Below are 55,716 nucleotides of genomic sequence, written 5' to 3' on the forward strand. Positions count from 1 at the left end.
CCGCCGATCGGCGGGCTTAAGGACCAGCCCCTGGTGCGCTCGCCCACCAGCTTCCCGGTTGTGCTGCCCCCGCCCTCCGCCCAGGGGGTTTTGCCCCCCTCCCCCCCCCCCCCCGGGGGCCGGGGGGGGCGGTGGGTGGGGGGGGGGGGGGCGGGGGGGGGGGGGGGGGGGGGGAGGGGGGAAGGGGGGCGGGATCACCAAAGGCGCCTGGCGCGCTACGGCGAATTCGTCGGGACGGACGCGGTCATAGCCCTTCTTGCCGCAGCCGGAGAGCGAGGCCGCGAGCGCGACGCCCGCCGCAATGGTGATAAACTTACGCATTGACTTCATTCTCCAGAGGGGCCGGCGACTTGGCCGCTTTATCGCGCACGAACAGGGCGCGGATCAACAGGATCAGCACGCCGATGGTAATCGCCGCATCGGCGACATTGAAGACCAGAAATGGGCGCCATTCGCCGAAATGCAGATCGGCGAAATCGACGACATAGCCAAGCCGCGAGCGATCGAGGATGTTGCCCAGCGCGCCGCCCAGCACCAGGCCGAGCGCGATCACATCGGGCCGCTTCCTCTCGCGCAGCATCCACCAGAGCACGCCCGCCGCGATCGCGCCGGTCATGGCCACGAGCAGCCAGCGCATCGTCGCCCCGCTCGCGGGCAGCAGCCCCAGCGACACGCCGACATTCTTGACGAAGCGCAGGTCGAAGATCGGCAGGACGGTCAGCGACGCATCCTGCACGTTCAGCCCCAGCGGGCCGGTGACGTAGAATTTGGCGAACTGGTCCAGCAGGAACACCAGCAGCGCCACGCCAAGGCCGATCCAACGCGTCACATTCACTTGCCCAACACTCCGGCGCAGCGGTCGCACAGCATCCCGTCTTCCGCGACTTCGGGAAGATGGCGCCAGCATCGGCCGCATTTGTGGCGATCGGTGGGCGTCACCGTGATGGCGTCGCCTTTCGTCACCGAGGATACGATGAACAGTTCGGCGAGGTCGTCGCCCGACAGCGGCAGCTCGGGGACGGTGACTTCGGCCTCCAGGCTGGAGCGGACCTGCTTCTCGCGGCGATAGGGCTCGATCGCCTCGGTGACGCGAACCCGCAGCGCGCGGACCTCGGCCCAGTCGGCGGTGAGCGCGCCGCCAAGCTCGGGCAGCAGCGGCCATTCGAGCATATGGACCGATTCGTCCTCGCTCGGGAAGCGCGCCTGCCACACTTCCTCGGCGGTGAAGGCCAGGATCGGCGCGGCGTAGCGGACCAGCGCGTGGAACAGCAGGTCCAGCACGGTGCGATAGGCGCGGCGCTTCGGGTCCGAAGGCGCGTCGCAATAGAGCGAGTCCTTGCGGATATCGAAGAAGAAGGCCGAGAGATCCTCGTTCGCGAAATCGGTCAGCGCGCGGCTGTAACGGTTGAACTCGAAATCGCTCGCGGCGGCGCGCAGCTCGGCGTCGAGCGTGGCGAGCTTGTGGAGGATATAGCGCTCCAGCTCGGGCATCTCGGCGACGGGCAGCTTCTCGGCATCGTCGAAGCCTTCCAGGGCGCCGAGCAGGTAGCGGAAGGTGTTGCGCAGCTTGCGATAGGTGTCGCCGGTGCCGGCGAGCACTTCCTTGCCGATGCGGACGTCCTCGAAATAGTCGGTCTGCGCGACCCAGAGGCGCAATATGTCCGCGCCGCTCTCGCCGATGATCTTGAGCGGATCGACGACGTTGCCGAGCGACTTCGACATCTTCCGGCCATTGCCGTCGAGCGCGAAGCCGTGGGTCAGCACTGCGGCATAGGGCGCGCGGCCGCGCGTGCCGGAGGACTCCAGCAGCGACGACTGGAACCAGCCGCGATGCTGGTCCGATCCCTCGAGATACAGGTCGGCGCGGACGCCCTCGCCGAAACGCTTCTCGATCACGAAGCTGTGGGTCGAGCCCGAATCGAACCAGACGTCGAGGATGTCGGTGATGACCTCATAATCGGCGAGCGCATGATCGGGGCCGAGCAGCGCCTGGTGATCGGCCTGGAACCAGGCATCGGCGCCGCCGGCGCGGAAGGCGTCGAGGATGCGGGCGTTGACCGCCGGATCGCGCAGATAGTCGCCCGTCGCGCGGTTGACGTAGAGCGCGATCGGCACGCCCCAGGCGCGCTGGCGGCTGATGACCCAGTCCGGGCGCCCCTCCACCATCGCGCGGATGCGGTTGATCGAGCGCTCGGGCACCCAGCGGGTATGCTCGATCGCGTCGAGCGCGATGCCACGCAGGGTGGCGCCGTTGGAGCGCGCAAGCCCCTCCCCTTCAGGGGAGGGGTTGGGGTGGGGCAGTGCCCCAGACACGTCGGTCTCGATGAGACGGCCAGGCCCCACCCCCAACCCCTCCCCCGAGGGGGAGGGGCTAGTGGAGCGGTCCATCGGGATGAACCATTGGGGGGTGGCGCGGAAGATGATGGGCGCCTTGCTCCGCCAGCTATGCGGGTAGCTGTGGCGGGTGCTTTCATCGTTGCGCGCCGAAAGCAGCGCGCCGACGGCCCGGAGATCGCTGCAGATGGGGCCGTCCGGCGCGAGCAGCTTCTTGTTGATGACCGAAAGCGACTTGTCCTCCGGCCAGAGCCAGTCGGCGCGATATTTGCCGTCCGCCTCTACGGCGAACACTGGATCGATCCCATGCGCCTTGCAGAGCAGGAAATCGTCCTCGCCATGGTCCGGCGCCATATGGACGAGGCCGGTGCCGGCGTCGGTGGTGACGAAGTCGCCGGGCAGGAACGGGCGGGGCTTGGCGAAGAAGCCGCCGAGATGGTGCATCGGATGGCGGGCTACGGCGCCGGCGAGTTGGGAGCCTTTTATGGTCTTTTCGCTTACCTGAAAAAGCGAAGAGCCATCGGGTGCCCAGCGGTTGCGGAACGACTGCGCCAAATCCTTGGCGATCAAGATGCGCATTTGAGACTTCAGCTCGCGCTGAATAACGTCCCAATTCTTGTCGATGCCGTCATCGGTCGAGTGAACGGCCTTCGAAATCAGACAATCAACGTATTCGACCTCTGGCCCATAGGCCAAAGCCTGGTTCACCGGGATCGTCCACGGCGTGGTCGTCCAGATCACCGCATGGGCGCCGACCAGCTCGGGCGCGTTGGGCGCCTCGACGATCTCGAACGCGACGTCGATCTGGGTCGACACCACATCCTCATATTCCACCTCGGCCTCGGCTAGCGCGGTCTTCTCGACTGGCGACCACATCACCGGCTTGGCGCCGCGATAGAGCTGGCCGCTCTCGGCGAACTTCAGCAGCTCGCCGGCGATGATCGCCTCGCTCTCGAACTTCATCGTGAGGTACGGGTCGCTCCAGTCGCCCATCACCCCCAGCCGCTCGAACTGGGCGCGCTGCACGGCGACCCATTTCTCGGCATAGGCGCGGCATTCGGCGCGGAAGGCGACCGGGTCCACCTCGTCCTTGTTGAGCTTCTTCGCGCGATAGGCTTCCTCGACCTTCCACTCGATCGGCAGGCCGTGGCAGTCCCAGCCGGGGACATAGGGCGCGTCCTTGCCGAGCAGGGTCTGCGAGCGGACGACGATGTCCTTGAGGATCTTGTTCATCGCATGGCCCATGTGAATGTCGCCATTCGCATAGGGTGGGCCGTCATGCAGGATGAAGCGCTCGCGGCCCGCGCGGGCCGCGCGCAGCTTCTCGTACAGGCCGATCTTCGCCCAGCGCTCCAGGATGGCCGGCTCCTTCTGGGCAAGGCCGGCCTTCATGGGGAAATCGGTCTTCGGCAGGAAGACGGTGTCGCGGTAGTCTGTCTGGTCGCTCATGAGTGCGCGCGGATTAGCGGGTGTGAGGGCCTGAGTCATCCCTTTGGCTGGTTTTGTTCGCACGACGGCGCGAAGGCGCAACGATGGTTCGTTGGTGGCGAGTGACCGGGCCACATCGGATGAAATCGTAGCGTCGTTGCGCGAAAACTCAGGTGCGAGCCAATGACTCCCGCGCCCGCGCCGCATCGGCATCCATCTGGATCTTCAGCGCATCGAGCGAATCGAACTTCGCCTCGGGCCGCAGATAGTCGATCAGCGAGACTTCGATCGTCTGGCCGTAGAGATCGCCGGAGAAGTCGAAGAAATAGCTCTCCAGCAGCTCGACCGGCGGATCGAAGCTCGGCCGGATGCCGAGATTGGCGACGCCGTCCAGCACGCGCCCGTCGGCCAGCCGCCCGCGCACCGCATAGATGCCGTAGGCAGGCCGCAGATAATGGGTCAGGCGCATGTTCGCGGTCGGGTAGCCGAGCTGGCGGCCGAGCTTCGCGCCGCCCTCCACCACGCCTTCGATCGCGAAGGGGCGGGTGAGCAGCGCCGCGGCGTCGCGCGGGCGGCCGGCCTTCAGATGCTCGCGGATGCGGCTGGAGGAGACCGTCTCGCCGCCCAGCGCCACCGGCGGCACCGCCACCGTTGAAAAGCCGAGTTCCTCGCCCAGCGCGGCGAGCATCGCGACATCGCCCTGGCGGGCCTTGCCGAAGGTGAAGTCGATGCCGGTCACCACCCCGCCGACGCCATAGGCCCCGACCAGCCGCTCGGCGGCGAAGGCATGGGCGCTGAGGCTCGCCAGCGCGGCGTCGAAGGGGAAGACGAGCATCGCATCGGCGCCGGCCTCGGCGAACAGGCGCTGGCGCTGATCGAGCGTGGTCAGGCGGAAATGCTCGGACTGGGGCTGGAAATAGCGGCGCGGATGCGGATCGAAGGTGCCGACGATCGCCGGGCGTCCGGCGGCATGCGCATCGGCCACCGCGCGCCCGACCACGGCCTGATGACCCAGATGGAAACCGTCGAAATTGCCGAGCGCAACGATCGCGCCCCGGAAAGGAGGCGGAACCGCCGAGCCGCCGTCCAGCCGCTGCATGCTTGGGGCTATAGGGAGGGCATTCGCAGCAATCAAATCCTCCCTCCGCCGGGGAAGATCAGGGTTTCGGCACGATCCCCGCCCGGATCACGCGCAGCACGTTGCCGCCCATCACCTTGCGGATCTCGTCCTGGCTGAAGCCGCGATTCACCAGCGCCTGGGTGACTTCCACGAGCTGCGACGAATCGAAGCCGGTGGTCACCGCGCCGTCGAAGTCCGAACCCAGCCCGACATGATCCACGCCGACCAGATCGCGGACATGGGCGACGGCGTTGGCGATCGCGGAAGGGGCAGTCGAGCAGACCGCCGCGTCCCAATATCCGATGCCGATCACGCCGCCGGTGCGGGCTATCCCCCTGATCTCCGCGTCGGTGAGGTTGCGGTTGACCTTGCACGTCGCCTGGACGCCGCCATGGCTGGAGACCACCGGGCGGTGCGCCATCGCCAGCACCTCGGCGACCGTGGCGTGGCTCGAATGCGCGACGTCGACGATCATGCCGAGCGCTTCCATCCGGCGTACCGCCTGCTGGCCGAGCGGGGTGAGCCCGCCCTTGCGGATGCCGTGCATCGATCCGGCGAGCTGGTTGTCGAAGAAATGCGCCAGGCCCGCCATGCGAAAGCCCGCATCATGGAGCTTGTCGAGATTGCCGATCTGCCCCTCCAGATCCTGCAGCCCCTCGATCGAGAGCATGCCGCCGACGACTTTCTGCCCCTTGGCGCGATCGGCCAGCAGCCGGTCGAGATCGGCGGGGGTGTGGATCACGCGGAGCTGGCCGTTCGAGGCTTGCGCGGCGCGGTCGAGCTTCTCGGCGTGCCAGAGCGAGCGCTGGAGCAGCGAGCCCCAGGTCCGCACCGGCTGGAGCTGGGCGATGGCGAGCAGGGTGATGTTGTCGGTATCGTCGCCATTGGCGTCGTAATTCTGGTGCTTCGGGGTCTTGGTGACCGAGGAGAAGATTTGGAGCGCGGCATTGCCGTCGATCAGCCGCGGCAGGTCGATCTGGCCGCGTCCGGCGCGGCTCAGCAGGCTGCGGCGCCACATCAGCGTGTCGCCATGCATGTCGGCGATCTGGAGCGTGGCGTGGAGCGCCCTGGTCTGTTCGGTCACCTTGGGGAGATCGGTCTTCTCCACCCTGTTCATGCTCGATTCGACATAGGCCGGCGCGATGCCGAAAAAGCCGATCGCGCCGAGCAGGAGGACGACGACCAGCCCCCACAGGATCCTTTTCCTCATGGCACCCTCTCCAAGGTGACGAAGCTGTAGGCGGGGCGCCCCGCTTCGCCCGCATGATCCTCGCGCGCGGTTTCGCGCCAGCCCGGGCCGAAGGCGGGGACGGCGGCGTCGCCCTCGGCATCGATATGGACTTCGGTCAGCTCGATCCGCTCGGCATGGCCGAGCAGCAGCGCGAATATCTCGGCGCCGCCGATCACCGCTACATTGTCGCCCGCGAGCGCCAGCGCCTCCTCGGGCGTATGCGCGATTTCGGCGCCCTCGGCGCGCCAGCCGCGGTCGCGGGTGAGCACGATATGCCGGCGGCCGGGCAAGGGGCTGGGGAAGCTCTCGAAGGTCTTGCGGCCCATCACCATCGGCTTGCCCATGGTCTGCGCCCTGAAGCGCTTGAGGTCCGCCGGCAGGTGCCAGGGCAGCTTGCCGTCACGGCCGATCACGCCGTTGTCGGCGCGGGCGAGGTGGAAGGTTATCAAACCGCCACCGGGGCCTTGATATGCGCCTGTGCCGCGTAATCGTGGATCGCGAAATCCTCATAGTCATAGGCGTCGATCGACGGCGCCTTGCGGAGGATTTCGAGGCGGGGGAGCGGGCCGGGCGTGCGCGCGAGCTGCTCGCGGGCCTGGTCGAGATGGTTCGAATAGAGGTGGCAGTCGCCGCCGGTCCAGATGAACTCGCCCGGCTCCAGCCCCGCCTGCTGGGCGAGCAGCATCGTCAGCAGCGCATAGCTGGCGATGTTGAACGGCACGCCCAGGAAGATGTCGGCCGAGCGCTGGTAGAGCTGGAGGCTCAGCCTGCCGTTCGCGACATGCGTCTGGAACAGGCAGTGGCAGGGCGCCAGCGCCATCGCGTGGAGCTCGCCGGGGTTCCAGGCCGAGACGATCTGGCGGCGCGAGCCGGGATTGGTGCGGATCGTCTCGATCAGCTCGGCGATCTGGTCGATCTCGCGGCCGTCGGCGGTTTCCCAATGGCGCCATTGCTTGCCGTATACCGGGCCCAGCTCGCCCTCCGGATCGGCCCATTCGTCCCAGATGCTGACCTTGCGATCCTGGAGCCAGCGGACATTGGTGTCGCCCCGCAGGAACCAGAGCAGCTCGACGATGATCGAGCGCAGGTGCAGCTTCTTGGTGGTGAGGACCGGGAAGCCCTCGGCCAGGTCGAAGCGCATCTGGTGGCCGAACACCGAGAGCGTGCCGGTGCCGGTGCGGTCCATCGTCTCCACGCCCTGGTGGAGCGCGCGAGCCATCAAGTCGAGATATTGACGCATGGCCGAAGCCTAGCCGCCCCGCGCCTTCGCGCCAAGCGCCGGGCTTTGCTCCGTTGTGGACAAAAGGCGCCTCCGGATCGGATCAGGATCGGCTTCGGACGCCGGGACAACGATGTCACCTTACCCGAAATGATACTGCTCGAACCCCACTCCGCGCCCTGCCGCATCGCCGATCCGGTCTCGGCCGGGGCACTGTTCGCGGATCTGGCGGGGGAGGCGGCGGAAGTGGCGGCCTTCGCCTATCTGGCCGACGACCAGCAGCTCCTGGCGCTGCGCCATGCGCGGACCGGATCGGTCGACCGGCTGGAGCTGCCGTTCCGCGCGATCCTGGCGGACGTGCTCGCGCTCAATCCGCTCGCGGTGGTGATGGCGCACAACCATCCCAGCGGCGATCCGACGCCGAGCCGCGCCGATCGCGAGGTGACGCGGATGCTCGCGCGGGTGCTCGATCCGCTGGGCGTCCGGCTGGTCGATCATCTGGTGGTGGCGCCCGGCGGGACCGCCAGCTTCCGGGCGCTCGGGCTACTCTGAGCCGCTGCCGGTCATCGCCGCGGGCGTCGCGGTTTTGCCGGTGCGGCAGGCGCGGATCGCGCTCGGCTCGGGGCGCTCGCCCTCGGTGGCGAAGATGGCGAGATAGCCGCCCGCCGAGGGCATCGGCCGCATCGCGACCAGCCTGTATCCGACTGCGGCGAACTCGCATTTCAGCAGCTCGGGCGGGGTGCCGTGATTCTCGGTCGCCCGATCGGCATCGACCACGATCACCTGGCCGTCCGGCGTGAGCGAGGGGCGCAGCCGCCACAGGAACTCATAGGGCGATTCGATCTCGTGATACATATGGACCATCAGCACGCGATCGAAGCTGGCCTCGGGCAGGCGCGGATCGGCGGGCAGGCCCAGGCGCACGCTGACATTGTTGAGCCGCTCGCGCACCACGCGCGTCGCCAGCGCGTCGCGGACGTCGGGCACGATGTCCTCGGCCACCACCCGGCCCTTGTCGCCGACGCGCTGGGCAAGGCGGATCGTGTAATAGCCTTCGCCCGCGCCGATATCGGCGACGGTCATGCCCGGCTTGATCCCCGCCAGGCTCATCACCTGACCCGCCTCGTTCAGCCGGTCGCGCGATTCCTCGTTGGACCAGCGCGCCGAGACGATCGTGGCGACGGGGCGGTCGGCGGCGGGGAAGCCGGTATGCGCCTCACGCTTCTCCTCGCGCGGACTGGCCGGGCCGCCGTCGCACGCCGCCAGCAGCAGCGTCGCGGCCAGGCCCAGGAACCGCGCGAGAGCGATCAATCGACGTCCTCCACTTCCACCGTCTCGCCGGTCACGCGCTGCGAGAGCGCGGCCGCCATGAACGGATCGAGCGCGCCGTCGAGCACGTCGCCGGGCGCGGTCGAGGTGACGCCGGTGCGCAGATCCTTCACGAGCTGGTACGGCTGGAGGACGTAGCTGCGGATCTGGTGGCCCCAGCCGATATCGGTCTTGCTTGCGTTCTCGGCATTGGCGGCCTGCTCGCGGATCTGCAGCTCGCGCTCGTAGAGGCGGGCGCGGAGCTGGTTATAGGCCTCGGCCTTGTTCTTGTGCTGCGAGCGCTGGTTCTGGCACTGGACGACGATGCCGGTGGGGATGTGCGTGATGCGCACCGCCGAATCGGTCGTGTTGATGTGCTGGCCGCCCGCGCCGGATGCGCGATAAGTGTCGATGCGCAGGTCGCTCTCGTTGTAATTGACCTCGATATCGTCGTCGATCACCGGATAGACCCACACGCTGGAAAAGCTGGTGTGGCGCCGCGCCGCGCTGTCATAGGGCGAGATGCGCACCAGGCGGTGCACGCCGCTCTCGGTCTTGGCATAGCCATAGGCGTTCTCGCCCTTGACCAGCAACGTCGCCGACTTGATCCCGGCCTGCTCGCCGGCATGGAAATCGATCAGCTCGACCTTCAGCCCATGGCGTTCGGCCCAGCGCGTGTACATGCGCTGGAGCATGCCGGCCCAGTCCTGGCTCTCGGTGCCGCCGGCGCCCGAGTTGATCTCGATATAGGTGTCGTTGGCGTCGGCCTCGCCCGAGAGCAGCGCCTTGACCTTGTCCACCTCGGCGCGTTCGGCGAGCGTGGCGAGCGCGGCGGTGCCTTCGCTCGCCATCTCCTCGTCGCCCTCGGCCTCGGCCATCTCGATCAGCTCGACGGTGTCGTTCAGCTCGGTCTCGATCGCCCGGGTCGCGGAGACCGCCTCGTCGAGGCGGCGGCGTTCGCGCATCACGTCCTGCGCCGCCTTCGCGTCGTTCCACAGCGTCGGATCCTCGACCCGCGCGTTCAGTTCGTCGAGCCGGCGCAGCGCACGGTCCCAATCGAGGAACCGGCGCAGCAGCGCCAGCGCGGCGTTGACCTTGTCGACATGTGCCTGCGCTTCGGCGCGCATCGTAAACTCTCCAAAAACAAAATTCGTCGCCCAGGCGGGCATGGCATCAAGATAGGTACGGAGGCGGCGCGCTAGTAGATTCCGCCCTCACGTTGCAAGAAATCGCTGTCGCTCTGGGTTTCGGAGCGGGGCGTGGCCTTCTTCTCCACGGCCTTGGCATCGGCCTGCACCGCATCGTTTTCGCGGCGGCGGCGCTGCGGCTCGCTCTCGGGCTTGAAGGCTTCCCAGATCACCGGCGACAGCGGATCGCTGGTCGGCCAGCTGCCCTGGACGGGCTTGCCGCTGGCGCGGTCGATGCGGACCATGCGGATGCCGGCGGGCGCGATGAAGGGGATCTTCTCCATGTCCTTATAGGCGGGAATCGCGAATTCCTTGAAGATCGGCGCCGCGATCGTGCCGCCCTGGGCATAGCCGCCCAGATTGGTGGGGCTGTCATAGCCGATATAGAGACCCGCGAGCATCTGCGGGCTGCCGCCGACGAACCACACGTCGGTTGGGCCGGTGGAGGTGCCGGTCTTGCCCATCAGCGGGCGATCGAGGTCGCGCAGCACGGTGGCGGTGCCGCGCTGGATCACGCCTTCGGTGATGTGGACGATCTGATAGGCGGAGAGCGGATCGACGATCTGGCGCGCGCGGACGATCGGGCGCGGCATCGGCGTGCCGTTCCAGTCGGGCGCGTTGCAGCCTTCGCAGGCGCGCCAGTTCTCGGGCCAGATCACTTCGCCACGGCGGTTCTGGACGAAATCGATCACCGTCGGGTTGAGCGCGCGGCCATGGTTGACCAGGATCGAATAGGCGTTGACCATCCGCATCACCGTCGTCTCGCCCGCGCCGAGCGCATAGGAGAGATAGGGCGGGAACTTGCCCTTCGACACGCCGATCCGCTGGATCATGTCGACGACGTGATCCATGCCGGTCTGGTTGGCGGCCTGGACGGTCATCAGGTTGCGCGACTGCTCGATGCCCCAGCGCATCGTGTGCGGACCCGCCCCGCGCATGTTGCCGAAATTGCGGAAGCATTTCTGCCCCAGCCCCGCGCCCTGCCACACGCAGAACGGGCCGTCGACGATGATCGAGGCAGGGGTCATGCCCTGCTCCAGCGCGGCGGCATAGACGATCGGCTTGATCGTGGAGCCCGGCTGGCGCAGCGCCTGGGTGGCGCGGTTGAACGCCTGGATGCGCGAATCGAAGCCGCCCTGCATCGCCAGCACGCGGCCGGTGCGCGGATCCTCGACCACCATGCCGCCCGATACCTTGGGCACGTTGCGCAGCGCCCAGGCGCCGCCCTCGGGCGCGACCGCGAGGATGTCGCCGGCCTCGATCGCGTCGAAGGCATGGCCGCCCTTGCCGCGGATCGGCATCGCCGCCGCATATTCGGGCAGGGTGCCGGTCGATCCGTCGTCGAAGCCGATCTGCCAGCCGGCGCCGCTCTGCTGGATCGCTATTCCCGCGCGCCAATCCTCGTAATCGACGCCGATATTGGTGTTGAGCAGCGCCTGTTGCCAGCTCGACTTGATCTCCGCCCGGCCGATCGACCCGCTCCAGCCACGGCCGCGATCATAGCGCAGCAGGCCGTCCCGAAGGGCTTTCTGCGCATATTCCTGGAGCTTGGGATCGAGCGAGGTGCGCACCCACAGGCCGCCCGAATAGACGCTGTAGGGGCCGTCCTTGTCGGTCTCGCCGAACTTGTCGATGAGCTGGCGGCGGACCTCTTCCATATAATAGCCGCCGACGCGCTCGAACTTCGGCGTCTGGCGCGGCACGGTGCCGAGCGGGGCGGCGACCGCGCCGTCATGCTGCGCCTGGTCGATAAAGCCGTTCTGGAGCATCTGGCCGAGCACCCAGTTGCGCCGATCGAGCGCGCGCTGGGTGTTGCGATCGGGATCGTAATTGGCCGGCCCCTTGGGCAGGATCGCCAGATAGGCCATTTGCGCCAGCGTGAGCTGGTCGAGCTCCTTGCCGAAATAGGCCTGGCTCGCTGCCTCGACGCCGCCGGCGTTGCGGCCGAGCTCGATCGAGTTGAGATAGAGCTCCATGATCTGCTGCTTGGTGAGCACGTCCTCCATGCGCCAGGCGAGGATGCCTTCCTTGAGCTTGCGCATATAGCTGCTCTCGTTGCCGACGAGCAGGTTCTTGGCCACCTGTTGGGTGATGGTGGAGGTGCCGCGCGGCGTCTCGCCGCTCACGATGCCCTGGAGGGTGGCGCGCACCAGGCCGGGGAAATCCAGGCCGTGATGCTCGAAGAAGGTGCGGTCCTCGGCGGCCATATAGGCCCTGACCAGCAGCGGCGGATATTCGGCATAGCTGAGCTGCACGCGCCGCTCGCGCGCATAGCTGTGGACCGGCAGGCCGTCGACCGAGCGCACATAGGTCGGCAGCGGCGGCTCATAGGTGCGCAGCTTGTCGATCGAGGGCAGGTTGCGCGCGACGAGCAGCCAGAGGAGGAACACCATCAGCCCGGCGAGCAGGGCGAGCACCGCCAGCACGCGGAACCACCAGCGCTTGCGCAGGCGCGCGAAGACGCCGCCGCCGGGCGCACGCTTGATCTTCAGATTTATGCTGGGGGTGTCATCGTCCGACATGCGGAGCGCGGTTTAGCAAGATTCCGCCGGGATGCCAGCATCCTTAGCCCCTCCCCTTCAGGGGAGGGGTTGGGGTGGGGCAGTAATACGGCGCAGGTCTCGGTGAGACATCCCCCACCCCCGACCCCTCCCCTGAAGGGGAGGGGCTTTAAAGGCTCTACCGCGCAGCCAGCCGGGTTGCGAAATGGATCTCCACTGCCTTGCGCACGCTCTCGGCGACCTTCTTCCGCCCATCCTCGGATGCGAGGAACTGTGCATCGTTCGCGTTGGAGATATAGCCGGTCTCGAACAGCACCGAGGGCATGTCGGGCGCCTTGAGCACCATCAGCGATGCCATGCGGTGATAATTGGCCTTGATCGGAATGAGCGGCTGCGCCTCGCGGCCGAGCAGCCGGGCGAAGCTGGCGGACATGTTCATCGTCTCGCGCTGCGTCAGGTCGATCAGGATCGAGGAAATGTCGGCATTCTGCGTCCCCAGATCGACGCCGGAGATCACGTCGGCCTTGTTCTCGCGCGCCGCCAGCCGCGCGGCCTCCTTGTCGGAGGCGACTTCGGAGAGCGTGTAGATCGTCGCCCCGGATGCGTCCTCATTCCCCGCGCTGTCGCAATGGATCGAGATGAACAGATCGGCCTTCAGCCGCCGGGCGATGCCATAGCGTTCCTGGAGCACCAGGAAGCGATCGTCCTCGCGGGTGAGCGCCACGCGCACCCGGCCCGAGGCGAGCAGCGCGTCCCGAATCGCCAGCGCGGTCTTGAGCGTCAGATCCTTCTCGCGCAGATCGCCCGAGGGCGAGACCGCGCCGGGATCATGGCCGCCATGGCCGGCGTCGATCACCACGAGCGGGCGGCTGGCATCGCCATAGACATGCGGCAGCGCCGTCGCCGGCAGGCGCGCCGGAATCGCCATCGACACGCTGTAGCCATGGCGTTTGGCAGGCTGGAGGAAGGTGAGCGGCGGCAGGAAGCTCAGCCGGCGCTCGGCCGCGGCGCGCGCGAAGCTGGCATCGTCGACGGTGCGCAGTTGCAGCGTGAGCGATCGCCCGTCGGGGCCGAAAGCGCCTTCGGTGACGATCGCGGGGCGGGCAAGGTCGAACACGATCCGCGCCCCGTCGCCGCCCTGCGCACCCTGGCGGATCGCCGCCACCGCGCCGCCGGCAAGCGCCTTCGCGCCCGGCGCGGCGCCCTGGATGTCGAGCGCGATGCGCTGCGGCGCGGCAAGCAGGAAGGCGCTGGCGTCGCGAACCGGCGCGTCGAAAGTAACCACGATGCGGTCGCCATGCACCCGCACGGTCTGCACCGCGCCCGCCCAGCTCGGAGCACCGGTCAGCCAGCCGGAGAGCAGGGCGAGCAGGAAGAGCACGCGCACGCTATGCCGTGCCTGCCGGCGAAGGGTCCAGCCAAAATCCATTACGAAACCCGTCAGGTCAGAAAAATCCCAGGCGGGGCGGGATAGGCAAATCCCTTCACATCGCGGTTAATATCCGTGGTTAACCCAATGCTAACCGGCGGGCGCATAGTGATGTGAAGTAAGGCGTCGCGGCGAAATCGTGCCGCCTGGACAACAAATTGCGTGAAAGCGGTGCCCCAGTTGCCGCATCGTGCGCGGGGTGCTACGCAGCTTGGGTTCCGGCCTTGTGCCGTAATGATACCGCGGCCACATTCGCCGCGACAGTTCAGGTTGACGCTCGCATGAGGCAATTTCCCTACCATCCGCATCGCCAGGCCTTCGCGGCCGGCGGCTGGATGGTGGCGGAGCAATCGGACCGCCGGTCCGTGCGTGCCCCTGCGGCAACGGCATCTTTCGAAACCTGCGAGACCGCAGCCGGCGTCGCCGGCCAAGGCCGCATTGCATATCGCGCGCACGCGCCCCAGCCCTTCAGGGTCTCAGGCCGGCGCGCCTGGAGAAAACTAAATGACCATGCGTATGCTGATCGACGCACGCCACCGGGAGGAAACCCGCGTGGCCGTCGTCAAGGGAAACCGGATCGAGGAGTTTGATTTCGAGTCCGCCGAGCGCAAGCAGCTCAAGGGCAATATCTATCTGGCCAAGGTAACCCGGGTCGAGCCGTCGCTCCAGGCGGCGTTCGTCGATTACGGCGGCAATCGCCACGGCTTCCTGGCCTTCAGCGAAATCCATCCCGACTATTACCAGATCCCCAAGGAAGACCGCGACGCGCTGCTGGCCGAAGAGGCCGAGCATGCCGCGCAGGAAGCCGCGCTGCGCGACGAGGACGGCGACGACGATTCTTATCACGACCATGATAATGAAGAGGGCGTCGAGGTTCTCGAGCGTCCGCATGACGACGAGGACGGTGACGGCGAGATCGCCGAGGGCGAGGAATCGTCCGAGGACGGCGGCCGCGGTCGCGGGCGCCGCAAGCGCGGCGGCAATGGCGACGAGGCCGAGGCGCTGCGCCAGCGCCGCATGAACCTGCGCCGCCGCTACAAGATCCAGGACGTGATCCGCCGCCGCCAGGTGCTGCTGGTCCAGGTCGTCAAGGAAGAGCGCGGCAACAAGGGCGCGGCGCTGACGACGTATCTGTCGCTCGCCGGCCGCTACTGCGTGCTGATGCCCAACACCGCCCATGGCGGCGGCATCTCGCGCAAGATCTCGTCGGCCGCGGACCGCAAGCGCCTCAAGGGCATCATGTCGGACCTCAAGCTGCCGCCGACGATGGGCTGCATCGTCCGCACCGCCGGGCTCCAGCGCACCAAGGTCGAGATCAAGCGCGACTTCGACTATCTGGCGCGCTTGTGGGACGGGATCCGCGAGACGACGCTGCAATCCTCCGCCCCCGCGCTCGTCTATGGCGACAGCGATCTGATGAAGCGGGCGATCCGCGACATCTACAATCGCGACATCGACGAAGTGATCGTCGAGGGCGAGGAAGGCTATCGCCAGGCCAAGGACTTCATGAAGCTCCTGATGCCGAGCCATGCCCGCAAGGTGAAGCAATATGCCGATGCGGTGCCGTTGTTTCAGCGCGCCGGCGTCGAGGAGCAATTGTCGGCGATGTACCACCCGGTGGTGCAGCTCAAGTCCGGCGGCTATCTGGTCATCAACCCGACCGAGGCCCTGGTCTCGATCGACATCAACTCCGGCCGCTCGACCCGCGAGCATTCGATCGAGCAGACCGCGACCCAGACCAACCTCGAAGCCGCGCAGGAAATCGCCCGCCAGCTCCGCCTGCGCGACATGGCGGGCCTGGTCGTCATCGACTTCATCGACATGGATCACGGATCGAACGTCCGTAAGGTCGAGAAGGCGATGAAGGAGGCGCTCAAGAACGATCGCGCCCGCATCCAGGTCGGCCGCATCTCGGCCTTCGGCCTGATGGAGATGAGCCGCCAGCGCCTGCGTACCGGCGTGCTCGAAGCCTCGACTCGCCAGTGCCCGCATTGCGAAGGCACGGGTCTGGTCCGCACCGCTTCGTCGGCCGGCCTCTCGGCGCTGCGTCTCATCGAGGACGAGGCGGCGCGCGGCCGCGGCTCGCAGCTCACGCTGCGCGCCAGCCAGGAAGCGGCCTTCTACGTGCTCAACCGCAAGCGCGGCGAGCTGGCCGAGATCGAGGACCGCTATGGCGTGACGATCGAAGTCGCGCCCGATGGCGAGCTGGAAGGCGCGCGCATGTCGGTCGAGGCCTCGGGTCCGCCGCCGGCGCATGCGCCCCGGATCGAGCGGCTGATCGAAGAGCCCGAAGACGATTATGTCGAGGAGATCGACGAGGAAGAGGAAGAGGCGGAAGCCGAGGCCGAGACCTCGGAGCGTCCTTCGCGTCCCGAGCGCGAGGAAGGCGAGGGCGAGGGTCGTGGCAAGCGCCGCCGCCGCCGCCGCGGCCGTGGACGCGGCCGTCGCGACGATGAGGCCGGCGCAGAGGCTTCGGAAGTGTCCGAGGACGGTGTCGAAGCCGAAGTCGCCGAGCAGGAAGAGGGCGAGGAGCGTCCCGAGGGCGAGAGCGTCGAGGCGCGCGAGGACGGCGAGCGTGCGCGCAAGCGTCGCCGTCGCGGTCGCCGGGGCGGTCGCCGCGGCAATGCCGCCGAGGGCGAAGGCGCCGAGGGCGATGCCGAGCCGGTGAGCGAAGCCGCCGAAGCGGTCGAGCCGCAGGTCGAGGCCGAGCCGGTCGTGGAGGCGGCCGAGGAGCCCGCGCCCAAGCCCAAGCGCTCGCGCCGCAAGAAGGCCGATGCCGAAGCGCCCGCCGAGCCGGTCGCGGAAGCGGTGGTGGTGGAAGCCCCGGTCGTGGAAGCGGAAGCCCCCGTGGCCGAGGAGCCGGCGCCCAAGCCCAAGCGCTCGCGCCGCAAGAAGACCGATGCCGAAGCGCCTGCCGCCGAAGCCGAGGTCGTAGCTGCGCCCGAGCCCGTGGTCGCCGCCGAGGAGCCGGCGCCGAAGAAGCGTGGCGGTGGTCGCCGCAAGGCCGCCGCGGCTCCCGAGGCCGAGACGCTGACCGCCGAGCCCGTCGCCGAGACGGCGAGCGAGGCGATCGAGCAGGATCTCGTGCCCGCCGAGACCGCCGAGGCGCAGGCCGAAGCCTCCACCGATGGGACCGAGAGCGATGGCACGCCGCGCCGCGGCTGGTGGCAGCGGACTTTCGGGGCGTGACATGCCGGGAGCGCGCGGCCGGCCGCCGCGCGCTCCCGAGCGTCTTCACGCCCGGTTCAGCGCCGGGCTAAGAGAGCGAACGGCCAAGGAGTCTTGAGTCGATGATGCCGCGCCTGAAGGGCCTCGCCACGCTGCTGGCGCTGTTGTGCCTGACCAGCCTCGCCGCCCGGCCCGCCGCCGCGCAGTCCGTGCTGCGCGATGCCGAGACCGAGGCGCTGCTCAACGACATGGCCGGGCCGCTGTTCAAGGCGGCCGGCCTCTCGCCCGCCAATGCCAAGGTGGTGCTGATCCAGGACGGCTCGATCAACGCCTTCGTCGCGGGCGGGCAGATCGTCTATGTCCATTCGGGGCTGATCGACGCGGCGGACAATGCCAACGAGGTCCAGGGCGTGATCGCGCACGAGATCGGCCATATCGTCGGCGGCCATGCCGTGTTCCAGAATGACGGCGGCTACACCAATGTCTCGATCCTCAGCCTGCTGCTCGGCGTCGCGGCGATGGCGGCAGGCTCGCCCGAGGCCGGCACCGGCATATTGATGGCGGGCCAGCGCGCCGCGATCGGCAAATATCTGGCGTTCAGCCGCATCCAGGAATCCTCGGCCGACGCCGCCGGCACCAAGTTCCTCAACACCGCCGGGATCAGCGGCAAGGGCATGCTCAGCTTCTTCGACAAGCTGACCGCGCAGATGCACCGCTACGGCTATTACACCACCGATCCCGAGGTCGATCCCTTCGCGCAGACCCACCCGATGTCGCCCGATCGCGTCGAGACGCTGAAGCACGATCTGCAAAGCTCGCCGAACTGGAGCAAGCCGCTCGACCTGGGGCTGGAGGTCCGCTTCAAGCGCGTCCAGGCCAAGTTGCGCGGTTATGTCAACGAACCCGAAGTGACACTGCGCATCTATCCCAAGACCGACAATTCGGTGCCCGCCCATTATGCCCGCGCCTATGCCTATCACAAATCGGGCTATCCCGATCAGGCGGCGGCGGAGACGGCGGCGCTGGTCAAGTCCGCGCCCGAGGATCCCTATTTCCTCGAGCTCGAAGGGCAGATCCTGCTCGAATCGGGCAAGCCGGCCGAGGCGCTGGCGCCCTTACGCGAAGCGACCGCGCGCTCGAACAACCAGCCGCTGATCGCCACCACCTTCGGCCACGCGCTGATCGCGACCGAGGACAAGGCCAATCTCGACGAAGCCGAGCGCATCCTGCGCCAGGCGGTGGCGCGCGATGACGAGAATCCCTTCGCCTGGTTCAACCTGGGCACCGTCTATGAGCGCAAGGGCGACGAGCCGCGCACCGCGCTCGCCACTGCCGAGCGCGCCAGCCTGATGGGCGATGCCCGCACCGCCCTGGTCAGCGCCCGTGCCGCCATGGCCGGCCTGCCGCAGGGCTCGTCGGACTGGATCCGCGCGCAGGACATCCAGATGGTCTCGCAGACCGCGGTCGACGAAGACAAGCGCAAGGGACGCGGACGCAACTGAAATGAGCAACCGGCTTCTCCGCAATCCGCTGGCGCTGGCCGGCGCCCTTGTCGTGTCGGCGCTGCTCGGCGCGCTGATCTTCGCCGCCATCCAGGCGGCGTTCCCGGGCGTGGCCGGCGATCGCGCGAAGATCGAGACGGTGGTGCGCAACTATATCCTCGACCACCCCGAGATCCTGCCCGAGGCGATGAACCGCCTTCAGGATCGCGAGACGCAGCGGCTGCAAAAGGCGCAGGACGATGCGCAGAAGGTCGTGCCGCAGAATCTCGCGGCGCTGGGCACGCCCTATGCCGGCGCCTGGGCAGGCAATCCGAAGGGCGACGTCACCATCGTCGCCTTCATGGACTATGCCTGCGGCTATTGCCGCGCCAGCCTGCCCGGCATCGACGAACTGCTGGCGAAGGATCCCAACGTCCGCATCGTCTATCGCGAATATCCGGTGCTGGGGGAGGAGAGCGTCGTCGCCGCGCACTGGGCGCTCGCCGCGGCCGAGCAGGGCAAGTTCCGCGCCTTCCACGACGCGCTCTATGCCGCCGGGCCGAGTGCGGAGGGCATCGCCGCCGCCGCCGGCAAGGCCGGGCTCGACAAGGCGCTGGCCGAGAAGTCGGTCAAGTCGCAGGCGGTGCAGAACGAGATCGTCAGCAATCGCAAGCTCGGCGCGAAGCTGGTGATGAACGGCACGCCGAGCTGGGTGATCGGCGGCCAGATCCTCTATGGCGCGCGCGATTATGCGGGGCTGGCAGAGGCCGTGGCCGCCGCGCGCAAGGGCAAATAGCCGCCTGCGGGTTGCCGATCCAGGGGTGCATCCTTACGTAACGGTTCCGTTCCGGCCAAAGGTTCCCCATGCAATCCATCCTGTCCATCAGCCAGGTCAGCAAGACCTATGGCTCGGGCCACAAGGCGCTCGACCATGTCGATCTGGACATCAGGCGCGGCGAGATCTTCGCGCTGCTCGGCCCCAACGGCGCCGGCAAGACCACGCTGATCTCGATCATCTGCGGCATCGTCACGCCGAGTTCGGGCACCATTCTGGTCGACGGCCATGATGCGATCCGCTCCCCGCGCGAGGCACGCTCGCGCATCGGGCTGGTGCCGCAGGAGATCGCGGTCGACATGTTCTCCACCGTCGCCTCGACGGTGCGCTTCTCGCGCGGGCTGTTCGGCAAGGCGCCCGATCAGGCGCATTGCGATCAGGTGCTCAAGGATCTGTCGCTGTGGGACAAGCGCGATTCGAAAATCATGGAGCTTTCGGGCGGCATGAAGCGCCGCGTGATGATCGCCAAGGCGCTCAGCCATGAGCCGGAGATCCTGTTCCTCGATGAGCCTACCGCGGGTGTCGACGTGTCGCTGCGCCGCGACATGTGGAAGATGATCGGATCGCTGCGCGAGCGCGGCGTCACGATCATCCTGACGACGCACTATATCGAGGAGGCCGAGGAGATGGCCGACCGCGTCGGCGTCATCAACAAGGGGCAGCTCCTGCTGGTCGAGGAGAAGGCCGCGCTGATGAAGAAGCTCGGCAAGCGCGAGATGGTGGTGACGCTGGTCGAGCCGCTTGCCACCATTCCGGCCGATCTCGACGAATGGCATCTCGCGCTGGAGGATGAGGGGCATAGCCTCCGCTACACCTTCGATGCGCAGGCCGAGCGTACCGGCATCCCCTCGCTGCTGCGCAAGCTGGCGGATATGGGCATCGGCTTCAGGGATCTCGATACGTCCAAGTCGAGCCTGGAGGACATCTTCGTCGATCTGGTCGAGCACAAGGAAGCTTCGAACGAAGGAGCCGTGGCATGACCGGCATCAATTTCCACGGCATCTGGGCGATCTACCGGTTCGAGATGGCGCGCACGCTGCGCACGCTCTGGCAGTCGGTCGTCACGCCGGTGATTACCACCTCGCTCTATTTCATCGTCTTCGGCGGCGCGATCGGCAGCCGCATCCACAATATCGGCGACGTGAATTACGGCAGCTTCCTGGTGCCGGGGCTTATCATGCTGTCGCTGCTCACTCAGAGCATCGCCAACGCGTCGATCGGCATCTACTTCCCTAAATTCACCGGCACCGTGTTCGAGCTGCTCTCGGCGCCGATCTCCGCAGTCGAGATGGTGGTCGGCTTTGTCGGCGCGGCGGCGACCAAATCGGTGGTGATCGGCCTGATCATCCTGGCGACTTCGGCGCTGTTCGTGCCGCTCAGGATCGATCATCCGGTGGCGATGATCGCCTTCCTGCTGCTGACCTCGATCACCTTCAGCATGTTCGGCTTCATCATCGGCATCTGGGCCAAGGGCTTCGAGCAGCTCAATATCGTGCCGGCGCTGCTGGTGACGCCGCTCACCTTCCTCGGGGGAGCCTTCTATTCGATCGATATGCTGCCCCAGCCCTGGCACACGATCAGCCTGTTCAACCCGGTCGTCTATCTGGTGAGCGGCTTCCGCTGGAGCTTCTTCGGCAAGGGCGATGTCGACATCGCCTGGAGCCTGGGGATCACCGGCGTCTTCCTGGTCCTGTGCCTGGGGTTGATCGTCGCGATCTTTCGGACGGGGTATCGGCTGAAGAGCTGAGCGGATCGACATTCGCGCGGAGGGGGGAACCACGAACCCCCATCGTCACCCCGGCCGAAGTGCCGGGGTCCACTCCTCCGCGAGCGAGCCCCTCACGCCTCCAGCTTCTCTCCCAGCCGCCTGGTGGACCCCGGTACAAGGGGTGACGGACTGAAGGATTGGCGATGCGCGTCGATGGAAAGGGGGGCTTGGAATGTAGGATTTCGCCTGCAATCCTCCGGCCGGCTCTTTCTCATTATCGGCAAAGACGCGAGTCGGAAGGGAAAATACCCCCCGAATCGGGTCAAATGAGTCAACCGGCGGCAGTCAATCGCGGCGCGGTCGCACCCCGATCGCGCGACCGCTGAAAAAATTATCGCACCACCGGCAGCACCACCGCCGAGCCTGAACACACTTTCTGCGTCGCCTTCACATAATCGTCCGGCTTGGCCTTGTAGATGTTCGGCACGAACTTCTGCGGATTGCGGTCGATCACCGGGAACCAGCTCGACTGGACCTGGACCATCAGCCTATGGCCCTTCTTGAAGACATGGTCGTGATCGCGCAGCGGCACGTCCCAAGCCGTCACCTGGCCCGGCACCAGCGGCGTCGCCTTCTCGAACGATTGGAGATAGCGGCCGCGGCGGACCTCCATCGCGATCGGCAGCTCGTATCCGTTCAGCGACTTGGCATAGGCGCCGAGCTGGCGCGCGGGCTGCTCGTAATCCTCGGGGAAGACGTCGATCAGCTTGACGATGAAATCGCTGTCGGTGCCGCTGGTCGATGCCATCAGCTTGGCGGCGACATTGCCGGTGATCGTCAGGTCCGCGTCGAGCGGCGTGCTGACATAGCTGAGCACGTCGGGCCGGTCGTCGACGAAGCGCTGGTCCTCCGCCTCCCACCAGCGCCAGTCGGGCGTCGCATAGGTGGCGGACATCGGATGCGGGCGGAACGGCACCGGGCGGGCCGGATCGGAGACATAGTCGCGGCACGCCTCGCCCGCCGCCGGGGCGTCGAAGCGCAGGCTGCCGTCGGCGTGGAGGTACAGGCTGGTCGCCTTGGCCTCGGGCAGCGGATATCTGGCATAGGTCTTCCACTGCCAGGAACCCGACTGGAAGCTCTTGAGCGCATAGTCCGGCTTGGCGCCCTTGCCGTGGAGCCAATAGGCGAAGAACGGCGCCTCCACCTGCTCCATGAATTGGGTGCCGCTGTCGACGCCGAACGGGATGCGGCCGAGTGCGTTGGCGGGCGAATGCCAGGTGCCGTGCGCCCAGGGGCCGGCGACCATCAGCGCCAGGCCCTTGGGATCGTCCTGCTTCTGCTTGGCGAAGATCTGCCAGCTTCCCCAGGGATCCTCCTGGTCCCAATAGCCCGCGACGTTCAGCGTCGGGACGGTGGTGCGCTTCAGCGTGTCGGACCAGCGCTGCTTCTTCCAGTGATCGTCATAATCGGGATGGTCGATCATCTCCTGGTAGCGTGGCGCGCCGCCCTTCAGATATTTCGCCTCGATATCGGCGGGCGATCCGGCCTCCAGGAACCATTGATAGGTGTCGAACCGGTCATAGGGGAATTGCCAATTGTCCTTCGCCATCTGCAGGCTGGAGACCCAGTCGGTCGCATAGCTGAGCCGCATCGCGCCGTATCGGTGCAGATCGTCGCTCATCCAGTAATCGATCCACGCGGCCTGCGGGCTTACGGCTTTCAGCGCCGGATGTGGCCGGGCGAGCGCCACCGCGGCGGCGAAGCCGGGATAGGATACGCCCATCATGCCGACCTTGCCGTTGTTCGATTTCACGTTCTTCACCAGCCAGTCGATCGAATCATAGGCGTCGGTCGATTCGTCGGTCGCGCCCTTGCCGGTCCGGATCTCGGTCGAGAGAGTGAAGGGACCACCTTCGGAAGTGAAGCGGCCGCGCATGTCCTGGCTGACGAAGATATAGCCGTCCTTCGCCAGCGCCGCCCAGCTCGGCGGCGTCACCCGCGGCGCCTGGCTCTGCGTGCCATAGGGCGTGCGGCTGAACAGGATCGGCAGCGGCCCGGCCTGGTTCTTCGGGCGCAGGATCACGGTGTGGAGCTTGGCCCCGTCCCGCATCGGGATCATCGCTTCCTCGACGGTGAAGGGCGATCCGTCCGCCGTGACGACGACCTGGTCCTGCCGGGCCAGGGCCGATGCGAGCGGCAGCATGGCGGCGCCCAGCGCCAGAACAATCGACATCCGCTTCGTCATGCGAGCCCTCCTCCGGTTTGGTGCGGACTAGAATGGGCCTCGCGCCGGCTGTCAATCGGCTCGGCGCATGGCCAGCGCCTTGGCGGCGGGGCGCAGGATCAGTCCGTTCAGGTTGAGCAGCAGATGCAGCAGGATCGGCAGCGCCAGACCGCCCGAGGCGAGATAGGCGAAGGCGAACATGCCGCCGAGCAGCGTGGTGAGCACCACGCCCAGCCAGCCCTGATAGCGGTGCATCGCCCCGAAGATCAGCGCGGTCGCGGCGAAGGCGATCCAGGGAGCCGCGCCCAGCAGCGCGAACAGCAGCGGGAGGTAGAGCCGGAAACAGACTTCCTCGGTCACTGCGGCATTGGCGCCGAGCAGCGCGACGCGCAGCGCCTCGGCGGGGTTGTGGGGGATCATCGCGTCGATGTCGAGCGCCTTGGGCGGCCGGGCGGGCCCGCGCCGCCGCGCCGCCAGCACCCCGCCGATCGCGCCGCCCGCCAGCACCGCGCCGATGAGCGCGCCGACGAAGCTCGCCGACATGTCGCCGACCTCGGGCATGTCGGCGGCGGCCGGGGCGAACTCGGCCGGGAAGGTCCAGAGCGCATCGATCCGCCCAAGCAGGGCTAGCCCGACCAGCGGCATGCCGAGAAAATAGGCCAGCGCCTTGACCGTCCAGCGCAGGAAGACGCGCTGGCGCGTCCGGGTATCGGCGATGGCCTTGAACCGCGCGAAGACCCTCGCGTCGTGCCGGACGAAATGCGCGCATGCACCCAGCGCCACCGCGAGGAGCAGCGCGGGCAGCAGCATCAGCCGATCCGGTGCTCGCCCTTCACCCAGCGCACCGTGCCCGAGCTGGCGCGCATCACCACGCTTTCGGTGGTCATCTTGCCCTTCACCCGCTTGACGCCCTGGAGCAGCGAGCCGTCGGTCACGCCGGTCGCGGCGAAGATGCAGTCGCCCTTGGCGAGCTCGGTCAGGTCATAGATCTTGTCGAGATCCTCGATGCCCCATTTGCGGGCGCGGGCGCGCTCATCGTCGTTGCGGAACACCAGCCGGCCCTTGAACTGGCCGCCGACGCAGCGCAGCGCCGCACAGGCCAGCACGCCCTCCGGCGCGCCGCCCGAGCCCATATACACGTCGATCGTCGTGTCGGGATCGGTCGTCGCGATCACGCCGGCGACGTCGCCGTCGCCGATCAGCATCACGCCGCAGCCGATCGCGCGCAGCTCGGCGATCAGCGCCTCGTGGCGCGGGCGATCGAGCACGCAGGCGATGATCTCGTGCGGCTCGACGCCCTTGGCGGCGGCGATCGCATGCACGTTCTCGGTCGCCGACCGGTTCAGGTCGATCACGCCTTCGGGATAGCCGGGGCCGACCGCGATCTTGTCCATATAGACGTCGGGGGCGTTGAGCAGGCAGCCCTCCTCTGCCACCGCAAGCACCGCCAGCGCGTTCGGGCCGGCCTTGGCGGTGATCGTCGTGCCTTCGAGCGGATCGAGGGCGATATCGATCTTCGGCCCCTTGCCCTGCGCGGCGCCGACCTTCTCGCCGATGAACAGCATCGGCGCCTCGTCGCGCTCGCCCTCGCCGATCACCACGGTCCCGTCGAGCCAGAGCTTGTTGAGCGCATCGCGCATCGCTTCGACCGCGGCATGGTCCGCCGCCTTCTCGTCGCCGCGCCCGACCAGCGTGGAGGCGGCGATCGCCGCGGCTTCGGTCACACGCACCATCTCGAGCACGAGGACGCGATCGAGCATGTGGCTGGCGGTCTGCTGCATGTGTGGAAAGCCTCTATGATTTTGTCGCGGCGATAAGCGGCGAGCCCGCCCCTGTCGACCATGCTAACGTTGTCATGTCTTTCCCATTTTCGCCACATCGTTGCGCTAACGGGTTGAAACTCACGATCGGGGACGAGCCCATGCTGCTGCCGGTGCTTCTGCTGCTTGTCCAGGATGCTTCGCTGGACAGCGCGATTCGGGAATATCGCGAGAAGAGCCGGGCCGACGTGCCGTGCACCCGCACCGTGGACGACAACGAGATCGTCGTATGCGCCCGGCGCGATGCGGATCGCTATCGCGTGCCGCTGGTGACGAACAGCGCGGGGCGCGAGGCTTCGGGCGAGCGGCTGAAGACATTGCTCAGCCCCGATGCGGCAGGCTTCGTGGCGTGCGGCAAGGGGGCGTTCATGGCCAAATGCGGCTCGGTGGGCGTGGGCGTCACCGTAGACGGCGGCGGCGGCACGCACGCCTCCACCGCATACCGTCCGTTAGCGCCGTAACGAACCTAGTCCGCCAGGATGTGCATCCACATCGGCTCGCCGGCCAGGCTGGACGAGCCGCGCAGCTTCTCCAGCGCCTGGGCGACGCTGCGCTCGGGGCCTTCATGGGTGACGATCACGACGAGGACGCTGCCGTCGGGCATCACGCCACGCTGGATCAGGCTCTCGATCGAGACGCCGGCATCGCGCATCGCCGCGGCGATCTCGGCCAGCACGCCGACCTTGTCGACCACGGTGAAGCGGACATAGGCGCGGCCCAGGCGCTCGCCGCTGTCGGCGGCGGGCTGGGCGGCGAGCGCATCGGCGGGCATCGCATAGGGCGGGCCGAACTCGCCGCGGGCGATGTCGATCAGGTCGGCGACCACGGCGCTCGCGGTCGGCCCATCGCCGGCGCCGGCGCCCTGGAACAGCAGCCGGCCGACGAAATTGCCCTCGGCGACGACGGCGTTGGTCGATCCGATGACATGGGCGAGCGGATGGCTGACCGGCACGAGATGCGGGTGGACGCGCTGGAACAGCCCGTGCGGCCCCGCATCGGCGACGCCGAGCAGGCGGACGCGATAGCCGAGCGCCGCCGCCTCGGCGATGTCGGCCGCGATGACGTGGCGGATGCCGGCGGCCTTGAGGTCGTCGAACGCGGGCTGGGTGCCGAAGGCGAGGCTGGCGAGGATCGAGAGCTTGTGTGCCGCGTCGATCCCGTCGATGTCGAAGCTGGGATCGGCTTCGGCATAGCCCAGGCGCTGGGCTTCCTCGAGGATGTCGGCGAAGTCGCGGCCCTCGGCCTCCATCTTCGACAGGATGAAATTGCAGGTGCCGTTGAGGATGCCGTAGACGCGAGCGATCACGTTCGCCGCGGCGCCTTCACGCAGGCCCTTGATGACGGGCACGCCGCCCGCGACGGCGGCCTCGAACTTGAGCGCCACCTGTGCCGCCTCGGCCGCCCGGGCCAGCTCCAGCCCGTGATGCGCGATCATCGCCTTGTTGGCGGTGACGAAGCCCTTGCCGGCTGCGAGGGTCGAGCGGGCGAGGGCGAGCGCGGGGCCGTCCGATCCGCCGATCAGCTCGACCACCACATCGGCCTTCGAATGGCGCGCGAGCTCGGCGGGATCGTCCACCCAGTCGAAGCGGGAGAGATCGACGCCGCGATCCTTGGTGCGGTCGCGCGCCGAGACCGCGACGATCTCGATCGGCCGGCCGGCACGCCGCGCGATCAGCTCGCCGTTCGCATCGAGCACGCGGATCACGCCGCCGCCCACGGTGCCAAGGCCAGCCAATGCTACGCGAAGCGGTTCGGTCATTCGGTCCTCATTGAACTTGTTTCAGTATCCAGCGTGCGGCAGGCGCCGCGACATCGGCCCTTGCTGCACATTGGACCCTGAAACAAGTTCAGGGTGACGATAGAATTTCGATCGACGGACTTACTTCTTGATGAGCCCGATCTCGACTAGCCGCTCGTGCAGGTAATCATGCGCGGTGATCGGATCGGGATAGCGGTTGGGATTGTCCGCGGTGATCGTGGAGGGCAGCGTCTGAATCAGGAAATCCGGCGCAGGATGCAGGAAGAAGGGCATCGAATAGCGCGAATTGCCGCGCCGCTCGGGCGGCGGATTGACGACGCGGTGCGTGGTCGAGGGCAGGACATGGTTGGTGAGGCGCTGGAGCATGTCGCCGACATTCACCACCATCGCCCCCTCGGGCGGCTTGACCGGCAGCCACTTGCCGTCGCGGTCGAGCAGTTCCAGGCCCGCTTCCTCGGCGCCGAGGAGCAGGGTGATGAGGTTGATGTCCTCATGCGCGCCGGCACGGACCTCGGGGGCATCGGCATCGACCGGCGGATAATGGAGCAGGCGGAGCACCGAATTGCCGTCCTTCACTGCCGGATCGAACCAGTCCGGGGCCAGCCCGAGATAGCGCGCGATCGCGGAGAGCAGCTTGTCGCCGGCAGTGTCGAACGCCTGGAACAGCTCCAGGAAGGTATCGCGGAAGCCTTCGGGACGCTCGGGCCAGATATTGGCGGGCATGTCCGCCTCGAAGCGATGGCCCTGCGCGAGCTGGCGGCCGACATGCCAGAATTCCTTCAGGTCGACATAGTGCGCGCCCTTGGCGATCTCGGTCTTGAACGGCGTATAGCCGCGCGCGCCGCCGCCGCCCTCGACGAAATAGCCGCGCTTCTCCGCCTCGGGCAGGTCGAAGAAGGCCCTGGCGGTCGTCCAGGCGCGGTCGATCAGTTCCTGCGGCACGCCGTGATCGCGCACCACCGCGAAGCCGAAGCGCTGAAAGGATTCGCCGAAAGCCCGGGCAAAGCCTTCGGGATCGGATTGCTGGTCCGCGAGCGAGACGATCGGAACCTGGGCGAGAGCGTCTAACATATGAGTCTCCGAGGAATATTCCCCGTTAGACCCGCGGCCCCATGTCGAACAAGCGGCCGCAGGCGATCGGTTGCGGTTGACACGGTTGACACCAGTATTGCGAAAAACCCTTCCTCCCCGAATTTCGCAGCTTTCGAGACTCGACGATGAGCGACTATCCGGGGCGTCAACGAAGAGCCGGCAGGGAATTGCAGGCCAAATCCTACTTTGCCAGCGATTTCGCTTCCGCTCCTCCCCGGTACGGGGAGGAGCTTTCTTACTTGCCGACTTCCATCCGTCCCCTGGATTTCCCCTCGCCGTCCGCGCCGAGCTGGACCGTGAAGGGCTGGCCGTCGTCGGTGGTGCCCGCCAGCCCGTTGCCGCGCGTCTCCACCTTGAAGCCCTCCTTGGTCATGTTGTCGCGGAACCAGTCGCGTACCGTGACCGGCGAAGCCGGGCTGCGGAAGGCGATGCTGACCTTGCCCTTGTCGTCATTGCCGCCCTTGTCCTCGGCATCGGCGCGGAAATCGTCGATCGTCGAGCCCGGATAGAGCTTGACGCCGTTCATTTCGAAATCCTCGGCATCGATATGGATCTTGGGCAGGCGGATCGAGCCGGAGAAGCCCGGCGCCTTGATCTCGACCTGGCCGTTCGCATCGGTCGAGACGCTGGCATTGCCGTCCTCGTCCTTCGAATTGATCGAGATGCTGGTGCCCGATCCGCCATTACAGGCGGCGAGCGCGAAGGAGAGGGCAAGCGGCAGGAACACGAGACGCGACATCCAAGTCTCCGAAACAGATATTGGCGATCCGCATCAACCAAGGGGGTGACGCGGCGCCCTTGATCGGCCATCTGCGCCGGCAATGGAAGAGCCACATCTCTCGACTGCATCCGCAAATCGCGCGCCGCTGGCGTTCGGCGAGTTCGTCACGCTGGTAGCGGCGATGATGGCGCTGACCGCGCTCGGCATCGATTCGATGCTCCCCGCACTGCCCGCGATCGGCGCGAGCCTGGACGTGGACCTGCCCAATCACCGCCAGTTCGTCATCACCGCCTATCTGATCGGCTTCGCGGTGGCGCAGCTTGCCTATGGCCCGCTGTCGGACCGGTTCGGGCGGCGGCCGGTGCTGTGCGTGGCGCTGGTCTCCTATGTCGTGACGAGCGGCGTCGCGGCGGTTTCGGGCAGCTTCGAGCTGCTGCTGATCGCGCGCGCCGCGATGGGTGCGGCGGCGGCGGGCGCGCGGGTGGTGACGGTGGCGCTGGTGCGCGACTGTTTCTCCGGCCGGGCGATGGCGCGGGTGATGAGCCTGGCGTTCATGGTGTTCATGGCCGCGCCGATCTTCGCGCCGACCTTCGGCCAGGCGGTGCTCTGGGCAGGCGGATCGTGGCGGATGATATTCTGGGGCGTGGCGGGCGCGGCGGCGATCGTCGCGCTGTGGTTCGCCTGGCGCATGCCCGAGACGCTGGCGGCGGACGCGCGGCAATCGCTGCGGCCCGAGCGGATCCTCGGCGATTACGGGCTGATGCTGCGCGACCGGGCGGCGGTGGGCTACACGCTTGCGATCACGCTGCTTTCGGGCGCGATGTTCGGCTTCATCGGATCGGTGCAGCAGGTGATGGACGTGGTGTTCCACCGGCCCGAGCTACTGACGCTCGTCTTCGCGATGGTGGCGAGCACGATGGCGGTGGGATCGTTCCTCAATTCGCGGATCGTGATGCACCTGGGCACGCGGCGCATCTCGCACACGGCGCTGGTCGCGCTGGTGGTGATCGCGGGAATCCATCTTGCCGTGACGCTGGCGGGACTCGAGGCGCTGTGGAGCTTCGTGCTGCTCCAGGCGCTGATGATGGGCTGTTTCGGCCTGGCGACCTCCAATTTCTCGGCCATGGCGATGGAGAAGATGGGCGAGATCGCCGGCACCGCCTCCAGCCTCCAGGGCTTCGTCACCACGCTGGGTGGCGCGCTGATCGGCGCCGTGGTCGGCCAGTCGTTCGACGGCACCACCGTGCCGCTTTACGGGGGTTTCCTACTCATGGGTGTCACAGCTTTCGTGGTAGTGGCGATCGCGGAGCGCGGAAGGCTGTTCCGGCCGACCTGAGTGGAACGAGTCGGGCCGCTTGCCGTTCGCGCTTCTGGAAGCCCGGCGATTCCCGGCGGGCGATGCGGAAGGATCGGCGATGGGCGGCTATCAGGTTCCCGGACAAGGCCCGGGCGACGACGGTTTCGACGAGGAAGGCTATGACGAGAGCCAGCGCGCCGAGATCCTGGAGGTCACCGGCGACGGCCCGACCGACGGCAATCTCCTGACCGATATCTCGCCCGATCTGGGCGACGATTCGGATGAGGACGAGGACGACCTCCTGATGGAGGACGACGAGCTCGGCGAAGAGGATGACGATGCCGAGCAGGCCGAATCCGACCAGGACGAGGACGAGGTCCAGGACGAGTTCGACGAAGACGATGACGAAGCCGAGGATGATGACGACCTCGACGACGCCGACAAGGATGCGCTGGAACCCTGACGCTTGACGCGGCGGGATGCGTGACGAAGCATGGGGCGTTCTGAGAGGAGCGCCCTGTGCCCACCGATCCCCGCGTCGATGCCTATATCGGGAGCCGCGCCGAATTCGCGCGGCCGATCCTCGAATGGCTGCGCGCCTGTGTGCATGCCGCGGTGCCCGAGGCGCAGGAGGGCATCAAATGGAGCATGCCCTTCTTCAGCTACAAGGGCCGGCCGCTGGCCAATATGGCGGCGTTCAAGGCGCATGCGAGCTTCGGCTTCTGGAACCGGCAGCACCTGGCGACCGGCAAGGAAGGCGAGGCGATGGGCCAGTTCGGCCGCATCGTATCGCTCGCCGACCTGCCCACCGACGCCGAGATGGAGGCGCAGATTCGCGAGGCCGCGGCGTTGCTCGATGCGGGGGTGAAGTCTGCCCGTCCCGCCCGCGCGCCCAAGCCCGAGGCCGAAGTGCCTGCCGAGCTGGCCGAGGCATTGGCGCGCGATGCGGCGGCGGCGGTGACCTTCACCGGCTTTCCGCCGAGCTGCCGCCGCGAATATTGCGAGTGGATCGCCGAGGCGAAGCGGCCCGAGACCAGGGCGAAGCGCGTCGAGGAGGCGGTCGCCTGGATGCGCGAGGGCAAGCGCCGCAACTGGAAATACGAGAATTGCTGAGCGGCTGAGCGGTCGCCGATCGGGGCTTCCCTCCCGGAATAAGGGTGATATGTTACATCATCATCACGAGGAGAGGTGCCATGGCCCGGACTGCCCGCATTCCCGAACCCGTTCCCTTCAGCACGATCAACGTGACGCCGTTCATCGACGTGATGCTGGTGCTGCTGATCGTGATGATCCTGAGCGTCCCGGTGATGCGCCACAAGGTGCCGATCGACTTGCCGCGGGATGGCACGGCGTCCGCTCCCGAGACGCCGCACAAGCTCGCGATCGATCGCGGCGGGGCGCTTTATTGGGACGGGGCGCCGATCGGCGACGCGGCGCTGCCCGGCGCGCTCGCTGCGCTGCGCGCCGATCCGAAGGGCGTGCTCCATATGCAGACCGATCCCGAGGCGCGCTACGAGCGCTTCGATGCGGTGCTGGCGGCGGTGAAGCGCGCCGGGATCGAGCGGCTCGGCTTTGTCGGGAATCGTCCGCTGGAGGATTGAGGAACAGGCGCATCGGGTGCAGCGTTCGTTTCGCTGCCGAACGAACGAGGACCGGATGCGCCTGACCCTGACCCTTGCCGCCTGCGCGCTCGCCGCGTGCACGCCCCAGCCCGCCGACAACGCCGTCGAGCCCGCCAACGCCTCGGCCGATATCGACGATATTGTCGCGGCGAACGTGCAGGCGCCGCTCGCTCCTCCCGCCCCGGGCGAGCCGGGCGGGCTCGCCAACGACATGACGCCGGTGAGCGAGGCGCCGTTCACCGAGGAAAGCGCGCAAGGGGCGGCCAATGTCGTCCAGACCTATTATGCGCTGATCGAGGCGGGCAAATATCGCCAGGCCTGGGCGCTTTGGGATAATGGCGGCAAGGCTTCGGGCATGAGCCCGGCGGCGTTCGCGGCGAGCTTTGCGCGCTATTCGGAATATCACGCCAATATCGGCGCGCCGGGGGCGATCGATGCGGGCGCGGGGCAGCGCTATGTGAGCGTGCCGGTCCAGGCCTATGGCCGGATGCAGGACGGGCGGCCGTTCAACCAGCTCGGCAGCGTGACGCTGCATCGTGTCGGCGACATCGACGGAGCCACGGCCGAACAGAGGCAATGGCGGATCCGCTCGGCCGATCTCGTCGCGAGGCCCGGCCCGGAGCCTTCGCCCGAGGTGGAGGACAATCGCTCGGTGGCGCGCTATCGCTGCATGGACGGCACCAGGCTCACCGCGCGCTTCGATCCGGACAGCCGGCAAGTGACGGTCGAGCCGGCCAAGGGCGGGCCGCGTGTGCTGAAGCGGCAGGGGACGAGCACGGGCGTTCGCTATGCCGGGGGCGGCTATGCGTTCAGCGGCAAGGGCGACACGATGACGTTCGGCGCGCCCGATGCGCCGCCGATCGCCTGCACCGTGATCCGCTAGTTGCCGATGAAGTTGCGGAGCACGGCGAGGTCGGCGTTGCTGACCTCGGTGCCCGTCACGTCGGTCAGCGCCGATTCGGGCTTGGCCTCCGGCTTGGCGCTGCCGAAGCCGATGGTGGTCACCGCCGTGAAGATCACCCCGGCCGCCCAGAGCAGGGCCGACCAGCGGCTGCGGAAGATCTTGCTGGGGTTGCGGGGAATCATGGCAGCGCTTGTCGCACAGGCGAATGAACGCTGCGCTTCGAAAGCTGGTTAAGCTAGGACAAGCCAATGGCGCGCTACACCACCAGCATCACCGCCGGACCCGGAGACATCGACGTGCTGGGGCATGTCAACAATGCGGTGTGGGTGAAGTGGATCCAGGACGTGGCGGTGGCGCACTGGTCGGCGATCGCGCCGCCCGCGCATCAGGACGCCTATATCTGGGTCGTGACCCGGCACGAGATCGATTATCGCGGCAATGTCTCCGAAGGCGAGACGGTGACGGCGGAGACCTGGGTGGCGGAGCCGCCGCGCGGGGCGCGGTTCGACCGGCATATGCGGTTCCTGGGCGGCGACGGGAAGGTGCGCGTCGAGGCGAAGACGACCTGGGCGCTGATCGAGCGCGCGACCGGGCGGCTGATGCGGGTGCCGGCCGAGGTGGCGGCGCCCTTTCTCGGCTAGCCGCCCATCTCCAGCAGCACGGCCCATTCCTCGGCGCGGACCGGCGTGACCGAGAGGCGCGACTGGCGGAGCATCTCCAGCGCGGCGAGGCGCGGCTCGGACTTGATGTCCGCCAGCGGCACCGGCCTGGCGAGCTTGCGCACCGGCTTCACCGCGACGCTCGCCCATTTGCCGTCGTCGCCGTCGGGCTGCCAGGCGCGGGTAATCTCCATGATGCCCACCGCGGCCTTTTCGGTGTTCGAATGGTAGAAGAGCGCCTGGTCGCCGGGCTGCATCTCCTTGAGGAAATTGCGCGCGGTATAGTTGCGCACGCCGTTCCATTCGGTGGCGCCGTCGCGGACGAGATCGTCCCAGCCATAGGCATCGGGTTCGGAGCGGAGGATCCAATAGGCCATGGCCGTCCGTTAACCGCCTAAACCGCGGCTGAACACCCGATTCCGAACCAGTTCAGCCACGATGCGTTAGCCCTTCCCATACAGCGCCTCGACTCGCAGAATGTGGACGGGTCCGGTGCCAGGAATTCGAGGAGGAAAAGATCGTGACAAGTTTCGTCAAGAAGGCAGTGTTCGGCACCGTCCTCGGCGCCACCGTCCTGACTGCCGTCGCCCCGGCCGCCGAAGCGCAGCGCTATCGCCATTATCGCCACCGCGGCGATGGCGGCACCGCGATCGTGGCGGGCATTGCCGGCCTGGCGATCGGCGCGGCGCTCGCCAGCGACCGCCGCTACGACTATGACCGCCGCTATTATCGTGAGCGCGGCTATTATCCGCGCGATGGATATTGGTATCGCCAGAATTACCGGCATTATCGCGGCTATGAGCGCTGCGGCGTGCGCCGGGTGTGGGATCCCTATGAGGGTCGCCGGGTACTCGTCCGCTATTGCTGATCCATTCGGGGGTGGCGCGGGTAAGCCCTGTGTCACCCCTTTGGACTAGTCGCTTTGGCCGCAAGCTGGGGTAGAGTGGCAGCATGGCCACCGCAGATTCGCCAGACCGGCTCGATCCCGCCGATCCCTATGCCCGCGAGGGGCAGACCTTTCCGGCGCTGTCGGAGGAGATGAGCGCGCGCGTCGCGTCGTTCGGCAGCGAGGAAGTCTTTCCCGAAGGCGCTACCCTGTTCCGCGCCGGCGACCGGAGCGTCGATTTCTTCCTGTGCCTGGAGGGCGGCATCGAGATCCTCGACCGCGACATCGAAGGGCAGGAGCGCATCGTCCATGTCCATGCCCCGCGCCAGTTCGCGGGCGAGCTCGACCTGTTCAACGACCGCAAGGTGCTGGTGAGCGGCCGTGCGCTGCCCGGTACCCGCGTCGCGCGGGTGGAGCGTCCCGCCTTTCGCCGGATGATGGCCGCCGAGCCCGATATCGGCGAGATCGTGATGCGCGCCTTCATCCTGCGCCGCGTCGGCATGATCCGGCATGGCGAGGCCGGCGTCGCGCTGGTCGGACCCGCGCATGCCGCCGATACCGGGCGGATCGAGACCTTCCTCACGCGCAACGGCCTGCCCCATCGCCGCGTCGATACCGAGGCGGATGACGATGCAGCGGGCTTCATGGAATGCCTCGCGCTTGCCGAGGGCGACCTGCCCGTCGTGGTGGTCGAGGGGCGCGTGCTGCGCAATCCGAGCAACGCCCAGCTTGCCGATGCGGTGGGGCTCACCACTGCGCTCGACCCGGACCATGTCCATGACGTCGCCGTGGTGGGAGCGGGGCCGGCGGGGCTGGCCGCCGCCGTCTATGCCGCGTCCGAAGGGCTCGATACGATCGTGATCGAGGCGGTGGCGCCGGGCGGTCAGGCGGGGACGAGCTCGCGCATCGAGAATTATCTGGGCTTCCCCACCGGCATTTCGGGCCAGGCGCTGTCCGGTCGCGCGCAGGTCCAGGCGCAGAAATTCGGGGCGCGGCTGCTGATCTCGCGATCGGCCAGGGGCATCGAATGCGAGGGGCGGCCGTTCCGCATCCATCTCGACGACGGCGCCTCGCTCCAGGCGCGGACGGTGGTGGTCGCCACCGGCGCCCGCTATCGCAAGCTCGATCTGCCGCTCTATGCCGAGCTGGAAGGCAATGGCATCTATTATGCCGCGACGGCGATGGAGGCGGGGATCTGCGCCGAGCAGCCGGCAGTGGTGATCGGCGGCGGCAATTCGGCGGGGCAGGCGGCGATCTACCTCGCGCGCACCGCGGGGCATGTCCATATGCTGGTGCGCGGACCGGGGCTGGCGGCGACGATGTCGAGCTATCTGATCGAGCGGATCGAGGCTTCGGAGCGGATCACGCTCCATCCCTTCAGCGAAGTGACCGAGCTGGAGGGCGATACCCATCTGCGCGCGCTCCGCTGGACCCATCGCGAATCCGGCGAGACGCAGCGGCACGAAGTGGGGGCGCTGTTCGTGATGATCGGCGCGCAGCCCAATACCGACTGGCTGGAGAATTGCCTGGAGCTCGATCCCGCCGGCTTCGTGAAGACCGGGAGCGGCGAGACCTTCTTCTGCTCGTCGCGGCCGGGCGTGTTCGCGGTGGGCGATGTCCGCTCGGGATCGGTCAAGCGCGTGGCGTCGGGGGTGGGCGAGGGCTCGGTCGTCGTCTCCGCGCTCCACCGTTATCTTGAACCCGTACCCCGATAGCGGCTAAGGGCGCGCTCCATGAGCGACACTCCTCCCGACCGGCTCTCGGTCAATCAGAACAGCCCCTATTTCCAGCGCGAGCTGCTGGAGCGCGGCATCGGCATCCGCTTCAAGGGCATCCAGCGCCGCGACGTGGAGGAATATTGCATCTCCGAGGGCTGGATCCGCGCCGCGCTGGGCAACAAGGTGGACCGCAAGGGCAATCCGCTGACGATCAAGCTGATCGGCCCGGTCGAGGCGTGGTTCGAGCGGCCGGCCGAGGGCGAAGCCGCGGCGGACGAGGCCGGCGCCGAGGGCTGAACCGGCTTTAGGTCGGATCGGTATTCAGGGCCGACGCGCACTGCCAATCTTTCCTTCCGTCACCCCGGCCGAAGTGCCGGGGTCCACCGTGCGGCTGGGAGAGCCGCTCACAGCTTAGAGGGGCTCGCTCGCGGAGGAGTGGACCCCGGCACTTCGGCCGGGGTGAGGGGGGGTGGCCTCCCTCCCGTGTGAATGCCGATCTATTCCGTAAAGACCGTCCGCGCCGCATCCTCGAACGCCTTGAGCGCCAGCAGGTGCGGGAAGGGGCCGTGGCTGATCCGGGCGACGCCGGCCGCAGCGACATCGCGGGCCGAGGGCGCGCCGGGAAAGGCCATGAAATTGACCGGCAGCGGCACCGCCTTGCAGATCCGCTCGAGCAGGCGGAGATCGGCCAGGCCGGGGACGAAGAAGCCGCTCGCACCGGCTTCGGCATAGGCATGGCCGCGTTCGATCGCGGCGTCCGCCATGGCGTCGTCATGCGTTTCGGGCGAGGCGATCAGGAAGATGTCGGTGCGGGCGTTGAGGAAGAAGGCGGGGCCGGTCTCCCAGCGGATCGCGGCGATGCGCGCGGCCTGATCCTCCACGCCGTGCATCGTGCGGGGATCGCTGCCGACGATCTGGTCCTCGAAATTGCAGCCGATGGCGCCGGTCGCCGCGAGCCGGGCGACGTTGGACGCGGCGCGCTCCGGGTGCACCGCATAGGCGCCCTCGAAATCGATCGAGACGGGCAGCGCCGTGCTCGCCACCACGCGCGCGGCATTGGCGAGTGCAAGATCGAGCGCCAGCCCCTCCGCATCCTCCACGCCATGCGCGGTGGCGACCGAGGCGCTGCCGGTGGCGATCGCCTTCGCCCCCGCCCTTTCGGCGACGGCGGCGCTGCCCGCGTCCCAGACGTTGAACAGGATCACCGGATCGCCGGCGACATGCAGCGCGGCGAAGCTATCGAATTTTGCGGGCATGAAACTTTCCCCTTGTTCCTCTATTGTTCTAGAAGGGTAAGGATTCCGGGGCAAGACCGGAACGCGCCGGCCGCCCGATCGGCGAGACGAAATATCGTTTTATCTGAAGCGGCGGAGAAGCGTCGTATGGCTTTGCGGCTTGCCGCCGGGGCCGGGCCGGCGCTACTCGACCTCGGCCATGTTAGCATCGACGCGGCGGCAAGTGAAGCTGCCCATCGCATCGATCGTCTCGAAGCGGATCATGCCGTCGCCGCGTTCGGTAGCCTGTCAGCTATATTCGTGGCGAACTGCTCGGGCGTGAAGGCCCCGGTCTTGGCGACCGGGGCCAATGGCGCGAGCAGCGCCGCGATCAATGGACGAAGCGCGCCACGACGTCGCGATAGGACCGGCTGACCTTCACCGACGCGCCCGAATTGAGCACCAGGAAGCATTCGCCGTTGGTGTGCGGCTTCACCTGTCGGACGAGGTCGAGATTGACGATCGTCGAGCGATGGACGCGCTGGAAACGGCGCGGATCGAGGCGCTTCTCCAGATCCTTCATCGTCTCGCGCAGGATCAGCGTGTTGTCGCCGGTATAGATGCACATGTAATCGCCGGCCGCGTCGATCCGCTCGATCGTATCGACATCGACGCGGAAGATCTGGCCTCGATCCTTGATGTTGATGAGCTTCTCGAAGCGGTTGGCGGCATGCTCGGGATTGCCGTCGGCGATTTCCTCGACCGCGTCGGGGGCGACCTCGGCAAGGACTTCCTTCAGCTTCTCGACTTCCTCGACGCCGCGCTTCTCGGTCAGGCGCTGGCGCACCCGATCGAGCGTGTCGGCGAGCCGGGCGGGTTCGACCGGCTTCATCAGGTAATCCATCGCCTGCGCCTCGAAGGCGCGGATGGCATGGTCGCTATAGGCGGTGACGAAGACGAACAGCGGCGGTTCGACTTCCATCAGGCCCTGGACGACCGAGAAGCCGTCGAAGCCGGGCATCTGGATGTCGAGGAATACGAGATCGGGTTTGTGGGTCTTGATGGATCGGATGGCTTCTCGGCCGTTGGAGCATTTGTCGATTATTTCGACATCCTCATGCTCCTGAAGGCGGAGCTCCAGCCCCTGGATCGCCAGGGGTTCGTCGTCGACGAGGATGGTACGGATGGTCATGCGGCCTCTCGGTTCGGTTCCTCAAGCTGGAACGGTATCTCGATCTCAACGCTGAACCCTTTCCCAAGGTCCGTGCGCGTTTCGAATCGATGGTCAGGCCCGAAAGCCTGCGCCAGTCGTTCCCTGATATTGGCGAGCCCCACGCCAGTTGAAAGGGTCGGCCGCTGCCGCGTTTCGATCAAGCCGGGTCCGGTGTCGGATACGGCGATGTGAACCCGTTCTCCGGCGAGCCGAGCGGAAACGGTGATATCGGCGCCCTCTTCCTGGGGCGTGACGGCATATTTGATCGCGTTTTCGACCAGGGGCTGGAGCAGCAGCGAGGGCAGCCGGGCCTTGGCGCAGCGCGGATCGACGTCGAAATGGGTGCGCAGCCGCTCATCGAAGCGCATCTTCTCGATCTCGAGATAAAGCTTCAGCGTCTCGACCTCCTGCGCCAGCGTGACATGGGCGGTGGGTTCGTTCGCCAGCGTATAGCGCAAAAAGGACGACAGGCGCGAGAGCATGATGTTCGCCCGCTCGGTCTGCTTGAGCAGCACCAGCGTCGAGATCGAATTGAGCGTGTTGAACAGGAAATGCGGATTGAGCTGATAGCGCAGCATCGCGAGCTGGGCGCTGGACGCCTGGCTCTCCAGGATCTGCATCTGATCGATCTGCTGCTCGACGATCAGGTAGAAGTTGATCCCGAAATAGAGCGCCGACCAGCCCGCGAGCACGGTGAAGGTGAGGAAGGTGTAGCCGAGCACGCGGGTAAGCGTGATTCCCGGCTCGGCGGCGGTGAAGGAGAAGGTGAATGCCTCCAGCACCGCGTAGACCAGCGCCGCCGCGACCAGCGTGCCGAGCGTCAGGATCACGCTGGGGATGCGCGGCAGCCGGCGGTAATAGCCGTAGAGCGAGGAGAGCAGCAGCGTCAGGCAATAGCCGACGATCGCCTCGATGATCGACTTGATGATGCCTTCGACCGACAGGCCGTTCGAGATCGACGAGACGGTGCGCAGCAGCAGATAGCCGCTCCACCCCGCCGCCTGGAGCATCCAGAAGGCGCGGCTCTTGTCCTCGAAGAACGGCCGGGAGAAGAGTCCCGGCTGTTTGTTCGTTTCCGGCATGCGCCTTTCGGCAGGATTTACTGCTGTCGTCACATGGCGGCCTCTATCATCTGGGGCTCGGCAACGGCAAATCCGGCGCTGAAGCCCATCCGGACAAACGAAAACCGCCGCCCCATTGCTGGGACGGCGGCTTCGTTGTTCCCGAGGGAGGCTGCGGGCTTAGAAGCCGACCGACAGCGTACCCTGGATGGCGCGCGGAGCGCCGAAGTTCGCATTGGTCGAAGCCGCGGTGGTGAGACCACCCGAGAACGAACCGATGTAGAACTTATCGAACAGGTTGGTCACGTTGAGCTGCAGATAGGTGTTCTTGAAGCCCATGTTGACCAGGCTGTAGCGGACGTCGAGGTCGACGACCGTGTAGCCGGGGATCTTGATCGTGTTGATGTCGTTCAGGAAGCGCGAGGTCGTGCGCTTGGCCTGCACGCCGAGGTCGAAGCCGGCGATCGAGCCCTGGATACGGCCACCATACATGAACTCGGGGACGTTGCGCTCACGCTTGCCTTCGGTGCTCTGGCCAGCGGCCAGACCAGCGACCTGATCCTCGATCTTCGAACCGATGTACGAACCGAACGCGTAAAGCGAGATCGGCTCGATCGGCTGGTACGCGATGCTGCCGTCAACGCCCCACTTCTTCACATTGCCCAGGTTGGTATCGACCGAGCACTGGCAATCGTCGTTGAACGCCGAGACCAGGCGGTTGTGATAGGTCGAGTACCACGGCGCGACGCTCGCCTGCACCTTGTTCGAGGTATAGCGCAGGCCGAGATCGAAGCTGTCCGAGGTTTCCGGAGTGGGCTTCGCGGCCGGGTTGCTCGCCGGGATGTAGAGCGAGTTGTAGAGCGTATCGGTGCCCGGCACCGAGATGTTCTTCGCCCAGTTCGCCGCCAGGCTGATTTCCGGCGTCAGGTGGTAGGTCGCGCCGACGTTCGGCAGGAACTTGTTGTAGTTGTAGGTACGGCTCTGCGGAGCAGCGGCGCCCGACGGCCTGCCGTTGGCGGCAACCGTGTAGGGATTCGCCGCCGCATAGGCCGCGGCGTTCGCATTGGCGCAGTTCACGTTGCCGCTCGTATCGGTCGTGAAGCAGAAGTTGTTCAAGTCGCGCTGGAAGAACGGCACGCGACCGCCGAGCAGAACGGTCAGCTGGTCGTTCAGGAACTTGCCGCGATATTCGCCGGCGACCTGGTTCAGCATCGCGACCGACTTGCGGTTGCGCTTCTGGAGCGCGTCACCGTTCACGTCGAGCAGCGGATCGTTGACCGGGAAGACGTCGAACGGCTCGCCGTTCAGCTGCAGCAGGCCGGCTTCGCCGGTCTGGCGGTGACGCGCACGGTCGAAGGTGTACGACAGGCGGACGCGGTTGTTCTCGTTCAGGTCATAGGCCAGGTTGGCAACCGCAGTGTAGCGGTTGGTCTTGGTCTGGCTCGGGGTCACCACGCGAATGCCGTCAAGCGCATCACCGTCGCCGTTCAGGTCACGGCCGGCGAAATAATAGGCCGCCGCGCGGCTGTTGAATTGCGAAAGCGTGGTGAAGAACACGCCGGTGGTGCCGTTCGGACCGAGGCCCTCATAGGCGATGCTCGTGCCGCCGCCATTCGCCTTGACCGTCTGATAGGCCGCATCGACCGAGAAGATCAGGCCCTGCGCCAGCGTGAAGCGCGAGTTCAGGCGGATATTGCCGGTGTTCGACGGATTGTAGCGGCGTTCGAACGAGCTGCCGCAGCTGTTCGGCGCATCGACGGTGCCAGCGACCGCGCTGGTATTGATGGTGCAGATGCCATCGCTGACATCGTAGAAACGCGCGCGCTTGTTATCGAGCGCCACGGTCGCGACGGTCAGCGGCGAGCCGCCGAAGTTGTTGCGGTTGACGTTGTAGTGCATCGCCAGCGAAACGAAGTCGCCGTTGCTGCCGATTTCCTGGCGGATCTTGGCGTTGTACTGCGACTTGCGGATCTTGCCATAGCTGGCGAACGACGACTCGTTCTGCAGGCTGGAGGCCGAGATCCAGGCGGTGGTGCCATGGCCGGTGAGGTCGCCGGTGTTGACCAGACCGAACGCGCGGAACATCGGACGATCGCCCGCGCCCGGAGCGATGATGTTGCCGTAACTGCCGACCAGCATCGCGCCGAATTCCTTGCTCGGCGTGAGCGAGTTGATGTTGACGGTGCCGCCCACGGCCGAAGCGGTCGGGCTGTCGACGTCGGTCGAGCCGAGGTTGACGTTGACGTTGTCGATCAGTTCCGAGTCGATCTGCTGGTTCGTGTAGACCGCATAGTTGCCCGAGTCGTTCAGCGGGATACCGTCGAAGGTCTGCGAGATTCGGCTCGAGTCGAAGCCGCGGATCGTGAAGTTGCCGCCGCTCGAACCCCAGGGATCGTTATTGGTGAAGCTGACGCCCGGCACCATGTTGAGGGTCTGGTTGATCGACTGGCCGGCGGTCTGGCGCTCGATCAGCTCCTGCGTGAGCACGACCTTCGCCTTGGGCGAGTCCGGAATGCGGATGCCGGCGACCTGATCGTTCGCGGTGCTGCCGGTGACGACGATCTCGCCCTGGTCCTCGAAGTCGGTCGAGCCAGTCGACTGCGCGAAGGCGCTCGCCGGAATCATCAGCGTGGCAAAGGCCACGCCGGCAAAAAGCTTGGTGCGCATTTTGGTGTTCCCTTTCGGTGTATTTCTTATTCGCCGTGCTCTCAAGGTGCACTGCACGCGGTGCGTTTCACCGTCGTCGCCGCCCATGGCGTTCTTTTATTGCGCTTCCATGACAGTCAATTGGAGTCCGCGTTAAGCTGCGATTCAGCTTTTGTTGCGTTGCAAAAAAGCATCACTTCGCGCGGTTCACGATCTCCGCCCAATCGCTCTCCGAGATCACGGGAATCTGGAGTTCCGCCGCCTTTTTGAGCTTCGATCCCGCGCCCGGGCCGGCGATCACGAGATCGGTCCTGGCCGATACCGAACCGGCGACGCGGGCGCCCAGGGATTCCGCCTGGGCCTTGGCCTCGTCGCGACTCAGCGACTCCAGGCTGCCGGTGAAGACCAAGGTCTTGCCGGTGACTTCCGAGTCGCGGGTCTCGTGCACCACGTCGGCCGGCGTTACTTGCCCGAGCAGATCGGCGACGGCTTCGGCATTGTGCGGCTCGGCGAAGAAATCGATCAGCGCGAGCGCGACTTCGGGGCCGACGCCTGCGGTCTCGACGATCGCGACGAGTTCTTTCGCCTGGCGGGCGATGAACTTCTCCTCGGTCTCGCCGAGCGCCGGATTCAGCGTCGCGCGGTGCGCCAGCGCCTGGTCGATCATCGCGTGGAAGGCGGCCCAGCTCCGATAGCGGCGGGCGAGGTCGCGGGCGGTGACTTCGCCGACATGGCGGATGCCGAGCGCGAACAGGAAGCGATCGAGCGACGGATTGCGGCGCGCGTCGATCGCCGCGATCAGGTTCGCGGCGGAAAGCTCGGCCCAGCGCTCGCGGGCGAGCAGGTCGTCCCTGGTGATCCGGAAGATGTCGGCGGGGGTCTTGACCAGCCCGTCGTGAAAGAAGCTCTCGATATGGGTGAGGCCGAGCCCCTCGATATCGAGCGCGTGGCGCGAGACGAAGTGGCGCAGGCGCTCGACGCGCTGCGCGGGGCAGATCAAGCCGCCGGTGCAGCGATAATCGACTTCGTCCGGGCCGCGATCGGCCGTCGACTGGCATTCGGGGCAGATATGCGGGAAGACCCAGGGCTCGCGCTCTTCGTCGCGGGTGAGGTTCTCGACGATCTGCGGGATGACGTCGCCGGCGCGCTGGAGGACGACGCGGTCGCCGGGGCGGACGCCCAGCCGCTCGATCTCGTCGGCATTGTGCAGCGTGGCATTGGTGACGACGACGCCGCCGACCGTGACCGGCTCCAGCCGGGCGACGGGGGTGAGCTTGCCGGTGCGGCCGACCTGGATGTCGATCGCCCGGAGGGTGGTCTGGGCGCGCTCGGCGGGGAATTTGTGCGCCAGGCCCCAGCGCGGGGCGCGGCCGACGAACCCGAGCCGCGCCTGCCAGTCGAGGCGATCGATCTTGTAGACGACGCCGTCGATATCGAAGGGCAGATCGGCGCGGCGCTGCTCGATCGCGCGATATTGGGCGAGCGCCTGGTCGAGCGTGTCGCAATGGACGAGCAGGTCCGAGACGGGGAAGCCCCAGGACCGGATCCGCACCATCGCGGCGTACTGGCTGCCGGCGGGTTCCTCCGAGACTTCGCCCCAGCCCCAGGCGAGGAAGCGCAAGGGGCGCGAGGCGGTGACCGAGGCGTCCTTCTGGCGCAGCGATCCGGCGGCGGCGTTGCGCGGATTGGCGAACTGGCGGGCTTCCTTGCCGGTCTCCGCCGCCTCGGCGTGCAGTCGGGCGTTGAGCGCGGTGAAATCGGCCTTGGCCATGTAGATCTCGCCGCGCACCTCGAAGATCTCGGGGGCGTCCCCGATCCGGGCCGGAATGTCTGCGATGGTGCGGACGTTCGCGGTCACATCCTCGCCGATCTGGCCGTCGCCGCGGGTGAGCGCCTGGACCAGCTCGCCGTTCACATAGCGCAGCGAGCAGGAGAGGCCGTCGATCTTCGGCTCGGCGGTGAGCGCGACGGGCGCGTCGTCGGGCAGCTTGAGGAAGCGGCGGACGCGGCCGAGGAAATCAGCCACGTCCTCGTCCGAGAAGCCGTTGTCGAGGCTGAACATCTGCCGCGCATGGGCGACCTTGGCGAGATGCCCCGCCGGCGCCGCGCCGACGAGGCGCGAGGGCGAATCGGTGCGGACTAGATCGGGGAACGCCGCTTCGATCTGCGCGTTTCGGCGCATCAGGGCGTCGAATTCGGCGTCGCTGATCTCAGGGGTGTCTTCGGCATGATACAGCCGGTTGTGATAGGCGATCTCGGCGGCGAGGTGCTCGAGTTCGGCGGCGGCAGCGGCGGCGTGGTGAGGAAGCTGCGGAATGGCGCCTGTCATGCGGCGGAGGTATCGGGCACATCGAACCGCCGCAAGGCAAAACCGGGCTTGCCCGGGCGGCGGCGGCGCGGCATTTAAGAAGATTCTGTCAGCCGGCCAGAAATCTGACCGCGAGGTATATCAGCAGCCATAGCAGGGCCGAAATGGGAATACCGATCACCGTTCCCCGAAATCCGGCAAATTCCGACATCCGCTCGGCGTATCCGGCGGGTGCGTCGTCCGGATCCTGGAGCGGTTGCGGTGGATTCCGGCGCCCCTCGTCCCAAAGCACGGCTCCCGTCTCGGATCGTTCGAACGACGCGCCTGCCTCGGCGTGGACGGGCAGGCCGTTCGACACAGGGCACGCTCCGGGATCGATCGGTTCCCCCACAACCATCCTTCATTTCGTCCTTATAAAGGGACAATATGTCTCTTAATGGGGACGGTCAAGAGGGTATCGATGCCGAGGCGTTCGGCGCGCGCATTCGCCAGGCCGCGGCGCAGCGCAACTATTCGCCCGCGGAGCTGGCGCGGCGCTCCAATATCGCGAAGCAGACCATGTCCGCTTACTGGAACGGCCAGCGATTCTGCGGCGCGGAGCGGCTGTTCGCGCTCGCCGAAGCGCTGGGCGTCGATGCGCGATGGCTGGTGGAAGGCGAGCCGGAGGGCGAGGTGGACGGCGGCGAGGCGCGGGAGGCGGCGCTGCTCGAAGCCTATCGGGAGCTGGACGCGCGGCGGAAGGCGGCGCTGGTTGAGGTCGCCCGCGCCATGGCGGGGCGGATCGGGCGGCCGCCGGGCGAATAGCGAAGCCTCGTCTCCGGATCGGGACGCGCGCCGATGTTGATCGCGATGCCGATCTCGCCCATCTAGCCGCGCTATGCGGTGGAGACGGGCGGCACGGATCGGATTCGGGATGGTCCTGTGGGCGGTCGTGGCGTTCTGCCTGACCGCGACGATCGTGCCGCATTATCTGGACCGCATCTATTATCGGGGGCCGGCGAGCGGGCATTTCGACGGGCGGCATTTCTTCAACCCCGACGGCGAGGATCCGGTGCGGATCACGGCGCGGCTGCTGTGGCGCCAGCTGGTCAGCGATCCCGACCGGCCGCGCTGGCCCGAACATGTGGCGGTGACGCCCTCGAAGCCGCCGGCCCGCGTCGAGGGCGGGGCGATGCTCACGACCTGGGTGGGGCATGCGACGCTGCTGGTGCAGGCCGACGGCCTCAACATCCTGACCGATCCGGTGTGGAGCGAAAGCGCCGGGCCGATCGGGCTGGGGCCGAGCCGGGTCGCCGATCCCGGCATCCGCTTCGAGGATCTGCCGCGCATCGACCTCGTGCTCGTCAGCCACAATCACTATGACCATATGGACCTGGCGACGCTGAAGCGGCTCTGGCAGCGCGACCGGCCGCTGATCGTCACCTCGCTGGGCAATGACGGCGTGATCGCCGAGGCCGGCGTGCCGGCGCGGGCGCTCGACTGGGGACAGCGGGTGACGCTGCGGCCGGGCATCGACGCGGTGGTGACGCGCAGCCATCATTGGGACAGCCGCTGGCTCGCCGATCGCAACCGGGCGCTGTGGTCGAGCTTCGTGGTGACGCTGCCGGGCGGCAATTTCTTCTTCGCGGGCGATACCGGGCTGGGCGATGGGAAATGGCCCGCCGAGGCCGCCGCGCTGGGGCCGATCCGGCTGGCGGCGATCCCGATCGGGGCGTTTCGCTTCGAGGAGGGGCAGATGGCGAACGGCAGCCATATCGGCCCCGAAGGCGCGATCCGGGTGTGGAACGGGCTGGGACGGCCGCGTGCCATTCCGATCCATTGGGGGACGTTCCGGCTTTCGCGCGAAGGCTATGATACGCCGCCGCGGATGCTCGACGCGATGCTGCGCTGTGGCGGCGCGGACCCGGGCCGCTTCGCCGCCGTGCGGATCGGCGCGCCGGTGGCGATCGCGCCGCTGGGGAGCCCGCCGCCTGTGCCCGACTTCGCGGCGATCGAGGCGTGCCACAAGGCGGGGCGGTTCGCGGCGCTGCGTTGAGTGTTGAGGGCGGGCGCGGCTCGGCGTATCGGTGCGCGCCGGGAGGGGAGCCCCGAATGACGGACCAGAATGCCCGCCGCGCCGGGCGTCGCTACGACACCAGCATCGACCGGGCCGGCATCGCGCTGGGCGTGGGCAGCGTGCTGGCGGGAGCCATCATCGTCGCGCTGGTGGTGGCGGGCGGGCGGCACGACGCGATGTCGATCGTCGGCGGCTGGATGATCGGCAGCCTCTTCGCGGGGCTCGCGATCACGGCGGTGGGCGGTCCGCTGTGGCTGGTCATGCACGTCGCCGGGCTGCGCCGGGCGCGCCATGCCGCGCTGATCGGCGCGTTCACTGCGATGGCGATCTTCGTGGGCGCGCAGACCTATGGCTTCGGGCTGCTCGACGTGCCGCCGATGGACGGCCGGGCGCTGCTCTATCGCTGGCTGAGCGCGATCCTGTCGAGCGCGGTGCTGGCGCTGGTGGCGGGGGCGATCGGGGTGGTGATGTGGCGGATCGCGTACCGGCGGAGCGACTAGGGTGTTGCCTCGCCGGTTGACTCATTTGACTCGCTGGAGGGGTTTTTGGCGGGTCGAGCGGTAGCCGGTTACCCTAAAGTCACAAAGGGCGCAGGAACGCCATGCGCGCGCACATGCGCCGGCGCGCGCTCAGCTCCCCTTGCAATCGCCGATGCGTTTGCCGGTGGTCCGGGCCTTCATGTTCATGCTGCCGCCGGGGCCGCCGCTCGAATGCACCTCCGAGGCGAGGGTGAAGCTGGCATCGGTGAAGGTGCCCGCGATCGTTTGCGTCATCTCGCCGCCGCGTGGGCCGGAGCAGGCCAGGGTCGCATCGATCCGGCCGTTCGCCATGGTGTAGTTCCTGTAGGTGCAGCGCCCGTCGGTCTTGCCGGTGAGCATGTCTGCCTGCGGCTTGGCCGCCTGTTCGGGCGTGACGCAGGTCTTGACCGAGCGGTTGGCGGCCATGAGCGATTTCTTCATCTGGTCGCGCATCTGCGGCGGCATGCTGGCCATGCCGGGCATGTCCATGCCGACGATCTCGACCGTCGTCTCCCATTCGCCGGGCGCGAAATGCGCCGGCCCGGCCGCCTGGGCCTGCCTGGCGACCTCGGAGGGCGCGGCATTGGTGAGCGATACCTCGCCGGTCTTCGCGGCGGAGTCGGCGGTGGACTGCTGGTTGCAGGCGGCGAGGGCGAGAAGCGGCAGCGCGGCGATCAGGCGGGGCATGGGGCTCTCCCGTTGCTTTGCGTGTGCTTGCTGGATTGTTGCCGTCTTGAGGGGGAATAGCAATCCGGCGGAAGCGAGCGGTGCACGATTAATCGAGCGAGAGCGCATCGTCCTTGCTTAATGTGCCGATACCCGCGTCGCGAATGGCAAATTCTGGCCGTTAGCTGATGAGCCGCTTGCGGGCGGCTAAGCCGCAAACCAGACTCATCCTACGTAGGAAGTATGGTATGGCTACCCCCTGAGCCATTATCGGGGTTGGGCATGGCGAAGGTTCTAAAGTCGCAATCCGAACTTACGGTCGATTTCATCGAAGCCGTCAGGCTGCTTGAACTTGCCTGCTACAATTTTGACTGTGTTGATTTCTCGGCGGCGAAAGGAGCGGCGAACCTTCTGCACCAGCTGGTGGACGATAGGGGACAGAATAAAAGCCATGTCACTCGGCTCGGCGTTCGCGGGTCGATCGAAATCTGGCGCCTGCCGGACATCACACCGCCCTCTCCCGGCTTCTTCAATGCCTTGTGCGACGTGATGTTCGGCATCGGTCGCGACGGCAACGGACGCCAGCAGCCGCGTGCCTTCAACATGCCGCCCTACCTGCATCAGGGTCATATGAAACTGCGCGCGCAGAAATCGAGTGTCGATGAATGGTTAGACGCTTCAATCATCCGCCTCGCCTCGGGCGAATGGCTCAGCCGTCGCAATATTATCAGATATGTACGCGATCAGGACGCCGGCGCCCATTCCGACCTGGCGCTCGACGCGTTGTATGCCGATTTCAAGAAATCGCTCGTTCTGCACCCCGGATCCAACATCGACATCGAAGGTCAGGTCACACCAGTGAGTGCCCTTCTGCAAAACCCAGCGCTGGCGACGGTACGTCAGATTGCCCACGAATTCCTGTCATCGATCTATAGCGCCAGCAATACGCGGACGGCGCAGCCGCCACGATGCATGGTCTATATCTACGGAAGCGATGGGGCTCTCACGAAAGTCGTCAGACCGAAGGGCTACAAACCGCTCCCGATTAACCCTCCGCTTGATCTTCTTGTGGAAGTCTAGCTGATGCTCGCACGACATAATTTCGCGAGCGGAAGGATGCGGCCGCTCTTATCGCTAATTTCGGCCAGCGGCTGGCGGCTTTGGGTTTTCGAACACATCGGCTGAACGGCAAGAAATGGTCGTGAAGCGGGCAGATATAGTCACACATCCGATGTTGCCGGAACCGGCCAATCGCCAAGCTTTGCGATCACGCGTCCACCCCCCATATTCCCCCCATGGCAATCCAGATCCGCACCAGCCTGGCCGAGCCCGAGACCGGGGCCGACTTCGTCCCCCATCGGCCGAACCGTCCCGACAAGATCGAGGGCGGCAAGCGCTTCAAGCTCGTCTCCGATTACGAACCCTCGGGCGACCAGCGCTTCGCCATCCCCGAGCTGGTGGAGCAGGCGCGGGCCGGGGAGCGGGACCAGGTGCTGCTCGGGGTCACCGGCTCGGGCAAGACCTATACGATGGCCAAGGTGATCGAGGAGCTCCAGCGCCCGGCGCTGATCCTCGCGCCCAACAAGATACTGGCCGCGCAGCTCTATGGCGAGTTCAAGTCGTTCTTCCCCGAGAACGCGGTCGAGTATTTCGTCAGCTATTACGATTACTATCAGCCCGAAGCCTATGTGCCGCGTTCCGACACCTATATCGAGAAGGAGTCGAGCGTTAACGAGGCGATCGACCGGATGCGGCACTCGGCGACGCGCTCGCTGCTGGAGCGCGACGACGTCATCATCGTCGCCTCGGTATCGTGCCTGTACGGCATCGGATCGGTCGAGACCTATTCGGCGATGATCTTCGACCTGAAGAAGGGCCAGGTGGTCGACCAGCGCGAGATCATCCGCAAGCTGGTCGCGCTGCAGTACAAGCGCAACGACGCCGCCTTCGCGCGCGGCAATTTCCGGGTGCGCGGCGACAGCCTGGAGATCTTCCCGTCGCATTATGAGGACACCGCCTGGCGCGTGTCGTTCTTCGGCGACGATATCGAGGAGATCGTCGAGTTCGATCCGCTGACCGGCGCCAAGGTGGCGAGCCTGGATTATGTGCGGGTGTTCGCGAACTCGCACTATGTGACGCCGGGGCCGACGCTGAAACAGGCGATGGAAGGAATCCGGCATGAATTGTCCGAGCGGCTGAAGGAGCTGGAGGCCGAGGGCAAGCTGCTCGAATTGCAGCGGCTGGAGCAGCGCACCAATTTCGACCTTGAGATGATCGCGGCGACGGGAAGCTGCGCGGGGATCGAGAATTACTCGCGCTTTTTGACGGGGCGCCTGCCCGGCGAGCCGCCGCCCACTTTGTTCGAATATCTGCCGGAGAATGCGCTGCTGTTCGTCGATGAGAGCCACCAGACGATCGGCCAGATCAACGGCATGTCGCGCGGCGACCACAAGCGCAAGATTACGCTGGCGGAATATGGCTTCCGCCTGCCCTCGGCGATCGACAACCGGCCTTTACGCTTCAACGAATGGGACGCGATGCGGCCGCAGACCACCTATGTCTCGGCGACGCCGGGGTCGTGGGAGATGGAGCGGACCGGCGGCGTGTTCGTCGAGCAGGTGATCCGCCCCACGGGCCTCATCGATCCGCCGGTGGAGATCAAGCCGGTCGAGGAGCAGGTGCAGGACCTGATCGTCGAGGCGAAGAAGACCGCCGAGATGGGGTATCGCACGCTGGTGACGACGCTGACCAAGCGGATGGCGGAGGACTTGACCGAATATATGCACGAGGCGGGCGTGAAGGTCCGCTACATGCACTCGGACACCGAGACGCTGGAGCGCATCGAGCTGATCCGCGACCTGCGGATGGGGGTGTACGACGTGCTGGTGGGCATCAACCTGCTGCGCGAGGGGCTCGACATTCCCGAGTGCGGGCTGGTCGCGATCCTCGATGCCGACAAGGAGGGCTTCCTGCGCTCGGAGACGTCGCTGATCCAGACGATCGGCCGCGCGGCGCGCAACGTCGAGGGGCGGGTGATCCTCTATGCCGATCGCATGACCGGCAGCATGGAGCGCGCGCTCGCCGAGACCGGGCGGCGGCGCGAGAAGCAGGAGGCGTACAACGCCGAGCACGGCATCACGCCGACCACGATCAAGCGCAACATCGGCGACATCATCGCGCATGTCGCGTCGAAGGACCAGGTGACCGTCGAGATCGACGAGGACCGGCCGCACATGGTGGGCCACAATCTCCGCTCGTACATCGAGAGCCTGGAGAAGAAGATGCGCGACGCCGCGGCGAACCTGGAGTTCGAGGAGGCTGGGCGGCTGCGCGACGAGATCCGCGCGCTGGAGGCCGAGGAGCTCGGGCTGCCGGCGGGCGAGCACAAGGCGCCGGTGATGGGACGGAGCAACGAGGGCAAGCCGGGGACGCGCAAGACGCGATATGGGAAGCAGGCGAAGACGCGGATGGGGGGAAGCCGGGCGCGCTGAGAGCCCGTTTGAGAAAGGCGGCCGGGTGGGGGAGTGGGCCGGCGCCGCAGAATGCGCCGCGGCGCATTCTCAAACGGTCTCTGAACCGCGGGCCGGAAGGCGCCCCGGGGTGCGGGAACATCTGAACGGAATTTTACGGAGTGCCCTTTGTGGCCCGATGATGCTCTTTAGAGAGTCGAAGAGGGCAGGGCATGACATCGATTCTCGACCTTCGTGCCGAACATCGCGAACTGGAGGCGCAGGCGGCGACGCTGCTTCGCGTCGTGCGGAACCTGGTCCCCGATGCCGCCGCCGTCGCCGTGCTGCGCTGGCGGATCGCCCGGATGCTCGGCGATCATTGCGCGCGCGAGGATCGGGCGGTGTATGAGCGGCTCATCGCGTCGGGCGATGCCCGGGCAGCCGCGATCGCCTGGCGCTATCGCCAGGAGCATGGCCGGCTGGTGCCCGAATTCTCGGACTATATCGCGGCATGGCCGATCGATCGCGTCAGCCGCGAATGGGAAGCGTTCCGCGCCGCCACCGAGGCGGTGGTGATGCGCCTCGACAGCCGCATCTCCTTGGAGGAGCGGGTGCTCTACGCGCATGTCGCGCGCGTGACGGCGCAGCGCCGCGCCGCCTGATCGCCGTTCGCGGCCCGGGAGGTTGAGCCGCCGCGCCGCTTCCCCCATAAGGTGCGGCATGCGCCGTATTTCCGGGTTCGCCAGCTTCATCCTGCCCGCCTTGCTCGCGCTGGGCGCCTGCTCGACCCCGGCGGTGGTGCCGCCCAGCGCCGCGCCCGTGCCGGTTCCGGCGCCGACTCCTGCGCCCATGCCCGCACCGCCGCCGCCGTCCGCCGACTGGCGTGACTGGGCGCTGACGCCCGGCACCTGGGCCTATCGCCAGGACGAACGCGGCAGCATCGCGCTGTTCGGCCAGGCGGGCGCGGATGCCGATCTGACGCTGCGCTGCGATCGTGCCCGCGCGCGCATCTATCTTTCGCGCCGGGGCGAAGCGGCGACGGGCCTCAACATCCGCACGACCAGCCAGGTGCGCCGGATCGCCGCGGTGCCGACCGGCGGCGTGCCCGCCTATCTGGCGGCCGAGTTGGGCGTGCGCGATCCCCTGCTCGATGCGATCGGATTCAGCCGCGGACGCTTCGTGGTGGAGGCTCAGGGGCTGCCGACGCTGGTGGTGCCCGCCTGGGCCGAGACGTTGCGCGTCGTCGAGGATTGCCGCGGCTGAAAAATCCCGGGATTCCAGCGGCCGGCGGTGGCGTTACGCTGTGAACGGCACCAAGACTTCCAGAATCGCTCATATAAAAAAACATTACAAGACTTGTTCTGCGACTCGCGGTGATTCATTGATTCGTCCGTGCAGTGACGCACGCTCGTTCTTCAACTAGCGAAAGGAGGTGATCCGATGTCTCATGGTTCAGCAATGGGGTCGGTTCAGTTCGTTCGGGAGACGCGCCGCTGAGCTGAAAGCGCGGACGGAAGCCCTCCGTTCGTAGGCCAGGCGGGAGGTATCCTCCTCCAAGCAACGCCTGGCAGCTTGCAGCAAAGCGGCCCGCATGGTTTCCCGCGCTGGAGCTTCCGGCCGCTGACCATGTCGGAGGTCGCCGGAACCCCTGAAGGGGATCCGGCGACCTCTTTCATTTTTGAGGGTGCGCACGCGCCCGCAGCCCCGCGAAAGCGGGCAGACCCTTCGGAACATTCCCGATCCCGCCGGAGGATGGCGGCCCCTAGGCATGATGCCGAAGGGGGATGGACATGCGCATCTGGATCGGAATCGCCGCCGCGGCACTCTGCATCGCGACCGCCGCCGCCGCGCAATCGGCGGGTGGGCAAGTGGTTCTGGAGAACAATACCTCGGTTGCCGCCGATCTCTATGTCGACGGCGTCTATCAATGCACCGCGCCCGCCCATTCGGATTGCCTGGCGGAAGTGGATGCCGGCGGCCATGTCGCGACGATCCGCTTTCCCGATGGCGACTTCATCGTCAGCGACGGCTTCGATGTGCCGGCGGACCGTTCGGTCACGCTGCCGGTGGTCGACCTGATGGCGTGAGGGCCAGGCCGATCGGCGTTCGGCGAAGCGGCGCTGTGGATTCGCCTCAGCCGCCGCGCGGCTCGAATACCGACCAGCCGGTGCGGGCCACCAGCCGTTCGAGCGCGAGCATGCCGAGCTGGGAATTGCCGCGCTCGTTGAGCCCCGGCGACCAGACCGCGATCGAGGCGGTGCCCGGCGCGATCGCCAGGATGCCGCCGCCGACGCCCGACTTGCCGGGCAGGCCGACGCGATAGGCGAACTCGCCCGATCCGTCATAATGGCCGCAGGTGAGCATCAGCGCGTTGATGCGGCGGGCGCGCTGGGGCGAGACGATGCTGTGGCCGGTCTCGGGGATCACGCCGCCGGTCATCAGGAAGCGGCCGGCGCGGGCGAGCTGGCGGCAGCTCATCGCGAGCGCGCAATGGTGGACATAGACGCGCAGCGCGCGCTCCGCCGGATTGGCGAGGTTGCCGAAGGCGCGCATGTAATTGGCGAGCGCCATGTTGCGGAAGCCGGTGTCCTGTTCGGCGCGGGCAACGGCTTCGTCGATGAAGATCGCCTCGTCGCCCGCGAGGCCCCGGACGAAGCGCAGCATCTCGCCGATCGTCTCGGCGGTTTCGCCGCGCCCGAGCAATATGTCCGACACGACGATCGCGCCGGCGTTGAGGAAGGGATTGCGCGGGATGCCGTGCTCGGTCTCCAATTGGACGATCGAATTGAACGCACTGCCCGAAGGTTCGCGGCCGACGCGCTTCCAGAGCTGATCGCCGACCGCGCCGAGCGCGAGGGTGAGCGCGAAGACCTTGGAGACCGACTGGATCGAGAAGGGCATGTCCGCGTCGCCCGCGACATGCTCCGAGCCGTCGGGGGCGATCACCGCGATGCCGAAGCGGCTGGGGTCCACCCGGGCGAGCGGCTCGATATAATCGGCGACCGTGCCGCGATCAGGCGCTTCTCGCATTTCGGCGGCGATATCGGTGACGATCCGGGACAAGTCCTGCATTCGTTACTGCTAGACGGTGCGCGCACCGGAGCAAAATGAGGCGGGAATTCGCCGCGCTCCGCTAGCTTCGGGTTTGGACAGGACGTGCCTTAAGCGTTGGGGCATCGCCGTGCTGCGGCCAGTGTCACGTTCCTGTACGTCAGGGGGACGCGGCGTTCGCCATCGTCTGTCGAAAGGGTCGCATATCCCTTGAACGTCGCGGGAATCAGGGAAGTGCCATCCTGGGAACGAATATCGTCGCGCTGCACCGGCATATACAGCGTGACGAGAACGAACCCGCGCAATTCCCTCGGGCTTGCGTCATTGAACCATGTGGCGCCCTGGCTGCCCTCGCCCGCCAGTTCACCGTTCGGCGTGGCGCTGCTGCCCGCCTTGATCCTCCACCCGCCCGGAATGCGGCAGACGGACTTGAATTCGACGCCCCATGTGGAGATCGAGAATGCCTCGATGCTCTCGGTATCCTTCAGCGGTATCTTGCCGATCGAGAGCAGGAACGTGCGCGGATGATCCGCCGGGGCGGGGGCGGGGGCAGCGGCCAGCAGCGCAAGCGGCAGCAGCGCCTTCGTTCGAGTGAATCTCGGCGATCGGGTGAGGCGGAGGCTGTATCTCAGCGCCCGCCTTTCTGCTTCACGGCGTGACGATCGGGTTTTCCAGGCGCAACGCATCGGACACGGCCTCCACGGCGGCGACTTCGGCAGGATTGCCGGAAGGGGTGATCGACCAGTTGCAATGCGCATGGGTCTCGGGGCTGTAGACGCGCACCGGGCCGATCACATTGCGCCAGCGGCGGCGGGTGCCGCCCTGCTCGCGCAGCAGGCGCGCGAGGAAGCGTTCGATCAGCGCGACGCTGGTCATTCGCTCGCCAGCCCCTTGAGCCGGTAGAGCGCGTCCAGCGCCTCGCGCGGGCTGAGCGAATCGACGTCGATGCCGTTCAGCTCGGCGCGGAGGGCGTCGATCTTCTCCTCCTCCTGCTCGGCCGCGGCGGCGAAGAGGGGGAGATCGTCCAGGCCCGCGGCGAGGCCGCCGGTCTGGGCGCGGCCGGCCTCGAGCTTGTCGAGCACCGACTTGGCGCGCCGGATCGTCACCGGCGGCAGGCCGGCGAGGCGGGCGACGGCGATGCCGTAGCTGCGGTCGGCCGGCCCCTCGGCGACTTCGTGGAGCAGGACGAGATCGCCCTTCCATTCGCGCGCGCGGACATGGTGGAGGGTGAGCGCGTCGCAGCGCTCCGCCAGGCGCGTCAGCTCGTGATAATGCGTCGCGAACAGGCACCGGCAGCGATTATCCTCGTGGATCGCCTCGACCACGGCCCAGGCGATGGCGAGGCCGTCATAGGTGCTGGTGCCGCGCCCCACCTCGTCGAGGATCACGAAGCTGCGCGGGGTCGCCTGGGCGAGGATCGCGGCGGTCTCGACCATCTCGACCATGAAGGTGGAGCGGCCGCGTGCAAGATTGTCCGACGCGCCGACGCGGCTGAACAGCCGGTCGACCAGGCCGAGCGTCGCGCGCGTGGCGGGGACGTAGCTGCCGGCCTGGGCGAGCACGGCGATCAGCGCGTTCTGGCGCAGGAAGGTCGACTTGCCGCCCATGTTCGGGCCGGTGACGAGCCAGAGCCGCGAGCTTTCCGAGAGCGTGCAGTCATTGGCGACGAAACGCCCACCAGAACGCGCGACGGCATCCTCGACCACCGGGTGACGGCCGCCCTCGATCTCGAAGCAGCTATGCTCGACCAGGGCGGGCCGCGCCCAGCCGCCCTCGGCCGCGCGCTCGGCGAGCGCGGCGGACACGTCGATCCGGGCGAGCGCGTCTGCGGTGGCGGCGATGGCCTCGCGCCGCTCCAGCGCGGCGGCGGTCAGGTCTTCGAG

General features: G+C 67.1%; 52 protein-coding genes and 2 pseudogenes (1 of these 54 only partly in view). 24 read left to right on the forward strand and 30 right to left on the reverse strand.

Going from position 1 to position 55,716, the window contains the following annotated elements; translation table 11 throughout:
* Positions 1–180: 180 nt before the first annotated feature.
* From HB724_RS20500 to HB724_RS12415, 7 genes and pseudogenes are all read right to left on the reverse strand, one after another.
* Positions 181–321: pseudogene (locus tag HB724_RS20500) on the reverse strand (DUF3035 domain-containing protein); the annotation flags it as partial.
* Entirely contained in the window at positions 314–829 is a 516-nt protein-coding gene (gene lspA, locus HB724_RS12390; RefSeq protein WP_346344726.1) for a signal peptidase II, read from the reverse strand. The gene lspA and the pseudogene HB724_RS20500, both read right to left, overlap by 8 nt.
* Before the next feature lie 2 nt (positions 830–831).
* Positions 832–3,783, reverse strand: a complete 2,952-nt coding sequence (ileS, locus tag HB724_RS12395; RefSeq protein WP_213981257.1) for an isoleucine--tRNA ligase — start codon at positions 3,781–3,783, stop codon at positions 832–834.
* Positions 3,784–3,931: 148 nt separating this feature from the next.
* Complete coding sequence (locus tag HB724_RS12400) at positions 3,932–4,861, reverse strand: bifunctional riboflavin kinase/FAD synthetase (RefSeq protein ID WP_213981258.1); 930 nt, start codon at positions 4,859–4,861, stop codon at positions 3,932–3,934.
* 58 nt (positions 4,862–4,919) lie between these two features.
* Positions 4,920–6,092 carry a dipeptidase gene (locus HB724_RS12405; RefSeq protein WP_213981259.1) on the reverse strand — a complete coding sequence of 391 codons (1,173 nt, stop codon included), beginning with the start codon at positions 6,090–6,092 and terminating at the stop codon, positions 4,920–4,922.
* Positions 6,089–6,562 (reverse strand): dihydrofolate reductase, encoded by a 474-nt coding sequence (locus tag HB724_RS12410; RefSeq protein ID WP_213981260.1) that lies wholly within the window; start codon positions 6,560–6,562, stop codon positions 6,089–6,091. Before HB724_RS12410 ends, HB724_RS12405 begins: the two co-directional genes overlap by 4 nt.
* The gene (locus tag HB724_RS12415; RefSeq protein WP_213981261.1) at positions 6,559–7,353 is read right to left on the reverse strand and encodes a thymidylate synthase; all 795 of its coding nucleotides are present in this window, start codon (positions 7,351–7,353) and stop codon (positions 6,559–6,561) included. Before HB724_RS12415 ends, HB724_RS12410 begins: the two co-directional genes overlap by 4 nt.
* A 129-nt stretch (positions 7,354–7,482) precedes the next feature.
* Between HB724_RS12415 and HB724_RS12420 the strand changes: the two genes are divergently transcribed.
* Entirely contained in the window at positions 7,483–7,884 is a 402-nt protein-coding gene (locus HB724_RS12420; protein ID WP_213981262.1) for a JAB domain-containing protein, read from the forward strand.
* Here HB724_RS12420 and HB724_RS12425 read toward each other — a convergent pair.
* From HB724_RS12425 to HB724_RS12440, 4 genes are all read right to left on the reverse strand, one after another.
* Positions 7,876–8,640 carry a methyltransferase domain-containing protein gene (locus HB724_RS12425; RefSeq protein ID WP_213981301.1) on the reverse strand — a complete coding sequence of 255 codons (765 nt, stop codon included), beginning with the start codon at positions 8,638–8,640 and terminating at the stop codon, positions 7,876–7,878. The genes HB724_RS12420 and HB724_RS12425 overlap by 9 nt on opposite strands.
* On the reverse strand, positions 8,640–9,767 hold the full coding sequence (gene prfB, locus HB724_RS12430; RefSeq protein ID WP_213981263.1) for a peptide chain release factor 2: 1,128 nt from the start codon (positions 9,765–9,767) through the stop codon (positions 8,640–8,642). Before prfB ends, HB724_RS12425 begins: the two co-directional genes overlap by 1 nt.
* A 71-nt stretch (positions 9,768–9,838) precedes the next feature.
* On the reverse strand, positions 9,839–12,349 hold the full coding sequence (locus HB724_RS12435; protein WP_213981264.1) for a transglycosylase domain-containing protein: 2,511 nt from the start codon (positions 12,347–12,349) through the stop codon (positions 9,839–9,841).
* A 157-nt stretch (positions 12,350–12,506) separates the two neighbouring features.
* Positions 12,507–13,757, reverse strand: a complete 1,251-nt coding sequence (locus HB724_RS12440) for an N-acetylmuramoyl-L-alanine amidase (protein WP_213981265.1) — start codon at positions 13,755–13,757, stop codon at positions 12,507–12,509.
* A gap of 504 nt (positions 13,758–14,261) precedes the next feature.
* Here HB724_RS12440 and HB724_RS12445 point away from each other — a divergent pair.
* From HB724_RS12445 to HB724_RS12465, 5 genes are all read left to right on the forward strand, one after another.
* Positions 14,262–16,946 carry a ribonuclease E/G gene (locus HB724_RS12445; protein ID WP_218625178.1) on the forward strand — a complete coding sequence of 895 codons (2,685 nt, stop codon included), beginning with the start codon at positions 14,262–14,264 and terminating at the stop codon, positions 16,944–16,946.
* A 104-nt stretch (positions 16,947–17,050) separates the two neighbouring features.
* A complete protein-coding gene (locus tag HB724_RS12450; protein ID WP_213981303.1) occupies positions 17,051–18,427 on the forward strand; it encodes a M48 family metalloprotease in 1,377 nt (458 codons plus the stop codon).
* A 1-nt stretch (position 18,428) separates the two neighbouring features.
* Positions 18,429–19,202, forward strand: coding sequence for a thioredoxin domain-containing protein (locus HB724_RS12455; RefSeq protein ID WP_213981266.1), 774 nt, complete (start codon positions 18,429–18,431; stop codon positions 19,200–19,202).
* Positions 19,203–19,270: 68 nt separating this feature from the next.
* Positions 19,271–20,221, forward strand: coding sequence for an ABC transporter ATP-binding protein (locus HB724_RS12460; protein ID WP_213981267.1), 951 nt, complete (start codon positions 19,271–19,273; stop codon positions 20,219–20,221).
* On the forward strand, positions 20,218–20,988 hold the full coding sequence (locus HB724_RS12465) for an ABC transporter permease (RefSeq protein WP_213981268.1): 771 nt from the start codon (positions 20,218–20,220) through the stop codon (positions 20,986–20,988). Before HB724_RS12460 ends, HB724_RS12465 begins: the two co-directional genes overlap by 4 nt.
* A gap of 352 nt (positions 20,989–21,340) precedes the next feature.
* On the opposite strand, the gene HB724_RS12470 is transcribed toward HB724_RS12465, so the two are convergent.
* Genes HB724_RS12470 through glpX form a run of 3 tightly spaced genes read right to left on the reverse strand, consistent with a single transcriptional unit; the run spans position 21,341 to position 24,954 of the window.
* On the reverse strand, positions 21,341–23,194 hold the full coding sequence (locus tag HB724_RS12470; RefSeq protein WP_213981269.1) for a CocE/NonD family hydrolase: 1,854 nt from the start codon (positions 23,192–23,194) through the stop codon (positions 21,341–21,343).
* Positions 23,195–23,245: 51 nt separating this feature from the next.
* Positions 23,246–23,983 carry a CPBP family intramembrane glutamic endopeptidase gene (locus HB724_RS12475; RefSeq protein ID WP_213981270.1) on the reverse strand — a complete coding sequence of 246 codons (738 nt, stop codon included), beginning with the start codon at positions 23,981–23,983 and terminating at the stop codon, positions 23,246–23,248.
* Positions 23,983–24,954, reverse strand: a complete 972-nt coding sequence (glpX, locus tag HB724_RS12480; protein WP_213981271.1) for a class II fructose-bisphosphatase — start codon at positions 24,952–24,954, stop codon at positions 23,983–23,985. Before glpX ends, HB724_RS12475 begins: the two co-directional genes overlap by 1 nt.
* Before the next feature lie 140 nt (positions 24,955–25,094).
* Here glpX and HB724_RS12485 point away from each other — a divergent pair, with 140 nt between their 5' ends.
* On the forward strand, positions 25,095–25,454 hold the full coding sequence (locus HB724_RS12485) for a hypothetical protein (RefSeq protein ID WP_256731488.1): 360 nt from the start codon (positions 25,095–25,097) through the stop codon (positions 25,452–25,454).
* 5 nt (positions 25,455–25,459) lie between these two features.
* On the opposite strand, the gene HB724_RS12490 is transcribed toward HB724_RS12485, so the two are convergent.
* The 3 genes from HB724_RS12490 to HB724_RS12500 all read right to left on the reverse strand — a co-directional run bounded on the left by HB724_RS12490 (position 25,460) and on the right by HB724_RS12500 (position 28,583).
* Positions 25,460–26,752, reverse strand: a complete 1,293-nt coding sequence (locus HB724_RS12490; RefSeq protein WP_213981272.1) for a homoserine dehydrogenase — start codon at positions 26,750–26,752, stop codon at positions 25,460–25,462.
* A 120-nt stretch (positions 26,753–26,872) separates the two neighbouring features.
* Complete coding sequence (locus tag HB724_RS12495) at positions 26,873–27,823, reverse strand: 2-oxoglutarate and iron-dependent oxygenase domain-containing protein (protein WP_213981273.1); 951 nt, start codon at positions 27,821–27,823, stop codon at positions 26,873–26,875.
* Positions 27,824–28,079: 256 nt separating this feature from the next.
* Positions 28,080–28,583, reverse strand: a complete 504-nt coding sequence (locus tag HB724_RS12500; protein ID WP_213981274.1) for a hypothetical protein — start codon at positions 28,581–28,583, stop codon at positions 28,080–28,082.
* Positions 28,584–28,665: 82 nt separating this feature from the next.
* Between HB724_RS12500 and HB724_RS12505 the strand changes: the two genes are divergently transcribed.
* The 5 genes from HB724_RS12505 to HB724_RS12525 all read left to right on the forward strand — a co-directional run bounded on the left by HB724_RS12505 (position 28,666) and on the right by HB724_RS12525 (position 32,367).
* Positions 28,666–29,901: a multidrug effflux MFS transporter gene (locus HB724_RS12505; protein WP_213981275.1), complete on the forward strand. Its 1,236-nt coding sequence runs from the start codon at positions 28,666–28,668 to the stop codon at positions 29,899–29,901.
* Between the two features lie 79 nt (positions 29,902–29,980).
* Positions 29,981–30,325, forward strand: a complete 345-nt coding sequence (locus HB724_RS12510) for a DNA primase (protein WP_213981305.1) — start codon at positions 29,981–29,983, stop codon at positions 30,323–30,325.
* Between the two features lie 56 nt (positions 30,326–30,381).
* Positions 30,382–30,975 (forward strand): YdeI/OmpD-associated family protein, encoded by a 594-nt coding sequence (locus HB724_RS12515; RefSeq protein WP_213981276.1) that lies wholly within the window; start codon positions 30,382–30,384, stop codon positions 30,973–30,975.
* Positions 30,976–31,055: 80 nt separating this feature from the next.
* Complete coding sequence (locus tag HB724_RS12520) at positions 31,056–31,463, forward strand: biopolymer transporter ExbD (RefSeq protein WP_213981277.1); 408 nt, start codon at positions 31,056–31,058, stop codon at positions 31,461–31,463.
* Between the two features lie 55 nt (positions 31,464–31,518).
* On the forward strand, positions 31,519–32,367 hold the full coding sequence (locus HB724_RS12525; RefSeq protein ID WP_256731489.1) for an MliC family protein: 849 nt from the start codon (positions 31,519–31,521) through the stop codon (positions 32,365–32,367).
* Here HB724_RS12525 and HB724_RS12530 read toward each other — a convergent pair.
* On the reverse strand, positions 32,364–32,570 hold the full coding sequence (locus HB724_RS12530) for a hypothetical protein (protein ID WP_213981278.1): 207 nt from the start codon (positions 32,568–32,570) through the stop codon (positions 32,364–32,366). The two genes, HB724_RS12525 and HB724_RS12530, sit on opposite strands and share 4 nt — an antisense overlap.
* A gap of 66 nt (positions 32,571–32,636) precedes the next feature.
* Between HB724_RS12530 and HB724_RS12535 the strand changes: the two genes are divergently transcribed.
* Positions 32,637–33,029 carry an acyl-CoA thioesterase gene (locus tag HB724_RS12535; protein ID WP_213981279.1) on the forward strand — a complete coding sequence of 131 codons (393 nt, stop codon included), beginning with the start codon at positions 32,637–32,639 and terminating at the stop codon, positions 33,027–33,029.
* On the opposite strand, the gene HB724_RS12540 is transcribed toward HB724_RS12535, so the two are convergent.
* Entirely contained in the window at positions 33,026–33,424 is a 399-nt protein-coding gene (locus HB724_RS12540) for an EVE domain-containing protein (protein WP_213981280.1), read from the reverse strand. The two genes, HB724_RS12535 and HB724_RS12540, sit on opposite strands and share 4 nt — an antisense overlap.
* A gap of 143 nt (positions 33,425–33,567) precedes the next feature.
* Between HB724_RS12540 and HB724_RS12545 the strand changes: the two genes are divergently transcribed.
* From HB724_RS12545 to HB724_RS12555, 3 genes are all read left to right on the forward strand, one after another.
* Positions 33,568–33,915, forward strand: a complete 348-nt coding sequence (locus HB724_RS12545; RefSeq protein ID WP_213981281.1) for a hypothetical protein — start codon at positions 33,568–33,570, stop codon at positions 33,913–33,915.
* Between the two features lie 83 nt (positions 33,916–33,998).
* The gene (locus HB724_RS12550; protein ID WP_213981282.1) at positions 33,999–35,648 is read left to right on the forward strand and encodes an FAD-dependent oxidoreductase; all 1,650 of its coding nucleotides are present in this window, start codon (positions 33,999–34,001) and stop codon (positions 35,646–35,648) included.
* 18 nt (positions 35,649–35,666) lie between these two features.
* On the forward strand, positions 35,667–35,948 hold the full coding sequence (locus HB724_RS12555; RefSeq protein WP_213981283.1) for a DUF3297 family protein: 282 nt from the start codon (positions 35,667–35,669) through the stop codon (positions 35,946–35,948).
* A 200-nt stretch (positions 35,949–36,148) separates the two neighbouring features.
* Here HB724_RS12555 and HB724_RS12560 read toward each other — a convergent pair whose 3' ends face one another.
* The 6 genes from HB724_RS12560 to HB724_RS12585 form a co-directional block, all read right to left on the reverse strand.
* A complete protein-coding gene (locus HB724_RS12560) occupies positions 36,149–36,907 on the reverse strand; it encodes an isocitrate lyase/phosphoenolpyruvate mutase family protein (RefSeq protein WP_213981284.1) in 759 nt (252 codons plus the stop codon).
* Between the two features lie 349 nt (positions 36,908–37,256).
* Positions 37,257–38,057, reverse strand: a complete 801-nt coding sequence (locus tag HB724_RS12565; protein WP_213981285.1) for a response regulator — start codon at positions 38,055–38,057, stop codon at positions 37,257–37,259.
* Complete coding sequence (locus HB724_RS12570) at positions 38,054–39,160, reverse strand: histidine kinase (protein ID WP_213981286.1); 1,107 nt, start codon at positions 39,158–39,160, stop codon at positions 38,054–38,056. The genes HB724_RS12565 and HB724_RS12570 overlap by 4 nt, the downstream gene beginning before the upstream one ends.
* 159 nt (positions 39,161–39,319) lie before the next feature.
* On the reverse strand, positions 39,320–41,806 hold the full coding sequence (locus tag HB724_RS12575) for a TonB-dependent receptor (RefSeq protein ID WP_213981287.1): 2,487 nt from the start codon (positions 41,804–41,806) through the stop codon (positions 39,320–39,322).
* 172 nt (positions 41,807–41,978) lie between these two features.
* Positions 41,979–44,114, reverse strand: a complete 2,136-nt coding sequence (ligA, locus tag HB724_RS12580; RefSeq protein ID WP_213981288.1) for an NAD-dependent DNA ligase LigA — start codon at positions 44,112–44,114, stop codon at positions 41,979–41,981.
* Positions 44,115–44,202: 88 nt separating this feature from the next.
* Positions 44,203–44,451, reverse strand: a complete 249-nt coding sequence (locus HB724_RS12585) for a hypothetical protein (protein WP_213981289.1) — start codon at positions 44,449–44,451, stop codon at positions 44,203–44,205.
* Between the two features lie 68 nt (positions 44,452–44,519).
* Between HB724_RS12585 and HB724_RS12590 the strand changes: the two genes are divergently transcribed.
* The 3 genes from HB724_RS12590 to HB724_RS12600 all read left to right on the forward strand — a co-directional run bounded on the left by HB724_RS12590 (position 44,520) and on the right by HB724_RS12600 (position 46,649).
* Positions 44,520–44,897 carry a helix-turn-helix transcriptional regulator gene (locus tag HB724_RS12590; RefSeq protein WP_213981290.1) on the forward strand — a complete coding sequence of 126 codons (378 nt, stop codon included), beginning with the start codon at positions 44,520–44,522 and terminating at the stop codon, positions 44,895–44,897.
* Positions 44,898–44,970: 73 nt separating this feature from the next.
* Entirely contained in the window at positions 44,971–46,128 is a 1,158-nt protein-coding gene (locus HB724_RS12595; RefSeq protein WP_213981291.1) for an MBL fold metallo-hydrolase, read from the forward strand.
* A 56-nt stretch (positions 46,129–46,184) separates the two neighbouring features.
* Positions 46,185–46,649: a hypothetical protein gene (locus tag HB724_RS12600; RefSeq protein ID WP_213981292.1), complete on the forward strand. Its 465-nt coding sequence runs from the start codon at positions 46,185–46,187 to the stop codon at positions 46,647–46,649.
* Positions 46,650–46,778: 129 nt separating this feature from the next.
* Here HB724_RS12600 and HB724_RS12605 read toward each other — a convergent pair whose 3' ends face one another.
* Positions 46,779–47,354, reverse strand: a complete 576-nt coding sequence (locus HB724_RS12605) for a DUF3617 domain-containing protein (RefSeq protein WP_213981293.1) — start codon at positions 47,352–47,354, stop codon at positions 46,779–46,781.
* A gap of 261 nt (positions 47,355–47,615) precedes the next feature.
* Between HB724_RS12605 and HB724_RS12610 the strand changes: the two genes are divergently transcribed.
* The 5 genes from HB724_RS12610 to HB724_RS12630 all read left to right on the forward strand — a co-directional run bounded on the left by HB724_RS12610 (position 47,616) and on the right by HB724_RS12630 (position 52,869).
* A complete protein-coding gene (locus HB724_RS12610; RefSeq protein ID WP_213981294.1) occupies positions 47,616–48,413 on the forward strand; it encodes a hypothetical protein in 798 nt (265 codons plus the stop codon).
* Between the two features lie 215 nt (positions 48,414–48,628).
* Complete coding sequence (gene uvrB, locus HB724_RS12615) at positions 48,629–50,824, forward strand: excinuclease ABC subunit UvrB (protein ID WP_213981295.1); 2,196 nt, start codon at positions 48,629–48,631, stop codon at positions 50,822–50,824.
* A 191-nt stretch (positions 50,825–51,015) separates the two neighbouring features.
* Complete coding sequence (locus HB724_RS12620) at positions 51,016–51,444, forward strand: hemerythrin domain-containing protein (RefSeq protein ID WP_213981296.1); 429 nt, start codon at positions 51,016–51,018, stop codon at positions 51,442–51,444.
* Positions 51,445–51,502: 58 nt separating this feature from the next.
* Positions 51,503–52,045: a hypothetical protein gene (locus HB724_RS12625; protein WP_256731490.1), complete on the forward strand. Its 543-nt coding sequence runs from the start codon at positions 51,503–51,505 to the stop codon at positions 52,043–52,045.
* Between the two features lie 527 nt (positions 52,046–52,572).
* Complete coding sequence (locus HB724_RS12630) at positions 52,573–52,869, forward strand: hypothetical protein (RefSeq protein WP_213981297.1); 297 nt, start codon at positions 52,573–52,575, stop codon at positions 52,867–52,869.
* Between the two features lie 46 nt (positions 52,870–52,915).
* Here the strand turns inward: HB724_RS12630 and HB724_RS12635 are convergent, their stop codons facing one another.
* The 4 genes and pseudogenes from HB724_RS12635 to mutS all read right to left on the reverse strand — a co-directional run.
* Entirely contained in the window at positions 52,916–53,854 is a 939-nt protein-coding gene (locus HB724_RS12635) for a glutaminase (RefSeq protein WP_213981298.1), read from the reverse strand.
* A gap of 89 nt (positions 53,855–53,943) precedes the next feature.
* Positions 53,944–54,519 carry a hypothetical protein gene (locus tag HB724_RS12640; protein WP_213981299.1) on the reverse strand — a complete coding sequence of 192 codons (576 nt, stop codon included), beginning with the start codon at positions 54,517–54,519 and terminating at the stop codon, positions 53,944–53,946.
* Positions 54,482–54,709 (reverse strand): hypothetical protein, encoded by a 228-nt coding sequence (locus HB724_RS12645; protein ID WP_213981300.1) that lies wholly within the window; start codon positions 54,707–54,709, stop codon positions 54,482–54,484. The genes HB724_RS12640 and HB724_RS12645 overlap by 38 nt, the downstream gene beginning before the upstream one ends.
* Positions 54,706–55,716: pseudogene (gene mutS / locus HB724_RS12650) on the reverse strand (DNA mismatch repair protein MutS); its annotated part runs 411 nt beyond the window's last position; the annotation flags it as partial. The pseudogene mutS and the gene HB724_RS12645, both read right to left, overlap by 4 nt.

The sequence above is a fragment of the Sphingomonas sp. dw_22 genome (assembly GCF_018449795.1).
Taxonomy (GTDB): domain Bacteria; phylum Pseudomonadota; class Alphaproteobacteria; order Sphingomonadales; family Sphingomonadaceae; genus Sphingomonas.

What these genes read in the sequence shown, in the direction of transcription:
- ileS (WP_213981257.1), bottom strand. Translation starts at nt 3,783, where the DNA reads ATGAGCGACCAGACAGACTACCGCGACACCGTCTTCCTGCCGAAGACC.
- HB724_RS12400 (WP_213981258.1), bottom strand. Translation starts at nt 4,861, where the DNA reads ATGCAGCGGCTGGACGGCGGCTCGGCGGTTCCGCCTCCTTTCCGGGGC.
- HB724_RS12405 (WP_213981259.1), bottom strand. Translation starts at nt 6,092, where the DNA reads ATGAGGAAAAGGATCCTGTGGGGGCTGGTCGTCGTCCTCCTGCTCGGC.
- HB724_RS12415 (WP_213981261.1), bottom strand. Translation starts at nt 7,353, where the DNA reads ATGCGTCAATATCTCGACTTGATGGCTCGCGCGCTCCACCAGGGCGTG.
- HB724_RS12420 (WP_213981262.1), top strand. Translation starts at nt 7,483, where the DNA reads ATGATACTGCTCGAACCCCACTCCGCGCCCTGCCGCATCGCCGATCCG.
- prfB (WP_213981263.1), bottom strand. Translation starts at nt 9,767, where the DNA reads ATGCGCGCCGAAGCGCAGGCACATGTCGACAAGGTCAACGCCGCGCTG.
- HB724_RS12435 (WP_213981264.1), bottom strand. Translation starts at nt 12,349, where the DNA reads ATGTCGGACGATGACACCCCCAGCATAAATCTGAAGATCAAGCGTGCG.
- HB724_RS12440 (WP_213981265.1), bottom strand. Translation starts at nt 13,757, where the DNA reads ATGGATTTTGGCTGGACCCTTCGCCGGCAGGCACGGCATAGCGTGCGC.
- HB724_RS12445 (WP_218625178.1), top strand. Translation starts at nt 14,262, where the DNA reads ATGACCATGCGTATGCTGATCGACGCACGCCACCGGGAGGAAACCCGC.
- HB724_RS12450 (WP_213981303.1), top strand. Translation starts at nt 17,051, where the DNA reads ATGCCGCGCCTGAAGGGCCTCGCCACGCTGCTGGCGCTGTTGTGCCTG.
- HB724_RS12455 (WP_213981266.1), top strand. Translation starts at nt 18,429, where the DNA reads ATGAGCAACCGGCTTCTCCGCAATCCGCTGGCGCTGGCCGGCGCCCTT.
- HB724_RS12460 (WP_213981267.1), top strand. Translation starts at nt 19,271, where the DNA reads ATGCAATCCATCCTGTCCATCAGCCAGGTCAGCAAGACCTATGGCTCG.
- HB724_RS12465 (WP_213981268.1), top strand. Translation starts at nt 20,218, where the DNA reads ATGACCGGCATCAATTTCCACGGCATCTGGGCGATCTACCGGTTCGAG.
- HB724_RS12470 (WP_213981269.1), bottom strand. Translation starts at nt 23,194, where the DNA reads ATGACGAAGCGGATGTCGATTGTTCTGGCGCTGGGCGCCGCCATGCTG.
- HB724_RS12475 (WP_213981270.1), bottom strand. Translation starts at nt 23,983, where the DNA reads ATGCTGCTGCCCGCGCTGCTCCTCGCGGTGGCGCTGGGTGCATGCGCG.
- glpX (WP_213981271.1), bottom strand. Translation starts at nt 24,954, where the DNA reads ATGCAGCAGACCGCCAGCCACATGCTCGATCGCGTCCTCGTGCTCGAG.
- HB724_RS12485 (WP_256731488.1), top strand. Translation starts at nt 25,095, where the DNA reads ATGCTGCTGCCGGTGCTTCTGCTGCTTGTCCAGGATGCTTCGCTGGAC.
- HB724_RS12490 (WP_213981272.1), bottom strand. Translation starts at nt 26,752, where the DNA reads ATGACCGAACCGCTTCGCGTAGCATTGGCTGGCCTTGGCACCGTGGGC.
- HB724_RS12495 (WP_213981273.1), bottom strand. Translation starts at nt 27,823, where the DNA reads ATGTTAGACGCTCTCGCCCAGGTTCCGATCGTCTCGCTCGCGGACCAG.
- HB724_RS12500 (WP_213981274.1), bottom strand. Translation starts at nt 28,583, where the DNA reads ATGTCGCGTCTCGTGTTCCTGCCGCTTGCCCTCTCCTTCGCGCTCGCC.
- HB724_RS12505 (WP_213981275.1), top strand. Translation starts at nt 28,666, where the DNA reads ATGGAAGAGCCACATCTCTCGACTGCATCCGCAAATCGCGCGCCGCTG.
- HB724_RS12510 (WP_213981305.1), top strand. Translation starts at nt 29,981, where the DNA reads ATGGGCGGCTATCAGGTTCCCGGACAAGGCCCGGGCGACGACGGTTTC.
- HB724_RS12520 (WP_213981277.1), top strand. Translation starts at nt 31,056, where the DNA reads ATGGCCCGGACTGCCCGCATTCCCGAACCCGTTCCCTTCAGCACGATC.
- HB724_RS12525 (WP_256731489.1), top strand. Translation starts at nt 31,519, where the DNA reads ATGCGCCTGACCCTGACCCTTGCCGCCTGCGCGCTCGCCGCGTGCACG.
- HB724_RS12530 (WP_213981278.1), bottom strand. Translation starts at nt 32,570, where the DNA reads ATGATTCCCCGCAACCCCAGCAAGATCTTCCGCAGCCGCTGGTCGGCC.
- HB724_RS12535 (WP_213981279.1), top strand. Translation starts at nt 32,637, where the DNA reads ATGGCGCGCTACACCACCAGCATCACCGCCGGACCCGGAGACATCGAC.
- HB724_RS12540 (WP_213981280.1), bottom strand. Translation starts at nt 33,424, where the DNA reads ATGGCCTATTGGATCCTCCGCTCCGAACCCGATGCCTATGGCTGGGAC.
- HB724_RS12550 (WP_213981282.1), top strand. Translation starts at nt 33,999, where the DNA reads ATGGCCACCGCAGATTCGCCAGACCGGCTCGATCCCGCCGATCCCTAT.
- HB724_RS12555 (WP_213981283.1), top strand. Translation starts at nt 35,667, where the DNA reads ATGAGCGACACTCCTCCCGACCGGCTCTCGGTCAATCAGAACAGCCCC.
- HB724_RS12560 (WP_213981284.1), bottom strand. Translation starts at nt 36,907, where the DNA reads ATGCCCGCAAAATTCGATAGCTTCGCCGCGCTGCATGTCGCCGGCGAT.
- HB724_RS12565 (WP_213981285.1), bottom strand. Translation starts at nt 38,057, where the DNA reads ATGACCATCCGTACCATCCTCGTCGACGACGAACCCCTGGCGATCCAG.
- HB724_RS12570 (WP_213981286.1), bottom strand. Translation starts at nt 39,160, where the DNA reads ATGCCGGAAACGAACAAACAGCCGGGACTCTTCTCCCGGCCGTTCTTC.
- HB724_RS12575 (WP_213981287.1), bottom strand. Translation starts at nt 41,806, where the DNA reads ATGCGCACCAAGCTTTTTGCCGGCGTGGCCTTTGCCACGCTGATGATT.
- ligA (WP_213981288.1), bottom strand. Translation starts at nt 44,114, where the DNA reads ATGACAGGCGCCATTCCGCAGCTTCCTCACCACGCCGCCGCTGCCGCC.
- HB724_RS12590 (WP_213981290.1), top strand. Translation starts at nt 44,520, where the DNA reads ATGTCTCTTAATGGGGACGGTCAAGAGGGTATCGATGCCGAGGCGTTC.
- HB724_RS12595 (WP_213981291.1), top strand. Translation starts at nt 44,971, where the DNA reads ATGCGGTGGAGACGGGCGGCACGGATCGGATTCGGGATGGTCCTGTGG.
- HB724_RS12600 (WP_213981292.1), top strand. Translation starts at nt 46,185, where the DNA reads ATGACGGACCAGAATGCCCGCCGCGCCGGGCGTCGCTACGACACCAGC.
- HB724_RS12605 (WP_213981293.1), bottom strand. Translation starts at nt 47,354, where the DNA reads ATGCCCCGCCTGATCGCCGCGCTGCCGCTTCTCGCCCTCGCCGCCTGC.
- HB724_RS12610 (WP_213981294.1), top strand. Translation starts at nt 47,616, where the DNA reads ATGGCGAAGGTTCTAAAGTCGCAATCCGAACTTACGGTCGATTTCATC.
- uvrB (WP_213981295.1), top strand. Translation starts at nt 48,629, where the DNA reads ATGGCAATCCAGATCCGCACCAGCCTGGCCGAGCCCGAGACCGGGGCC.
- HB724_RS12620 (WP_213981296.1), top strand. Translation starts at nt 51,016, where the DNA reads ATGACATCGATTCTCGACCTTCGTGCCGAACATCGCGAACTGGAGGCG.
- HB724_RS12625 (WP_256731490.1), top strand. Translation starts at nt 51,503, where the DNA reads ATGCGCCGTATTTCCGGGTTCGCCAGCTTCATCCTGCCCGCCTTGCTC.
- HB724_RS12630 (WP_213981297.1), top strand. Translation starts at nt 52,573, where the DNA reads ATGCGCATCTGGATCGGAATCGCCGCCGCGGCACTCTGCATCGCGACC.
- HB724_RS12635 (WP_213981298.1), bottom strand. Translation starts at nt 53,854, where the DNA reads ATGCAGGACTTGTCCCGGATCGTCACCGATATCGCCGCCGAAATGCGA.
- HB724_RS12640 (WP_213981299.1), bottom strand. Translation starts at nt 54,519, where the DNA reads ATGCGTTGCGCCTGGAAAACCCGATCGTCACGCCGTGAAGCAGAAAGG.
- HB724_RS12645 (WP_213981300.1), bottom strand. Translation starts at nt 54,709, where the DNA reads ATGACCAGCGTCGCGCTGATCGAACGCTTCCTCGCGCGCCTGCTGCGC.